Origin of the sequence: Bordetella genomosp. 4 (genome assembly GCF_002261185.1) — a bacterium.
Classification (GTDB): domain Bacteria; phylum Pseudomonadota; class Gammaproteobacteria; order Burkholderiales; family Burkholderiaceae_B; genus Bordetella_A.
The window spans coordinates 56,146-112,834 of record NZ_NEVQ01000023.1 but is presented as its reverse complement, the minus strand read 5'-3'; the positions used below and the strand labels follow the sequence as shown (position 1 = coordinate 112,834).

At 60.7% G+C, this 56,689-nt stretch carries 51 protein-coding genes and 1 riboswitch (2 of these 52 running past the window's edge); of the genes, 20 read left to right on the top strand and 31 right to left on the bottom strand.

Translation table 11 applies throughout. From position 1 onward, the window contains the following. Positions 1 to 106, top strand: a riboswitch (S-adenosyl-L-homocysteine riboswitch); it begins 17 nt to the left of the window's first position. Positions 107 to 203: 97 nt separating this feature from the next. The 3 genes from ahcY to metF all read left to right on the top strand — a co-directional run bounded on the left by ahcY (position 204) and on the right by metF (position 2,989). After that, complete coding sequence (gene ahcY / locus CAL20_RS25000) at positions 204 to 1,607, top strand: adenosylhomocysteinase (protein WP_094824184.1); 1,404 nt, start codon at positions 204 to 206, stop codon at positions 1,605 to 1,607. Between the two features lie 164 nt (positions 1,608 to 1,771). After that, a complete protein-coding gene (locus CAL20_RS24995) occupies positions 1,772 to 2,107 on the top strand; it encodes a phage holin family protein (protein ID WP_094824185.1) in 336 nt (111 codons plus the stop codon). Positions 2,108 to 2,134: 27 nt separating this feature from the next. Continuing rightward, entirely contained in the window at positions 2,135 to 2,989 is an 855-nt protein-coding gene (gene metF / locus CAL20_RS24990; RefSeq protein WP_094839343.1) for a methylenetetrahydrofolate reductase [NAD(P)H], read from the top strand. Between the two features lie 371 nt (positions 2,990 to 3,360). Here the strand turns inward: metF and CAL20_RS24985 are convergent, their stop codons facing one another. The 5 genes from CAL20_RS24985 to CAL20_RS24965 form a co-directional block, all read right to left on the bottom strand. Further along, the gene (locus tag CAL20_RS24985) at positions 3,361 to 4,224 is read right to left on the bottom strand and encodes a proteasome-type protease (RefSeq protein WP_094824187.1); all 864 of its coding nucleotides are present in this window, start codon (positions 4,222 to 4,224) and stop codon (positions 3,361 to 3,363) included. Between the two features lie 47 nt (positions 4,225 to 4,271). Next, positions 4,272 to 5,081: a transglutaminase family protein gene (locus CAL20_RS24980; RefSeq protein ID WP_094824188.1), complete on the bottom strand. Its 810-nt coding sequence runs from the start codon at positions 5,079 to 5,081 to the stop codon at positions 4,272 to 4,274. Positions 5,082 to 5,098: 17 nt separating this feature from the next. Beyond that, on the bottom strand, positions 5,099 to 6,040 hold the full coding sequence (locus tag CAL20_RS24975) for an alpha-E domain-containing protein (RefSeq protein WP_094824189.1): 942 nt from the start codon (positions 6,038 to 6,040) through the stop codon (positions 5,099 to 5,101). Positions 6,041 to 6,042: 2 nt separating this feature from the next. Then, positions 6,043 to 7,476, bottom strand: coding sequence for a circularly permuted type 2 ATP-grasp protein (locus CAL20_RS24970; RefSeq protein ID WP_373558322.1), 1,434 nt, complete (start codon positions 7,474 to 7,476; stop codon positions 6,043 to 6,045). Between the two features lie 234 nt (positions 7,477 to 7,710). Then, positions 7,711 to 8,391, bottom strand: a complete 681-nt coding sequence (locus CAL20_RS24965) for a 5-formyltetrahydrofolate cyclo-ligase (protein ID WP_094839342.1) — start codon at positions 8,389 to 8,391, stop codon at positions 7,711 to 7,713. A gap of 11 nt (positions 8,392 to 8,402) precedes the next feature. Here CAL20_RS24965 and CAL20_RS24960 point away from each other — a divergent pair, with 11 nt between their 5' ends. Then, a complete protein-coding gene (locus CAL20_RS24960) occupies positions 8,403 to 10,529 on the top strand; it encodes a lytic transglycosylase domain-containing protein (RefSeq protein ID WP_094839341.1) in 2,127 nt (708 codons plus the stop codon). A gap of 23 nt (positions 10,530 to 10,552) precedes the next feature. Next, positions 10,553 to 11,671 carry a CCA tRNA nucleotidyltransferase gene (locus tag CAL20_RS24955; protein ID WP_094824293.1) on the top strand — a complete coding sequence of 373 codons (1,119 nt, stop codon included), beginning with the start codon at positions 10,553 to 10,555 and terminating at the stop codon, positions 11,669 to 11,671. Positions 11,672 to 11,783: 112 nt separating this feature from the next. Here CAL20_RS24955 and CAL20_RS24950 read toward each other — a convergent pair whose 3' ends face one another. The 3 genes from CAL20_RS24950 to CAL20_RS24940 all read right to left on the bottom strand — a co-directional run bounded on the left by CAL20_RS24950 (position 11,784) and on the right by CAL20_RS24940 (position 16,136). After that, a complete protein-coding gene (locus CAL20_RS24950; protein ID WP_094839340.1) occupies positions 11,784 to 12,980 on the bottom strand; it encodes a class I SAM-dependent methyltransferase in 1,197 nt (398 codons plus the stop codon). 266 nt (positions 12,981 to 13,246) lie between these two features. Further along, the gene (locus CAL20_RS24945; protein ID WP_176456639.1) at positions 13,247 to 15,097 is read right to left on the bottom strand and encodes a DEAD/DEAH box helicase; all 1,851 of its coding nucleotides are present in this window, start codon (positions 15,095 to 15,097) and stop codon (positions 13,247 to 13,249) included. Positions 15,098 to 15,371: 274 nt separating this feature from the next. After that, complete coding sequence (locus tag CAL20_RS24940; protein WP_094839393.1) at positions 15,372 to 16,136, bottom strand: uracil-DNA glycosylase; 765 nt, start codon at positions 16,134 to 16,136, stop codon at positions 15,372 to 15,374. Positions 16,137 to 16,421: 285 nt separating this feature from the next. Between CAL20_RS24940 and CAL20_RS24935 the strand changes: the two genes are divergently transcribed. After that, the gene (locus CAL20_RS24935; protein ID WP_094824193.1) at positions 16,422 to 16,943 is read left to right on the top strand and encodes a hypothetical protein; all 522 of its coding nucleotides are present in this window, start codon (positions 16,422 to 16,424) and stop codon (positions 16,941 to 16,943) included. Positions 16,944 to 17,090: 147 nt separating this feature from the next. On the opposite strand, the gene CAL20_RS24930 is transcribed toward CAL20_RS24935, so the two are convergent. The 4 genes from CAL20_RS24930 to pap all read right to left on the bottom strand — a co-directional run bounded on the left by CAL20_RS24930 (position 17,091) and on the right by pap (position 20,670). After that, positions 17,091 to 18,107: an amino acid ABC transporter substrate-binding protein gene (locus tag CAL20_RS24930; protein WP_094839339.1), complete on the bottom strand. Its 1,017-nt coding sequence runs from the start codon at positions 18,105 to 18,107 to the stop codon at positions 17,091 to 17,093. Between the two features lie 162 nt (positions 18,108 to 18,269). Beyond that, on the bottom strand, positions 18,270 to 18,734 hold the full coding sequence (locus CAL20_RS24925) for an HIT family protein (protein WP_094839338.1): 465 nt from the start codon (positions 18,732 to 18,734) through the stop codon (positions 18,270 to 18,272). Beyond that, positions 18,731 to 19,180 (bottom strand): GNAT family N-acetyltransferase, encoded by a 450-nt coding sequence (locus CAL20_RS24920; protein WP_094839337.1) that lies wholly within the window; start codon positions 19,178 to 19,180, stop codon positions 18,731 to 18,733. The genes CAL20_RS24925 and CAL20_RS24920 overlap by 4 nt, the downstream gene beginning before the upstream one ends. Positions 19,181 to 19,200: 20 nt before the next feature. Beyond that, entirely contained in the window at positions 19,201 to 20,670 is a 1,470-nt protein-coding gene (gene pap, locus CAL20_RS24915; RefSeq protein ID WP_094839336.1) for a polyphosphate:AMP phosphotransferase, read from the bottom strand. Between the two features lie 232 nt (positions 20,671 to 20,902). Here pap and CAL20_RS24910 point away from each other — a divergent pair, with 232 nt between their 5' ends. Beyond that, complete coding sequence (locus CAL20_RS24910; RefSeq protein ID WP_094839335.1) at positions 20,903 to 21,697, top strand: hypothetical protein; 795 nt, start codon at positions 20,903 to 20,905, stop codon at positions 21,695 to 21,697. Between the two features lie 76 nt (positions 21,698 to 21,773). Here CAL20_RS24910 and CAL20_RS24905 read toward each other — a convergent pair whose 3' ends face one another. The 7 genes from CAL20_RS24905 to CAL20_RS24875 form a co-directional block, all read right to left on the bottom strand. Continuing rightward, positions 21,774 to 23,039 carry a phenylacetate--CoA ligase family protein gene (locus tag CAL20_RS24905; protein ID WP_094839334.1) on the bottom strand — a complete coding sequence of 422 codons (1,266 nt, stop codon included), beginning with the start codon at positions 23,037 to 23,039 and terminating at the stop codon, positions 21,774 to 21,776. Positions 23,040 to 23,103: 64 nt separating this feature from the next. Beyond that, entirely contained in the window at positions 23,104 to 23,997 is an 894-nt protein-coding gene (locus tag CAL20_RS24900) for an ABC transporter ATP-binding protein (protein WP_256981766.1), read from the bottom strand. Positions 23,998 to 24,051: 54 nt separating this feature from the next. Next, positions 24,052 to 25,386, bottom strand: coding sequence for an ABC transporter substrate-binding protein (locus tag CAL20_RS24895; RefSeq protein WP_094839333.1), 1,335 nt, complete (start codon positions 25,384 to 25,386; stop codon positions 24,052 to 24,054). 112 nt (positions 25,387 to 25,498) lie between these two features. Then, positions 25,499 to 26,563 carry a branched-chain amino acid ABC transporter permease gene (locus tag CAL20_RS24890; RefSeq protein WP_094824201.1) on the bottom strand — a complete coding sequence of 355 codons (1,065 nt, stop codon included), beginning with the start codon at positions 26,561 to 26,563 and terminating at the stop codon, positions 25,499 to 25,501. 10 nt (positions 26,564 to 26,573) lie between these two features. Then, complete coding sequence (locus CAL20_RS24885) at positions 26,574 to 27,503, bottom strand: branched-chain amino acid ABC transporter permease (RefSeq protein WP_094839332.1); 930 nt, start codon at positions 27,501 to 27,503, stop codon at positions 26,574 to 26,576. 21 nt (positions 27,504 to 27,524) lie between these two features. Continuing rightward, complete coding sequence (locus CAL20_RS24880; protein ID WP_094824203.1) at positions 27,525 to 28,322, bottom strand: ABC transporter ATP-binding protein; 798 nt, start codon at positions 28,320 to 28,322, stop codon at positions 27,525 to 27,527. Positions 28,323 to 28,325: 3 nt separating this feature from the next. Further along, entirely contained in the window at positions 28,326 to 30,302 is a 1,977-nt protein-coding gene (locus CAL20_RS24875) for an AMP-dependent synthetase/ligase (protein WP_094824297.1), read from the bottom strand. A 174-nt stretch (positions 30,303 to 30,476) separates the two neighbouring features. On the opposite strand from CAL20_RS24875, the gene CAL20_RS24870 reads away from it, so the two are divergent. Next, entirely contained in the window at positions 30,477 to 31,178 is a 702-nt protein-coding gene (locus CAL20_RS24870) for a Crp/Fnr family transcriptional regulator (RefSeq protein ID WP_094824204.1), read from the top strand. A 126-nt stretch (positions 31,179 to 31,304) separates the two neighbouring features. Here the strand turns inward: CAL20_RS24870 and CAL20_RS24865 are convergent, their stop codons facing one another. After that, positions 31,305 to 31,940: a LysE/ArgO family amino acid transporter gene (locus CAL20_RS24865; protein WP_094824205.1), complete on the bottom strand. Its 636-nt coding sequence runs from the start codon at positions 31,938 to 31,940 to the stop codon at positions 31,305 to 31,307. Between the two features lie 154 nt (positions 31,941 to 32,094). Between CAL20_RS24865 and CAL20_RS24860 the strand changes: the two genes are divergently transcribed. Further along, positions 32,095 to 33,000, top strand: a complete 906-nt coding sequence (locus CAL20_RS24860) for a LysR family transcriptional regulator ArgP (RefSeq protein ID WP_094824206.1) — start codon at positions 32,095 to 32,097, stop codon at positions 32,998 to 33,000. 40 nt (positions 33,001 to 33,040) lie between these two features. After that, entirely contained in the window at positions 33,041 to 33,535 is a 495-nt protein-coding gene (locus CAL20_RS24855; RefSeq protein WP_094824207.1) for a copper chaperone PCu(A)C, read from the top strand. Positions 33,536 to 33,539: 4 nt separating this feature from the next. Here the strand turns inward: CAL20_RS24855 and CAL20_RS24850 are convergent, their stop codons facing one another. Further along, positions 33,540 to 34,250 carry a YggS family pyridoxal phosphate-dependent enzyme gene (locus CAL20_RS24850; RefSeq protein WP_094839331.1) on the bottom strand — a complete coding sequence of 237 codons (711 nt, stop codon included), beginning with the start codon at positions 34,248 to 34,250 and terminating at the stop codon, positions 33,540 to 33,542. A 200-nt stretch (positions 34,251 to 34,450) separates the two neighbouring features. Between CAL20_RS24850 and CAL20_RS24845 the strand changes: the two genes are divergently transcribed. After that, positions 34,451 to 35,692, top strand: coding sequence for an aminotransferase-like domain-containing protein (locus CAL20_RS24845; RefSeq protein WP_094824298.1), 1,242 nt, complete (start codon positions 34,451 to 34,453; stop codon positions 35,690 to 35,692). A gap of 83 nt (positions 35,693 to 35,775) precedes the next feature. Here CAL20_RS24845 and CAL20_RS24840 read toward each other — a convergent pair whose 3' ends face one another. From CAL20_RS24840 to dprA, 3 genes are all read right to left on the bottom strand, one after another. Beyond that, on the bottom strand, positions 35,776 to 36,252 hold the full coding sequence (locus CAL20_RS24840) for a hypothetical protein (protein WP_094839391.1): 477 nt from the start codon (positions 36,250 to 36,252) through the stop codon (positions 35,776 to 35,778). A gap of 10 nt (positions 36,253 to 36,262) precedes the next feature. Next, the gene (locus tag CAL20_RS24835) at positions 36,263 to 37,171 is read right to left on the bottom strand and encodes a hydroxymethylglutaryl-CoA lyase (protein ID WP_094824209.1); all 909 of its coding nucleotides are present in this window, start codon (positions 37,169 to 37,171) and stop codon (positions 36,263 to 36,265) included. Between the two features lie 198 nt (positions 37,172 to 37,369). After that, positions 37,370 to 38,593 (bottom strand): DNA-processing protein DprA, encoded by a 1,224-nt coding sequence (dprA, locus tag CAL20_RS24830; RefSeq protein WP_094824210.1) that lies wholly within the window; start codon positions 38,591 to 38,593, stop codon positions 37,370 to 37,372. Between the two features lie 209 nt (positions 38,594 to 38,802). Here dprA and def point away from each other — a divergent pair, with 209 nt between their 5' ends. Next, a complete protein-coding gene (def, locus tag CAL20_RS24825) occupies positions 38,803 to 39,315 on the top strand; it encodes a peptide deformylase (RefSeq protein ID WP_094824211.1) in 513 nt (170 codons plus the stop codon). A 146-nt stretch (positions 39,316 to 39,461) separates the two neighbouring features. Beyond that, positions 39,462 to 40,406 carry a methionyl-tRNA formyltransferase gene (fmt, locus tag CAL20_RS24820; RefSeq protein ID WP_094839330.1) on the top strand — a complete coding sequence of 315 codons (945 nt, stop codon included), beginning with the start codon at positions 39,462 to 39,464 and terminating at the stop codon, positions 40,404 to 40,406. 30 nt (positions 40,407 to 40,436) lie between these two features. Here the strand turns inward: fmt and CAL20_RS24815 are convergent, their stop codons facing one another. From CAL20_RS24815 to CAL20_RS24790, 6 genes are all read right to left on the bottom strand, one after another. Continuing rightward, the gene (locus CAL20_RS24815) at positions 40,437 to 41,063 is read right to left on the bottom strand and encodes a pyridoxamine 5'-phosphate oxidase family protein (RefSeq protein ID WP_094839329.1); all 627 of its coding nucleotides are present in this window, start codon (positions 41,061 to 41,063) and stop codon (positions 40,437 to 40,439) included. A gap of 2 nt (positions 41,064 to 41,065) precedes the next feature. Further along, positions 41,066 to 41,698, bottom strand: coding sequence for an HAD-IA family hydrolase (locus tag CAL20_RS24810; protein ID WP_094839328.1), 633 nt, complete (start codon positions 41,696 to 41,698; stop codon positions 41,066 to 41,068). Continuing rightward, positions 41,695 to 42,282, bottom strand: a complete 588-nt coding sequence (locus CAL20_RS24805) for a hypothetical protein (RefSeq protein WP_094824215.1) — start codon at positions 42,280 to 42,282, stop codon at positions 41,695 to 41,697. The genes CAL20_RS24810 and CAL20_RS24805 overlap by 4 nt, the downstream gene beginning before the upstream one ends. A gap of 30 nt (positions 42,283 to 42,312) precedes the next feature. After that, entirely contained in the window at positions 42,313 to 42,900 is a 588-nt protein-coding gene (locus CAL20_RS24800) for a TIGR00730 family Rossman fold protein (protein WP_094839327.1), read from the bottom strand. 381 nt (positions 42,901 to 43,281) lie between these two features. Next, entirely contained in the window at positions 43,282 to 44,607 is a 1,326-nt protein-coding gene (gene rimO, locus CAL20_RS24795; protein WP_094824217.1) for a 30S ribosomal protein S12 methylthiotransferase RimO, read from the bottom strand. A gap of 44 nt (positions 44,608 to 44,651) precedes the next feature. Continuing rightward, positions 44,652 to 46,049, bottom strand: a complete 1,398-nt coding sequence (locus tag CAL20_RS24790) for an ATP-binding cassette domain-containing protein (RefSeq protein ID WP_094839326.1) — start codon at positions 46,047 to 46,049, stop codon at positions 44,652 to 44,654. A gap of 360 nt (positions 46,050 to 46,409) precedes the next feature. On the opposite strand from CAL20_RS24790, the gene rsmB reads away from it, so the two are divergent. The 7 genes from rsmB to CAL20_RS24755 all read left to right on the top strand — a co-directional run bounded on the left by rsmB (position 46,410) and on the right by CAL20_RS24755 (position 55,950). Next, the gene (gene rsmB / locus CAL20_RS24785; protein WP_094839390.1) at positions 46,410 to 47,771 is read left to right on the top strand and encodes a 16S rRNA (cytosine(967)-C(5))-methyltransferase RsmB; all 1,362 of its coding nucleotides are present in this window, start codon (positions 46,410 to 46,412) and stop codon (positions 47,769 to 47,771) included. Positions 47,772 to 47,809: 38 nt separating this feature from the next. Next, positions 47,810 to 48,394 carry a DUF4390 domain-containing protein gene (locus CAL20_RS24780; protein WP_094839325.1) on the top strand — a complete coding sequence of 195 codons (585 nt, stop codon included), beginning with the start codon at positions 47,810 to 47,812 and terminating at the stop codon, positions 48,392 to 48,394. Beyond that, entirely contained in the window at positions 48,391 to 50,712 is a 2,322-nt protein-coding gene (locus CAL20_RS24775; RefSeq protein WP_094839324.1) for a sensor histidine kinase, read from the top strand. The genes CAL20_RS24780 and CAL20_RS24775 overlap by 4 nt, the downstream gene beginning before the upstream one ends. Positions 50,713 to 50,723: 11 nt before the next feature. Next, a complete protein-coding gene (locus CAL20_RS24770) occupies positions 50,724 to 51,431 on the top strand; it encodes a response regulator (protein ID WP_094824221.1) in 708 nt (235 codons plus the stop codon). Continuing rightward, positions 51,428 to 52,807 carry a Trk system potassium transporter TrkA gene (gene trkA, locus CAL20_RS24765; RefSeq protein ID WP_094824222.1) on the top strand — a complete coding sequence of 460 codons (1,380 nt, stop codon included), beginning with the start codon at positions 51,428 to 51,430 and terminating at the stop codon, positions 52,805 to 52,807. The genes CAL20_RS24770 and trkA overlap by 4 nt, the downstream gene beginning before the upstream one ends. A gap of 59 nt (positions 52,808 to 52,866) precedes the next feature. Continuing rightward, the gene (locus CAL20_RS24760; RefSeq protein WP_094839323.1) at positions 52,867 to 54,336 is read left to right on the top strand and encodes a TrkH family potassium uptake protein; all 1,470 of its coding nucleotides are present in this window, start codon (positions 52,867 to 52,869) and stop codon (positions 54,334 to 54,336) included. Between the two features lie 363 nt (positions 54,337 to 54,699). Further along, positions 54,700 to 55,950 carry a YbdK family carboxylate-amine ligase gene (locus CAL20_RS24755; protein ID WP_094824224.1) on the top strand — a complete coding sequence of 417 codons (1,251 nt, stop codon included), beginning with the start codon at positions 54,700 to 54,702 and terminating at the stop codon, positions 55,948 to 55,950. A 109-nt stretch (positions 55,951 to 56,059) separates the two neighbouring features. Here the strand turns inward: CAL20_RS24755 and CAL20_RS24750 are convergent, their stop codons facing one another. Continuing rightward, on the bottom strand, positions 56,060 to 56,689 hold the 3' portion of the coding sequence (locus tag CAL20_RS24750; RefSeq protein ID WP_094839322.1) for a methyltransferase domain-containing protein. 303 nt of this gene lie beyond the right edge of the window; 630 of the gene's 933 nt are visible here — the last part of the coding sequence; its start codon lies beyond the right edge, outside the window; it ends in the stop codon at positions 56,060 to 56,062.

Sequence of the window (56,689 nt, the reverse complement as noted above, 5' to 3'; positions counted from 1 at the left end):
CGACGATCCCCGGTTTGTCCCTGTCGGGGCGGCCAGGCGGGTTGCCAGGCTCAGGAATCTCACCAGACGTCGCCCAGGCGGCGTCCAGCAACGGCGCTCACCTTTGTCGCAGCAGGCAAAGGCGGGCGCCTTTTTCATGATTGGGTGTTCCGTACGGTTGCCTGCGACAAGCACTGCCGTTGATATCTAGGAGCACTCACCACATGACTACCACCCCCGATTACCTCGTTGCCGATATTTCGCTGGCCGGCTGGGGCCGCCGCGAACTGGCGATCGCCGAAACTGAAATGCCCGGCCTGATGGCCATTCGCGAAGAATTCGCCGCCAGCCAGCCGCTCAAGGGCGCGCGTATCGCCGGCAGCCTGCACATGACCATTCAGACCGGTGTGCTGATCGAAACGCTGGTGGCGCTGGGCGCCGAAGTCCGCTGGGCATCGTGCAACATTTTCTCGACCCAGGATCACGCAGCCGCCGCGATCGCCGCGACCGGTACGCCGGTGTTCGCCGTCAAGGGCGAGACGCTCGAAGAATACTGGCAATACACGCACCGCATTTTCGAATGGCCCGAAGGCCGTCATGCCAACATGATCCTGGACGACGGCGGCGATGCCACGCTGCTGTTGCACCTGGGAGCACGTGCTGAAAAAGACATCTCGGTGCTGGCCAAGCCGGGCAGCGAAGAAGAGCGTGTGTTGTTCGCCTCCATCAAGGCAACGCTGGAACGCGATCCCAAGTGGTATTCCACCCGCCTGGCCGAGATCAAGGGCGTGACCGAAGAAACCACCACCGGTGTGCATCGTCTGTACCAGATGTCGCAAAAAGGCGAGTTGGCATTTGCCGCCATCAACGTCAACGACTCGGTCACCAAGTCCAAATTCGACAACCTGTATGGCTGCCGTGAATCGCTGGTCGACGGGATCAAGCGCGCAACCGATGTGATGGTCGCTGGCAAGATCGCCGTGGTGGCGGGTTATGGCGATGTGGGCAAAGGCTGCGCGCAGGCCTTGGCCGCCTTGCGCGCCCAAGTCTGGGTGACCGAGGTTGATCCTATCTGCGCTCTGCAGGCCGCGATGGAAGGTTTCAAGGTCGTCACCATGGAAGAAGCCGCTCCGCTGGCAGACATCTTCGTGACCGCCACGGGCAACTATCACGTCATCACGCGCGCGCACATGGATGCCATGAAAGACCAGGCCATCCTGTGCAACATCGGTCACTTCGACAACGAAATCGATGTCGCCTCGGTGGAAAACCTGCAATGGGAAGAAATCAAGCCGCAGGTCGATCACATCGTGTTCCCGGACGGCAAGCGCATCATCCTGCTGGCCAAGGGGCGTCTGGTGAACCTGGGCTGCGCCACGGGCCATCCCTCATTCGTGATGTCTTCCTCGTTTGCGAACCAGACCATCGCACAGATCGAATTGTTCACGCGTAACGAGGCCTACGAGCGCGGCCAAGTGTACGTGTTGCCCAAACAACTGGACGAGAAAGTCGCTCGCCTGCACCTGAAGAAACTGGGCGTGAAGCTGACGACGTTGCGTCAGGATCAAGCCGATTACATTAATGTGCCGGTCGAGGGCCCCTTCAAGCCCGACCACTATCGCTATTGATCCTGTAGCACAATAGGTGGATGCTTAAGGCCTGTGCATAGACCGCAGGGCGCTGCCCCACAGGGCGGCGCCGCTGCAATGGGTTATGCCAGGCTTGCTGTATCGCTGCGCCCCGGGCGCAGCGCATTTCGCCTGACTGTGGGCGCTTTACCGGAGAGAGCACGATGACTTTGATCTTAGTTTGGCTATTGAACGCGGTGGCTCTGTTGATTGTGGCCTATCTGTTGCCAGGCATCACAGTGGCCAGTTTCGGCTCGGCGCTCGTTGCCGCGCTGGTGTTGGGTTTGCTGAACATGCTGGTCAAACCCGTGTTGGTGCTATTGACGTTGCCGATCACGATCGTCACGTTGGGCTTGTTTCTGCTGGTGCTCAATGCCCTGTTGTTCTGGCTGGCTGGCTCGATTTTGCGAGGCTTTCAGGTCAATGGGTTCTGGTGGGCCGTTGGGGGCGCGATTTTGTACAGCATCATTTCCGGCCTGCTTTCGCGGCTGATTCCCTGATTCCGATTTCCCCTCTTTGATTCTCTAATGACCGGACCTTCCACTGCGGCCCTGAGCCTGGAGTTTTTCCCCCCGCGCGATATCGCCGCCCAAGAGCGGCTGGTACGCGCGGCCAAGCAATTGTTGGCGATTCAGCCTCGCTACGTCAGCGTGACGTTTGGGGCGGGCGGATCCACGCGCGCCGGCACGGCCGATACCGTACGCATGTTGCAGAACCTGGGGTGCGATGCCGCGCCGCATTTGTCCTGCATTGGTGCGACGCGTGATGACCTGAGAGGGATCCTGTCGGCCTATCGCGAGCAAGGCGTGCGGCGGCTGGTGGCATTGCGGGGGGATTTGCCTTCGGGCATGGGCGGCGATGCCGGCGAATTGCGTTATGCAGCTGATCTGGTCGCCTTTATCCGTGCAGAAACAGGCGATGCGTTTCACATCGAAGTCGCTGCATATCCGGAAATGCATCCGCAGGCGGCGAGTCCGCAGGCAGACTTGAATCATTTCGTGGCCAAGGTGAACGCCGGCGCGGATGCGGCGATCACGCAGTATTTCTTCAATTCCGACGCGTATTTTGACTTTGTCGATCGTGCCCAGGCCAAAGGCGTCACGATTCCTATCGTGCCCGGGATCATGCCGATTACCAACCATACGCAACTGGTGCGTTTTTCGGAAATGTGCGGTGCCGAAATTCCGCGCTGGATACGGTTACGGTTGGCCGAGTTTGGGGACGACAAGGCTTCAATCCGGGCGTTTGGCGTAGACGTAGTGGGTGCGTTGTGCCAGACCTTGTTGGATAACGGCGCGCCTGGCTTGCATTTCTATACGTTGAATCAAGCTGAAGCGGCGTTGGGGATTTGGCGGGAGCTGGATCTGACCGGGGCGCGATAGATTGCGTGTTTGCTCGCATTATCTTGCAGGCCATGTCCCACGCAGCTTGTGGCCTACACCGTTCATGCATGCCACTGTTGTGAGTCCCGGCTGGCGGCCCAGTCTGTGCTGGCCCGTAGAGCCCGCCGAACCTGCCTTGCCAGGCGGGGGGCAGTCGGCTGGGCATGTTTGAGTGGAGCGCAGCGGAGCGAGTTTGCCCAGCCGCCCCGCCTGGCAAGGCAGGTGAAGGGGAGTCTGGCCGCGCAGGCGGCCGGACCGGGCGATAGGGCCAGCACAGACTGGGCCGCCAGCCGGGACGGCTTAATAGAGATACTGCATCAACACAGGCGATGCAACGACGACACTCAACATCACGTCAACCAATCCCGCATTCAAGAAGCTTGCGACTTCCCCGGATCCTGCGCGACCACCTGCAACGGCGCCGGGCTATTCGGCGTCACCCCGTTCGGCGTCAACCGATGCGGCTGATGCAGCCGACCAGCCGCTGCCAATGACCCCGAGGCCCCCGCGTCCGTCCAAGTCGGATCGTCGATCTCGGTGAACACCTGCCGCAGCCGTTCCCCCCAGGTCTTGCGTATCATCCGAAAGTATTCGTTGTCTTCGTCGATATGCGTGAAATGCGTCACACGAAGCGTATCCGCCTCATAGACCAGCAGATCCAGCGGCAAGCCGACAGAGATGTTTGATCTCAAGGTCGAATCCATAGAGATCAGCGCGCATTTCGCCGCCTCGTCCAGCGGCGTATCAGGACGCAAGACGCGGTCCAGGATCGGCTTGCCGTATTTGGCCTCACCGATCTGCACGTACGGACAGTCCGCGCTGGCCTCGATGAAATTGCCGGCGGAATACACCTGAAACAGCCGGCCGCGCTCGGCGCCAATCTGGCCGCCAAAAATCAAATTGATATTGAAATCGACCCCATGCTCGCTCAAGGCCTCGGCATCACGTTCGTGAACCCGGCGAACGGCTTCGCCAACGCGACGGGCTGCCTCGTACATATCGGGTGCAGACCATAGCGAATCCGTGCTATCGCTATCGAGCTGAGCCAACAGATTCACAACGGCTTGGCTGATGGCCAGATTGCCCGACGTGAGCAGCACCATGACACGGTCGCCCGGCTGTTCGAAAACGTTGAGCTTACGCGCAACGCTGATTTGGTCCACGCCCGCATTAGTGCGTGAATCGGAGAGGAAAACCAAGCCTGAATCCAGGCGGGCGGCAACACAGTAGGTCATGGTGAGTCGGTGAATAACAGCTAGCGTATTGTACTGCGTAGCCACTCCTACTGGGCCTGTTGGCGAGCCGCCTGGACCTGTACCGACACGGTCATTGATTCCTCTCCACCACCATGCCGGACACCTCGCACCGGCGAGGCTGAATCGTAGTCCCGCGCAATGGCCAGCCGGCAATGGCAATCCGAGGCGAACTGGCGATTAGTGATGTCCACACTGGTCCAGCCTATATCGTCCAGCCAGACATCGGCCCATGCATGGCTGGCAGCATGCTCCGCTTCGGTGTAAAGGTACCCGCTGACATAACGCGCTGGCACGCCTATGCCGCGTACGCAGGCGAGAAACAGATGGGCGTGGTCTTGGCAGACGCCGTGGCCCAGGGCCAGCACCTGATTGGCCGCCGTGGTGACGTCCGTCGTTCCCGGTTCGTACGCCACACGGTCGCATATGGCGCTGGCCAGTGCCAGAGCGTCATCAGGCGTACGCAGCCCATGAGGCAGCGTCGTGTGGACAAAATCCCGGATGGTGTCATCGCTTTGCGTCAACGAAGTGGGTACGCAGAAGGCATGCACAGGCAGGCGGTTGTCCTCGGGATGCAGCCGTCCATCACGCAATGGGTCGATTTCCACTTGGCCGGTGACGCACAGATCAATACTGTCATGAGCGCTGGGCAAGGTCAGCATGTGCGTGATATTGCCGTAGGCGTCGACCTGTTGTTCCAGAGAGCCGGGGGCGTCGATGCGCCAGCGCAATGCGCGCTGATGGTCGTCCATGCGTGGCGTCAGGCGCAATGTCTGGATGCTATAGCTGACCGGTGCCGTGTAGCGATATTGAGTGACATGTCGAATGAGATGTTTCATGAGGGCTCCGGGTGATGCTATGCCGCCAGCGGCACGAGGAAGTCTTGGCTGATACGGTTGCCCAAGTCGTTGATGCGCTCTAAAAAACGTTCCAGATAGCGGTGCAGGCTGCTATGCAAAATGTCTTCGATACGCCCGTAGCGCAGTTCCGCATACAACAGGCCCGCACGACGCTCGGTTTCGGCGGAGCGTTGGTTGGCGACGCGCGCCAGATCTTCCGTCAACGCTTGTACCGAGGCCAATAGCGAGCGCGGCATATCGGGACGCAGGATCAACAACTCCGCAACGCGATCAGGCGTGATGACATCGCGGTAGACCTTGCGATAGATCTCCAGGCCCGATACCGAACTCAGCAGCGATGCCCAACGATAGAACTCGCTGCTGCGTGCAGCGAGATCATCTTGCTCTTCGTGAAACTTCACATCCAACAGCCGCGCGGTGTTGTCGGCTCTCTCCAGATGCATCCCCAATCGCAGGAAATGCAGCGCTTCGTCATCCAGCATCGTGCCGATGGTGACACCACGCACCAGATGAGCGCGGAATTTCACCCATTCAAAAAATTCACCGGGATTGCGTTCAGGCAAATGGGTCTGCAAGTGTTTCTGCAGTTCCAGCCACGTCGTGTTGTACGTTTCCCAGACCTCGGTTGTCAGGCTGCCACGCACGGCGCGCGCATTTTCGCGGGCTGCACGCAGGCAGGAATAGATAGAAGATTGATTCGTCGGCTCGCGCACGAGGTAATGCAGCACGTCCAGCGGCGTGACCGCGGGATAGCGGGCATCGTAGTCACGTTGCAGTTCGGAAATCCGCAAGACGGCACGCCATAGACTGTCGCGGGCCTGAGCGTCCTGTGGCATGAGCGACATCTGCAGATTGACGTCCAGCATGCGGGCCGTGTTCTCGGCCCGTTCGATATAGCGGCACATCCAGAACAAATTGTCGGCAGTACGGCTCAGCATTGTCATTCTCCCAGTACCCAGGTGTCTTTGGTGCCGCCGCCTTGGCTGCTGTTGACGACCAGCGAGCCTTCAGTCAACGCGACGCGGCACAGGCCTCCCGGCACGGTGCGGATATCTTTGCCGCACAGTACATAGGGACGCAGATCGACATGGCGGGGAGCGACCCCAGACTGCACATAAGTCGGAATCGTCGACAGCGCCAAGGTGGGCTGAGCGATGTAGTTGCTGGGATGGCTGCGGACACGTTCTTTAAAGGCCTCTACTTGAGCGCGTGTCGAGGTGGGGCCGACCAGCATGCCGTAGCCGCCTGCGCCGTGCACTTCCTTTACGACCAGCTCGTGCATGTGGGCCAGGACATGCGACAGCTCATCGGGCCGCGAACAGCGCCACGTCGGGACGTTGGACAGAATGGGTTCTTCCTGGAGATAAAAACGGATCATGTCGGGCACGTACTGGTACGTGGATTTGTCATCGGCAATGCCTGTGCCGATGGCATTGGCCAACGTGACGCGCCCGGCGCGGTAGACCGACAGCAGTCCCGGCACGCCCAATGCCGAGTCCGCACGAAATGACAGGGGGTCCAGAAAATCATCGTCCACTCGACGGTAGATGACATCTACACGGCGCGGCCCTCGCGTAGTACGCATGTACACCGTGTTCTGGTCTACGAAGAGATCCTGACCCTCGACCAGTTCCACGCCCATTTGCTGTGCGAGGAAGGCGTGTTCAAAATAAGCCGAGTTGTACATCCCCGGCGTCAACACGACGACGGTGGGTGCGTCGTTGCTGCGCGGCGCGACCTCGCGCAGGTTGTCCAGGAGCAGATCGGGATAATGCGCGACGGGCTTGACCTTGAGGCTGCTGAACGCCTCGGGCATCAGCCGCATCGACATTTTGCGGTTTTCCAGCATGTATGACACGCCGGAAGGAACACGCAGATTGTCTTCCAGAACGTAGAACTCGCCAGCGCCGGCGCGCACGATATCAACGCCGGCAATGTGGCAATAGATGTCTTCGGCGACATCTACGTCCTGCATTTCCGGGCGGTACTGCGCATTCAGAAAGACCTGCTCGGCCGGCACGATCCCGGCGCGCACAATGTCATGACCGTGATAGATATCGCGGATGAACATGTTGAGAGCGCGTACTCGTTGTGTCAGGCCGGCCGACAGATGGGCCCATTCGTCGGCGGGAATGATGCGGGGAATGAGATCGAAAGGGATCAGCCGTTCGGTACCGGCCTCGTCACCGGCCACAGAAAACGTGATGCCGACGCGGCGGAAACTGAGATCGGCCTCGATCTGCCGCGCCGCCATGGCGTCGGTGGATTCCTGAGTCAGCCACTGTGAAAACCCCGCGTAGTGGGGGCGTACCAGGCCCTGGGCGTCGACCATTTCGTCGTAGGCCGCCGACGGGGCGGATTGTGCATGCAGCATGGGCTCCTCCGTATCCTGCGCGGGCCTGCCGCGTGATCCGGATGGAGCCTGCGGCCCGACAGGGGGCGCTGGGTGCGTGCGCCATATCAAACTGATAAGCAACCCTTGTGCCAGATCTGACCGGGCCTGATACGGCCCGCGCCTGTGCATTTCCCTTGTAGCAGAGGAGGCGCGCGAGGAGTGAGAGGGTTGCCCCTAGGGTAATTAATGCACCGTTGTGGTGCATGCACCAATTCAACGCAGCACAAACGATCCCACGACTCCCCCGGAGGGTGCACCTGGTCCCAGCAGTGGCGGCTCGGGCAGCCATCCATCGGGCGTCAGAACCGCGTCCAGACGTTCGTCGTGTGGGGCCGGCTGGTAGTCCTCATCCAGCAGGCCCTCGTTCCAGGCAATACCGATAGCGGTGAACTCGTGGCCGGCTTGCCGCAAGTCGGCCAGCGTCCGGTCGTAATAACCGCCGCCATAGCCCAGGCGGTCGGCCTGATCGGTATAGCCGAGCGTGGGGACCAGGATGACGTCGGGGCGCAGCGCCGGCCGATCGGCTGACGGTTCCTGGACATTAAAAGGGCCGCACTCCAGCGTATCGCCAGGTGTCCAGGCACGAAACTCCAGCGGGGCGTCCGTGTCGCGGATTGCCGGCAGGGCGATGGCGATGCCGGCGTCTGCCCATTGTTGCAGCAATGGACGTAGATCAGGCTCGCCCGCCAGAGGCCAGAAGGCCGCCACGGTTGCAGGCACCTTTGTTCCTTGCCTGGCCGATTGTTCCCGCACCGCATTGAGCCAGGTGAACAGCCGGCCGCGCATGAGCAGGCCGCCGCGGCTGCGTTGCGACTCGGGAATGTCATTACGGGCTTGCCGTAATCGCGCGCGTAGCGCGACTGCGTTATTCTGTGCGGTATTTTGAGTGTTCATTCGGATCGGCGATGCGGCAGTGGCTTGAATCAAGACGTTATCAGAAATCTGCGGTTCCCGAGCCCCGCCGGGCAGGGATGCCGGGCCGCGTCGATCGGCGCGCCAGCCGCTGGCTGCCGGCGCTGGCTTTGATTACCGTTGCGTGTTCGTCCGTGGATGCCCAACAAGGGCACGGCACGCCTGCGGCGCGCACTCAGCCAGCTCAGGCGAGCATTCACATCCCTGCAGTAAAGTTGGCCGGGCTGCCTCCAACGCCGCAGACATCGGCCTTTCAGGCGGTCCTGGCGGCGCGCGACGCCAACGACCGCAAGCAATGGTCGGTGCTCGGTATGACCGTTCCACAGGCGCGCGGCGATGTATTGGGCGACTATCCCCAGTTCTGGCTGTTGAACTATCAAGTGTGGAATGCGCCAAGCAGCGCTTTTCCCAAAGCCGAGGTGACGCGGTTTTTGCAGGAAAACAGCAATACCTATCTAGGCGAACGCCTGCGTGGCAACTGGATCTTGTCCGCGACGCGCCGTGGCGATTTTGAAACCGCTCGAGATTTGGGCGATATTCCGAATGCGGGTTCGCAAACGCAATGCGCCATACTTGAGGCCCGTCATATGACGGGGCAGCGCGCGACGGCAAAGCAGGCCTTGGCCGTGTTCCAGCCGGGGAAAGACTGCTGGAATCTATACGATCAGTTGGTTGCCGACGGTGTCCTGGGATGGGATGAAATCCAACCGCAATTGCGGGAGGCCATCGAGAGCAACCGCACAGGCGACGCCCGCAAGTTCGCCGCCTATATCTTCGAGCCCAAGGATCAGAAAGCCTACGATGCGCTGATGAAAAGCCCGATGAAGTGGCTGACCCGGCAAGATCATCAGCGAATAGGGCGTAATGAAAAAGAACTGACCGCCATTGCGCTGGCGCGTCTTGCGCGGCAGGACATCGACGTCGCCGACAGCTACTTGCGTCGCGAATGGGCCAACAACCTGTCCAAATCCGATTTGGCCTGGGTCCGCAGCCAATATGCCTTGATCCTGGCATTGAATCTCGATAGCCGTGCCGATAGCTGGTATCGCGAAGCCGGCAATACCGTTGCGCTGACTGAATACAACGGGGCGTGGCGGGTGCGTTCGGCGCTGCGTCAGCCGAAAATCGATTGGCGCTGGGTAGAAGAGTCAATCGAGCATATGCCCAAGACACAACAAGAAGAACCTGTCTGGGTCTATTGGAAAGCGCGTGCCGATGCCGCGCGCGGCCGTCATGAGCAGGCCAAACGCGGTTACGCCAGCATCGCTGATCAATACCATTTTTATGGGCAACTGGCGTCCGAGGAGCTGGGGCGCAGCATCACAGTTCCTGCTCGGCCGGCCCCTGTGACCGACGCGGAAATGAATGAGGCCCGCGCCAATGCCAGCCTGCGCCGCGCGGTGCATCTATTCCGCTTGGGGTGGCGCTCGGAGGCTGTGGGCGAGTGGAATTTCGCCCTGCGGGGGATGTCGGATCGGCAGTTGTTGGCCGCTGCAGAGCTGGCACGCGCCGAAGACATCTACGATCGGGTGGTCAACACCTCCGAACGCACGCAAAACGAAGTCGACTTTACGCAACGCTACATCGCGCCTTTTGAGGGCCGTGTGACGGCGCAAGCGAATGCGATTGCCTTGGACCCTGCCTGGGTCTATGGCCTGATCCGTCAGGAATCGCGCTTTGTCATGAATGCGCGCTCGCATGTCGGTGCATCGGGCTTGATGCAATTGATGCCCGCCACCGCCAAATGGGTGGCCCGCCAGATCGGCATGGCGGATTTCACGCCGTCCAGCGTCAATGATTTCGATACCAACACCAAGCTGGGCACCAACTACCTGAGCATCGTGCTCAATGGCCTGGATGGCTCACAGGTGCTTGCCAGCGCGGGCTACAACGCCGGTCCGGGGCGACCGAAAACCTGGCGCGCGACCTTATCGCATCCTGTAGAGGGCGCCATTTTTGCAGAGACGATTCCGTTCACGGAGACGCGTCTCTACGTCAAGCACGTGTTGTCCAACGCGACCTACTATGCTGCCCTGTTTTCTGGTCAACCGCAGTCGCTGAAAGCGCGTTTAGGGCGCATCGAGCCGACCAGCGCCGTACGTACCGCAGAGGTGCAGTGATGGTGTCGGCGAGCACGCCGGCCATGTCTGTGGCCGCCGCCGTTCAAGGGTTGGCCGCGGATCCTGTTGTGACAGGCTTGCAGGTGTATATCGTTGGCGGGGCCGTGCGCGATGCATTGCTGGGCCTGCCTGCCGGCGACCGCGATTGGGTGGTCGTCGGCGCAACACCGGAGGACATGGCGCGCCGCGGATTTACTCCCGTGGGCGGCGATTTTCCCGTGTTCCTGCACCCGCGCACCAAAGAGGAATACGCGTTGGCGCGCACTGAGCGCAAGTCGGGGCGCGGCTATAAGGGTTTCACCTTTTATACCGGCGCCGACGTGACCTTGGAACAAGATCTGCAACGCCGCGACCTGACGGTCAATGCGATTGCCTGCACGCCGGATGGACAACTGCATGATCCCTTGAATGGGGTGCACGATATTCAGGCCCGTGTGCTGCGGCATGTCGGCGACGCGTTTGCCGAGGACCCGGTGCGGATCTTGCGCCTGGGGCGTTTTGCCGCGCGCTTCGGCGATTTCACAGTGGCAGATGAGACCTTGGCTTTATGCCGCCGCATGGTCGCCGCCGGCGAGGCCGACGCGCTGGTCGCCGAACGTGTCTGGAAAGAACTCTCGCGCGGCCTGCAGGCGAAGACGCCGTCGCGCATGTTGCAGGTTCTGGCCCAGTCGGATGCGCTTGCGCGCGTCATGCCGGAACTGCAGCAGATCGACATCGTGGGCAGCGATCTGGATCGCGCATCGCAAGCCACCTTGGCGGTGGCAGGGCGTTATGCCTTGTTGTGCCGTCTCACCCCAGAACGTGATGCACTGAGCCGGCGACTACGTGTGCCCTCCGAGTGCGCAGATCAGGCGCGATTGCTACCGATGTTGCTCGACGGTTTCGACGCGGCAGACGCGGATGCGCAATTGCGTTTGATCGAGCAAACCGATGCGTTGCGCAAGCCCGAGCGATTCATCGCATTGCTGCAGACGGCTGCGATCGTGCATGACGGAGACGATGCGGTATGGCGATTGCGGCTGGACGCTGCCCGTGCCGTCGATGCAGGGGCCATTGCGCGGCAATGTGCTGCAGACCCGCAGCGTATCAAGAGCGCGGTTCGCGCTGCGCGCTTGCAGGCGCTGATCGATTTGCCTCACTAGCAGAACGTCCGGCGCCACGTTCAGTGTGATGAGGAATCGATCAGACTATCGACATCGAAATTGACGTGGCGTCGCCGAGCCACGTGGTGCCGTGCCGTTTGTTGCGCCGATATCAAAGCGCAGCCAATCGGTCCGCGCGCTTGAATCCTTGCAGGGGTGTTGTGATGCCGCGTCCTACTGCCAGCACTTTGAACAATTCCCCCATCTCCGATTCGCTCAGCAGTTTCTGTACGGGGGCGATCGCCTGCGCATAACCGCGTGCGTCGGCCGGGTCGTATTGCGCGAGCAGTTCCGTCAGTCCGGCGTTCATCAGAAACCGTGCCTGCGAGGTATAGCCCAGCACTTGCAGACCGGCCTCATGCGCTGCATCCGCCATCGCGGTGAAGTCGACGTGTGCCGTGATGTCCTGCACGCCAGGCGCGATCAACGGATCCGCGTGCGCGTGATGGTGCAGGTGGCACATCAGCGTGCCGCCCGCCCGCTGCGGGTGATAGTACTCATTGCGTGGAAAGCCATAGTCCACCAGCAATGCGGCGCCGTGCGTCAGCCAGCGGCCCATTGCGCGCATCCATGCTTCGGCTTGCAGATTGATCTCGGAGGTATATCCAGGCAGGCTCGGCATGCGAGCCGCGACCGCTTGGGCAAGTTCGAGGCTGGCGGGGCGGTCTTGCCAGATAAAGTCACCGTTGGCATCCAGGGCTACGCCACGTTCCAGTACGGTGGCCTCCGGGCTCCAGCAAAAGAGCGATACCGGCATGGCGTCGAGCACTTCGTTGGCCAACACACAGCCCGAAAAACTCTCTGGCAGTGCGTCCAGCCATTGGATCCGGTCACCGTACGATGCCAAGCGCGTCTGTTGGCGCGCACGCAGATCGGCGGATACCTCGATGATGCGATATTGCGCGGGCAGACCGAGGCGATCGAGTTCGCTCAAGACACTATCGGCAAGCGCGCCAGTCCCCGCACCGAATTCCAGCACCGTGCTGGTCTCTGTGTCGTTCAGTACTTGAGCGGCTTGCCGGGCCAGTGTGTGGCCAAACAGCGGCGTGAGCTCCGGGGCCGTCACAAAATCGCCTTGGGCGATGGGAATGCCGCGCGCGTCTGTGGCGGCGGTAGAGGCGAGCTTGATCGTTCCCGCTGTGTAATACCCCAGGCCCGGCGCATACAGTGCTTGCGCCATCCATTGATCGAACGGCAACCAGCCGCCGGACGCCTCGATGGTGCGTCGCAAATGCGCAGCAGTGCGTGAGCTGTGCTGTGCGCTGTCTGGGTCCAGCGCAGGAAGGGAAGAGGAAGCCGGGCGATGCATGAACGTGATCCGTTACTCCAAGAGCCCCCGGCATCCATGCCGAGGACGAAAGGGGCGCAGTGGCAAAACTGCGGGATTATTGGATTGTCCCATGTTGGGCGCATTCGCACGTCGCACGAGGCCCGAACGTGACACTGCCCGCCGCGCCGTCAGAAACGGCAGGGCGGGCAGTGTGGAGGCTATCGCGAAACGGCAGTCAATTCAGGGGCCGTTTTTTGATGGGCGCCAGCGAGGTCAGGGAAGCCGTCGCAGACGTCGTCGTGAACTTAGTCGCGACGTGCGCCGGCGGGCTTGCCAAAACGCTTGCCCGGGCCGCCGTCGCGCTGGGCGAACGGCTTGGACGAGGGACGAAAACCGCTGGGACGACGCTCTGCGCCGCGGAATTCGCCTTCGGCGCGGGCACGGGGGCGGAATTCACCACGGGCTTGAAACTCGCCGCGAGGTTTGAATTCACCGCGTTGGCCATCGCGTTGCGGACGGTCACCAAAACCTGCGGTCGGTTGGGCATCGCGTTCAGCACGCCAGTCGCCACGTTGCGGACGATCGCCGAACGAGCGGGCAGGACGGCCGCCTGCGGGACGCTCGTCACGGCCACGCCAGCCGCCTTCGCGCGGTTGAAATTCACCGCGCGGGCCGCCCGAACGGGCTTGGAAGTCGCCACGGGGCTTGAATTCACCGCGAGGCTGGAATTCGCCACGGGGTTTGAATTCACCACGGGGCTGGAATTCACCGCGGGGCTGGAAATCGCCACGCGGCTTGAACTCGCCACGCGGTTGGAATTCGCCACGGGCACCGCCGTCGCGGGATTTATGCTCGCCGCCGCGCCAGCCGCCTTCACGGGGACCTTCAGCACGGGCACCACCATGGCTGCCACGGCCTTCGCGGAACGGGCGATCGCCGCCACCGAAGCCGCCGGGGCGCTTGCCAAACGGTTTGCCGCCACGGCCAGCGCCGCCGCCAGTAAAGGGACGCGGCGTGCGCTTGGGTTCCAGACCGGCGATGGTTTCCGGCGTGATGGATTGGCCGATGTAGTGCTCGATGCGGCGGACCTTGTGGCGTTCGGAGTGCGTGGCCAGTGTGAATGCTTGACCATCCCGGCCGGCACGGCCGGTACGGCCGATACGGTGCACGTAGTCTTCGGCTTGCATCGGCAGATCGAAGTTGACGGCGTGGCTGATGCCTTGCACGTCAATGCCGCGCGCTGCGACGTCGGTCGCAACCAGAATACGCAATTGGCCGCGTTGCAACTGGGTCAGCGTGCGGGTGCGTTGGCGCTGGTTCATGTCACCGTGCAGCGCTGCAGCGGCAAAGCCCTGGTCGGCCAGGCGGTCTGCCAGATCGTCGGCGCCGCGTTTGGTGGCGGTAAAGACGATGGCTTGATCCAGCTTGGCATCGCGCAGGACGTGATCCAGCAATTGCATCTTGTGGCTGGCGTCGTCGGCGTACAGCAGGCTTTGCGTAATGTTGGTGTGCTTGTCTTTGTGGCCGGCGATTTCGATGCGTTGAGGTTCACGCATCATGGCCGCGGCCAGCTTGGCCACGGTGCCATCCAGCGTTGCCGAGAACAACAAGGTTTGGCGTTCCTGGGGCAAGCGGGCGACGATGGTTTCGATGTCCTCGATAAAGCCCATGTCCAACATGCGGTCGGCTTCGTCCAGCACCAGCGTGTGGACCGTGTTCAGCTTGACGCGACCGGCCTTCAGGTGATCGAGCAGACGGCCTGGCGTGGCAACCAGCACGTCGACGCGACGCGACAGGGCTTTCAATTGGGCGCCATAGGGCATGCCGCCCACCACAGTGGCGGTACGCAGGCCGGGCAGATTGCGGCCATAGGAGCCGGTGGCTTCGGTGACTTGCAGAGCCAGTTCACGGGTGGGCGTCAGGACCAGCACCTGCACGCCTACGCCCTTGTTGCCGGGCTGGCCAGCGATGCGGTTCAACGCAGGCAGCATAAAGGCAGCGGTCTTGCCGCTACCTGTTTGCGAGGACACCATCAGGTCATGGCCAGCGAGCGCTTGCGGAATCGCGGCGGCTTGAACAGGGGTGGGGGCGGAGAAACCGGCTTCTTGGAGGGCCGACAACAGAGTAGGAGCGAGACCCAGCGTTTCAAAAGACATTACTTGTCCTTGCCGCGTAAAGCGGCGCATGTGCCGGGATAGCCGAAATAAATAGCGGCGAGATCCGGGCGACGGTTGATGGAGCATCGGGCCGACCGGATCAACCGTGCGCACGGCGCGTTTTCTGAAACGCGAGGCGGAAGGAAAGGAGGTCAGGAATCGATGGTGTTCGGCATAAGGTCGGGCAACATTCCCCGACAAACTATGACTGCGAAAACCAATCGCGCAATTACACGCGTATGAAATGCCAGAACAATTTTGTGCAGTGCCGCGACTATAACCTGAATTCCCCTTGGAGTACAGCCCCCTGGTTTTTTTCGATTGCCCAGTCAATAGGGGGTTTTCCCTGGTCAACGAGCCAGGCGTTCACTTTGGCGAAATGTCCGCAGCCCAGAAAGGGAACAGGGGGGCGGCGCGCGGAAAGCGGTGAAGGGTGATTGGCCGTCAATACCAGGTGATTGCTGTTGCTTGGCAGCAACGATTGCTTGGCCTGCGCATGGGCGCCCCAGAGCAGAAAGGCCTTGGGGGCGGGGTCTCGGGCGACCAGGCTGATCAGGGCATCGGTCACGGTTTCCCAGCCGCGCTTGGCGTGCGATGCGGGTTGCCCGTCTTCGACGGTCAATGAGGTGTTCAACAGCAGGACCCCTTGGTCTACCCAGGGGGACAGATCATTGCCTCGGGGCAAGGAGGTGCCCGGGAAATCCTTGGCGATCTCGTTAAAGATATTGCGCAGGCTGGGAGGGCGTTTGCAGTCATCCGGCACAGAAAACGCCAGGCCTTGCGCTTGTCCGGGGCCGTGATAGGGGTCCTGACCCAGAATCACGACTCGAACGTCGGTCGGCGCCAGATGGTCCAGAGCGCGAAAAGGAGTAGCCGGGTACACCACCGCGCCGGCGGCCAGGCGTGCTTCGACGTGGTCGATGATCCCGGAAAGCGCCTGCGCGACGCCAGGAGCCTGAAGGGCGGCCTGCCAGGCTTTGGGTAGATGGCTGGCCTGCGCAGCCAGCGTGTTTTTGTGCAAGCGATTGTCATGTGCCATCGTGGAATTTTGGCACATGCCTGAATCCATCGCCCGCGGTTTGCAGGCGAACGTCCGTCGGGACATCAGAGCTGTAGGCCGAAATGAGGTCCGAGTCAGCATCTGGCATGGCCGTGTGCGCCGCAACGGAAACAGCTTGTAGTCATTTCCGCGTTTCCTCGCACTCCCGTGCGAGACAGGCCTCGCGCGCGGGAGTAAAGTAAAACACGCTATACCGCAGTATCGGCTCGGCGCTCGGAGACATGATTACATGTCGCGGCTGAGCTGTTTTTCAGGAAAGACAACATGAAGTCCCGATTTTGGCGTGCGGCGGCGTTGGCCGTGGCACTGGCGGCATGCAGCGGGCAGGTTTCTGCCCACGGCGGGTACCGCTATCACGGCGGTTATTACGGCGGCTCGGGGTGGTGGATAGGCGGGGCGCTTTTGGGCGCCGGCGTGGCATTGGCGTTGACCAGCGGCCCACGTTACGCATACAGCGGCGTGACCTATACCTCGCCTCCTGTGTATTACTCACCCGGACCGTATGTGGCGCCGCCTGTCACCTACGTGACGCCAGCGCCTGTGGTGACCTATTCAAGGCCGCGCGTGGCCGTGGCGTCATCCAGCCTCAACGTCGTCGCCTATCCAGCCCAGGGCCAAAGCGAAGCCCAGCAGCAACAGGACCGTCTGGACTGCGAAAACTGGGCGATGAACCAGAGTGGGCTGGATCCTGACTACATCACCGAATACACCACGAGTGCCTCGGCTGAGTCTTACACGCGGGCAATGGGAGCGTGTTTCAAGGGCAAGGGATACAGCATCAACTGATGCAGCGTTCGACAAAGTGCCCTCATTACCGGACTGAGGTGAGCAAGAGGCAGCGCATCGGCGAAGAAGTTGCCATGCGCAGATCAAAAACGGCTGCGGCCAGCTCCTTGCTGGAGGCTGGCCGCCGTCGCGATTTACCTATGCCTATCAGCGTATAGGCAGCGCGTACATCAATCCGCCCTGATTCCATTGGGCGTTCAACCCGCGCGCAATTTTCAGTGGGCTGCCCGCACCGACATTGCGATCAAAGCTTTCGCCGTAGTTACCGACCTGTTTGATGATGTGATACGCCCACTTGTCATCCAGGCCCATGTTGGCGCCGGCCCCCGGCGTCACACCGAGAATGCGTCGGACATTGGGATTCGTGCTTTTGGTTTGCTCGTCCACATTCGCCGAGGTAATGCCGTATTCCTCGGCCTCGATCATGGCCGACAATGACCAATGCACGATATTCAGCCAGCGATCGTCGCCTTGGCGCACAAAGGGGCCGAGCGGCTCTTTCGAGATGATTTCGGGCAAGACGAGATAATCATCCGGCTTCTGCAATTTGGAAATCCGGATCGAAGCCAAGCCCGAGGCGTCTGTGCTGAAGACATCGCAGCGGCCCGAGGCAAAGGCATTGACGACTTCGTCGAAGGTTTCGATGACGACGGGTTTGTATTCCACCTTGTGAGCACGTGCCCAGTCGGCCAAGGTGTTTTCGTTGGATGTGCCCGTTTGCAGGCAGATCGTTGCGCCGTTGAGCTCGGTCGCGCTTTTCACGCCCAGCGATTTGGGCACAAGAAAGCCTTGGCCGTCATAGAAATTGATGCCCGCATGGATCAGGCCCAGTGCCGTGTCACGCTGTTGCGTGACGGTCGTGTTGCGTGTCAACACATCGATTTCGCCCGATTGCAGCGCGGTGAAGCGTTGCTGCGAATTCAACGGCACAACTTTGAACTTGGTGGCGTCCCCAAAGACAGCGGCAGCGACGGCGCGGCACAGGTCCACGTCCAGGCCGCGCCAGACTCCCTTGGCGTCGGGCGCTGAAAAACCCGCAAAACCTGTGGTGGTGCCGCAGCGGACTTCCCCGCGTTTCTTGACGACGTCCAGTGTGGCGGCTTGTGCGCCAGCGAATGTGCCGAGCAGCAACGCGGCAGCGATTAGTCCTTTCGTGATCTTCATAGTTGCTTCCCCTCTACCCAAGCCGACGATCAAAGTGGCCCGACTGTGCGAATCCGGCAGCGTAACGCGCTTGTCCAAGCTTGCCAAATAACGGGATGGAATAAGGATTCTATGCGGTGGCGAGGTGGCACGAGTCTAAACGGGCACGGCCACCTCTGCTGCTCAGTGCCAGAGCAAGGCGTTCATGGCTTCGACCAGACGATCGCGATAACGCGACAGCAACTGCCGGGTTTGTGCCTGTTTCGCGTGCCAGTCCGCAGATTCCGTGCCCGGCGCCACGCGAGGCGCGGCCCAGATCGCGTCTGGGTAGTGCCGGTCTCCATGCCAGCGCGGTATGACGTGCCAATGCAGATGCGGCACCATGTTGCCTAGCGATGCCAGATTGATTTTGTCTGGCGCAAGGATGTCGCGCTGGACTTGTTCCACGGTATAGACAGCCCGCATCATCAAGTCGCGCCCGCGGGTGGACAGGCTGGTCATTTCCGGCAGATGGCCGTGCCAGATGACGCGCGTGAAGCCCGGGTAATCGGCATCGTCGACCTCGATGACACGCAGGTGAGTGCCGCGCCACAGTACGGTGCCGCCGTCTTCGCGGCAGAGAGGGCAGTTCGGATCGCGTGCGCTCACAGGGTTTTCCGGTATTGAATGAAGCCAGGTTGATCGGCCACGTGGTCGTAGAGCTGCCGCGCGGTGGTATTGGTTTCGTGAGTCAGCCAATAGACGCGAGCGGCTTTGGCAGCACGAGCCTGTGCGTAGACATGCTCGATCAGATGACGGCCATGGCCGCCGCCGCGTACGTCCGGGGCGACAAACAAATCCTGCAAATAACAATAATCGCCGGGCGTCCAGGTCGACCGATGAAATATCCAATGCACCAGCCCCACGGCCCGTCCATCGTGATAGGAAAGCGCGGCATGGACAGGCTCGGCGGGATCGAGCATTCGAGTCCAGGCCGTACGCGTGGCGGTCTCGGGGATATCGACCTGATAAAACGCTTGATAGCCTTTCCATAACGGCAGCCAAGCTTCGAAATCGGCATCGGAAACGGGGCGAATATCGGGAGATTGAGCCATGAGGGTGGTCACCAGAGAAGTTACAGGGTTTGTTCCAGGACTGCGACAATGTTTTTTAGCACGTGTATGCGAGCATAGCGTTTGTCGTTGGTCCCGATGACGTGCCACGGCGCATGGTCCGTATCGGTACGCGCCAGCATATCGTTGGCGGCACTGGCATATTGGTTCCATTTCTCGCGATTGCGCCAATCGTCGGGCGTGATCTTGAAATTCTTGAACGGCGAACGTTCGCGCTCTTGAAAACGCTGCAGCTGTTCTTCGGGGGTAATGGCCAGCCAGAACTTCAGCACAATGGCGCCGTGATCGGTCTGTTGGCGTTCAAAGTCGTTGATCTCTGCGTAGGCGCGCCGCCACTCTGCGCTCGAGGCAAAACCTTCGACTCGCTCGACCAGCACGCGGCCGTACCAGGAACGGTCGAAAATGGCGATGCGGCCATGCCGCGGCATGTGACGCCAGAATCGCCACAGATAGGGGTGCATCAATTCGTCAGGCGTGGGCGCGCTGATGGGATGGATATCGACTTGCCGCAGGTCGAGTGCCCGTGTCACGCGGCGAATGGCGCCGCCTTTGCCAGCGGCATCCTGCCCTTCGAAGACCAGGATCAAAGCCCGTTTTTTGAACGCGTCTGATCGGACTGCGCGAGCGAGCTGGCCTTGCAGCAAGCCGAGCGCCGACTCGTAATCGTCCTTGTCGATTTTGGTGTGGTAATCGAGCTGTCCCAGGCGATCAGGGCTGCGTCGCCCGGCGAGAGCGGGTGCACTGAAGACCTGTGCCTTGGGCGTGGGAGAACGCTGCTGCAGCGCGTGCAGCACAGCCTGTGCCGTGCGCACTGCCCGAATGCGCTCGTCTGCGCTGGGGATGATGGTCCAGGGAGCGTGGGCAGGGTTCAGGCGTTCAATGACATGCTGGCCCGCACGGTAGATCCGATCATACTTTTTGTGGACTTTACGATCGGCTGGCTTGACCTGCCAGGCAGTTTCCGGGCTGGATAGCAGCATTTTGGTGCGGTCGGCTTGAGCCTGGGCCGACAGGTGATACCAGAGCTTGATGATCTGTACGCCCTCGGCGGCGAGCCCAGCCTCGAAGCGATCAATCGCTTCGGCGTAGGCTGTCATTCGACGCGGCCGTGGTTTTTTGCGCGATGCTTCGAGTAACAGCGGTGCGTACCAGGAGCCGAACACAATGCCGATTCTCCCCTTGGCCGGCAGTTCATTCCAGTAGCGCCAGAACGGCGGGCGCTCCTGCTCATCGAACGTGGGCGCACCGAACGCCAGGGTCTGAATATGGCGAGGATCCATCCACTCGTTGAGCAAATTGATGGCGGCGCCTTTGCCTGCCCCGTCTATCCCGGCTACGACGATCAGCAGACTGCGATCCGCTCGTTCGAGCTGTCGATATTGCGCCTTGAGCAAAGCAGTTCGCAACCGCGGCTCTTGCGCCTCAAACTCGTCTTCGGACAGCGAGGGGTCGGACTGGGCTTCTGCAAACATAGATGACATCTCGGTGTGAATGAGGAGATGTCCGATGGTGCAGGATATCGAAAAGGGGCACAAGCAAATCATGGCGCGCGAGGCCGCCCGAGAACTAGCGTTCTGTCATGCTGAAAAGCCAAAATCGGCAACCATGGATTTCATGGAACAAGAGCATGGGGTGGGTTACTCATGGGGGCCATATTGGTGTTGTTTGTGGCGATTTTCCCATGAGTTAACAGGAGTAAACCAAATGAACGTGATGAGTTCAGTGACCATCGGTGCGTCCCTGCTGCGGCACGCCCACAGTTCAATGACCGTCGGCGCGGCCCTGCTGCGCAACGCCTATAGTCCGCAGGCCGACGCCCAGACGGCGCGGATCCAGCCGCGCAGCGATAGCGACGTGCGTGAAAGCTATAACGCGGCAGTCAGCAAGGCCTATGAGGCCTTCGCCAAGGAAGCTGCGGTCTTTCATGACGAACAGCAATGCTTTGGCGACGAATTGGCGCGCAAGGCGTTCAACATGCGGGACGAGATCAAAAAGGCCCATCAGGCCGAAACCTCCTGGCTGGGGCAGGCAGGCATCTGGATTCGTAACCTCCTGATGTACGGCTCGGACAATGCCACCTACGAGGGGCTGAGCAAGAAGAAAAACCCCGAGGAAATCGCCTACTCGGCGTTTAAAACCAATGGGCGCGACCTGGGGCTGACCGGCAACGGTTTCGGCGATATTCTGGACACCTGGAATGCCATCAAGGCCGACAGCGATTTGTACCCCGAGCACATCACGCCTGCGATGGTCGCTGCCTTCAAGGCGCAGCCCCGTGGACAGGTCGATGTGGTCGCGATTCTGGCAGCCCGCACGGCTGTTGTGACGAGCAGCGAAATGCAGGCCGGCAACGCAGTCGACGTTCTGTCGTCGGATGAGGTCGATATCACCACCACCATGGCGGCGCGCCCGGCGAGTCCTGGCGTTTTGTCGAAAGACGATCTGATCGTTTCGATGATGACGCATACGCCGCGCCGCAACTTCGCTGCCTATATCTGAGCCAACGAGTCTGAGCCAAAGAGCAATAGGCCCGCGGCGATGGGCCGATTGCACACCAGTCTGAGTCTAGGCGCTGTCAGTCGTAAGACCGTACATCATCGATGACTTTGCCATCATTGGGCAGGCTGCCCGCGTCAGCCCATTGCACGTCGGCACGCAGTTTGGTGATGTCACGGGCCGAGGTGGCGATACGTTCGGCCAGGGATTCGGAGTGTTCGTCGGCCTCGACCTGAAGCACCATGCGGTCGCTGCCCATTTGTCCGCTGACGACCAGCCTCGCTCGGTGGATTTCTGGGTGGCGCGCCAGGATTTCAGCCACCTGCGAGGGATGTACAAACAGGCCTCGGACTTTGGTGGTCTGATCGGCGCGGCCCATCCAGCCCTTGATGCGCAGATTCGTGCGGCCGCACGGCGATGTGCCGGGCAGTACGGCAGACAGGTCGCCGGTGCCGAAACGCACCAAGGGATAATCGGGATTCAGCGTCGTGACGACGACTTCTCCGACCTCGCCGTCGGGCACCGGTATGCCGGTGCCGGGACGCACGATCTCCAGAATGATTTCTTCGCCGACGACCAGCCCTTCGCGGGCTGGCGTTTCAAACGCAATCATGCCGAGGTCGGCGCTGCCGTAGGCTTGGTAGCCGTCAATGCCGCGCGCTGTGAGCCAATCGCGCAGCGACGGGGGAAAGGCCTCGCCCGATACGAGCGCACGGCGCAACGACGGTAATGTCACGCCCAACTCATCAGCTTTTTCCAAAATGATTTTCAGAAAACTCGGCGTGCCCAGATAGCCGCTGGGCGCCAGATCGGCAATGGCTCGGACTTGTTGTTCGGTCTGGCCTGTGCCGCCGGGAAAGACCGTGCAACCCACCGCGTGAGCCGCAGTTTCCATCATCGAGCCGGCAGGGGTGAAATGGTACGAAAAGCAGTTGTGCGCCAACTCGCCTGACCGGAAACCAGCAGCATAGAGCGCGCGCGCAAAACGCCAATAATCGGCGCGGCTGCTTTCCGGTTCGTAGATCGGACCAGGCGACGCAAACACGCGCAGTGCTTGTCCCCAACCTATGGTTGAAAAGCCGCCAAATGCCTTGGTAGCACTGGCAGGACGGTTGCTGGCACGACTATGTTGCTGTTTCTCCAGCAGCTCGTGCTTGCGCAAAACGGGGAGCGCTGCGAGTGCCTGACGCGAGGCCACGCTGCGTGGATCGACGCCGTGCAATTGTTCGGCAATGGCAGGCGCGCGGGCCATGGCGTGTGCAACCACACCCGGCAGCGCTGCCATCAGATCGCGTTCGCGCTGCTCGGGGGCGCGGGTTTCCAGTGCATCAAAAAACGCAGGCATGTGATCGCACTCTATGAAAGGCCAAAAGGCGTAAACAAAGGCACTAATGCAAAGGCATTAAGGGTCAAGCCAGCCAGCGTTTGCGGCGCCGGTAGAACTTGTTATCACGAAAGCTTTTTCGTTCACCGCTGGAGATTCCCAGGTAGAACTCTTTCACGTCTTCATTGCGGCTGAGTTCACCGGCATCGCCGTCCATCATGACGCGCCCGTTTTCCAGGATGTAGCCGTAGTCGGCATAGCGCAACGCAATGTTGGTGTTCTGCTCGGCAAGCAGGAAACTCACCCGTTCCCGTTGGTTCAGGTCTCGCACAATTTCGAAAATCTCTTCGACGATCTGCGGCGCCAACCCCATGGAAGGCTCGTCGAGCAAAATCATGTTGGGATTGGCCATCAGCGCGCGGCCGATTGCAGTCATCTGCTGTTCTCCGCCCGAGGTATAGCCGGCCTGGCTCGTACGCCGCTGCTTCAGGCGCGGAAAATATTGATAGACGCGGTCCAAGGCTGCCGCCGTTTCGCCACGGCTGAGGTCTCGGGTGTAGGCGCCCGTCAGCAGGTTGTCCTCAATGGTCAGATGGGCGAAACAATGGCGGCCCTCCATGACCTGTACGACGCCGCGTTTTACCAGCTCGGCAGGCGAGAGTTGGTCGATGCGTTGGCCTCGGTATTGAATGGAGCCTTTTGTGACATCGCCGCGTTCGCCCTTCAACAGATTCGACACGGCGCGCAGCGTGGTGGTCTTGCCTGCGCCATTAGCGCCCAGCAAGGCGACGATGCGGCCTTCGGGGACTTGCAGCGAGACACCTTTCAGCACCAGGATCACGTGGTTGTAGATGACCTCGATACCATTGACGTCCAGCAACGGCGCAGCGATGTCGGGTGCCGTTGCCTTGGCTGTCCCCGGGTTTGCAATCGGGGCGCCAGCCACGGAGGCAGGTTGGGCAGTGTTTGCAGCAGTCATAGCAGTTCCTGCGTGGTAGCCGCCAGCGCGCGAAGCGCCGGCGGCTGGTTCACATCAACCTTCGCACTTGCGAGGCGTGATGTTCTTCTCTTTGGCGTATTTCTCTGCGGCCTCTTTCACCAGCGGCCCGGTAATCGCCTTGTCGGCCTGGTACCAGTCGGAAACGACTTTGAAGTCCTTGCCATCCCATTGCACGATGCGCGCCCAGTCATCACCCATGTGGTTGCTGCAAGAGGTTTTCACCGGACGCATGATGTCGCCAAAGCCCAATTCATTCAGGCGTTCCTGAGTCAGGTTCAGGTTTTCAAAACCCCAACGGACTTGTTCGGGCGTCATGTGCTTGCCTTTGCCGAATTTCTCCTGCGCAGCGCGGATGGCTTCGACCTGCAGCATCGAGATCATCATGCCGCGGGTGTGCGCGATCGTCCCGAGCGTGGAGCTGCCCGACGCGTCGCTGCCCTGGCCTTTGTCGTAGACGAACTTTTTCAAGTCTTCGTAGACCTTGCCCTGGGCTGCGCTGTTGTGGATGGTGATCGCGTTATAGCCTTTGGCAACCGCGCCCAGGTCTTTGACGTCGCCTTCAGAGCCTGCCCACCAGATGGCATACATTTTTTCGCGCGGATAGCCGGTGGCCTGGGCCTCGCGTATCGCCGTCGGCGTCATGATGCCGGCGCTCCACAACAGCACGTAGGCGGGACGCGATTGGCGGATTTGCAGCCAGGTGGACTTTTGCTCTACCCCTGGCGCAGTGACCGGGTAGAGCAGCAGTTCGAAGCCTTCCTTGGCCGCGCGTTTTTGCAGCAATGCGATGGGCTCTTTGCCGTAGGGCGAGTCATGGTAGACCAGGGCGATCTTTTTACCCTTGAGCTTGTCCATGCCGCCTTCTTTCTTGGCGATATCCTGGATCATGACGTCGGCCGCCGTCCAATAGGTGCCGAGCAAAGGGAAGTTCCATTCAAAGACACTGCCGTCAACCGATTGCGAGAGGCCGTAGCCCATCGTTTCTACGGGGACCTTGTCGACGATGGCTTTGTCCGTCACGGCAAAGGTGATGCCTGTGGATTGGGTGTCAAAGCCCGATGCGCCGCCGCTCTTGCCCTTCAGGCGCTCGTAGCATTCCACACCACGATCCGTGGCATAAGCCGTTTCGCACTCTTCGTAGGTGATCTTGACGCCGTTGACGCCGCCATCGCGGGCATTGACGAGTTTCAGATAGTCCAGTTTTCCGTCGGCCCACGGAATGCCCAGCGGTGCAAACGAGCCGGTGCGATACACCAAGAGCGGAACAAACTGCTCTTCAGCCGCCAACACCGGCGCGGCGGCGCTGAGGGCGCCTGTGGCGGCCAGGCAGGCCGCTGCCCATTTCAAGTTAAGACGCTTCATCTCCATTTACCTCCTGCTTGGTGTGGTTGACACCAGGATTGGCCCGGTCTGAAGCCGGGTAGTCAAAGAGGCTGCTGCTTCGCGGACGGCGGGCGGCAGCCGGGAACAGTACGCAACATCAATGCGGGAAAGGCCAGATTCGCAGTTTCTCTTTTGCGATACCCCAGAGCCGGGCCAGACCATGCGGCTCGGCAATCAGGAAAAACACAATCAATGCACCAAAAACCATGTGTTCGACGTGCGCCGCCGTGTCCACCGACAGCGAGAGCCCCAGCATGTGCGGCACATTGGTCAGTGCGACAGGCACCAACACGATAAAGGCCGCGCCAAAGAAGCTGCCGACGATAGAGCCTAGTCCGCCGATGATCACCATGAACAACAGTTGGAACGAGCGCGCCAGGTCAAAGGCCAAGGGTTCCCACGACCCGAGATGGATATAGCCCCACAACGCGCCGGCGACGCCGACGATGAACGAGCTGACGGCGAATGCAGTGAGCTTGGCGTACATGGGGCGGATACCGATCACCGCAGCGGCCACGTCCATGTCACGGATGGCCATCCACTGGCGGCCGATGGCCCCGCGCACCAGATTCTTGGCCAGTAGCGCGAACACGACGACGAAACACAGAACGAGCAGGTAGCGTTGCAGAGCGGTTTGCACCGGCATGCCAAACGCGGTGAGGGGCGGCACCGATACGCTGCCCGACGATGAGTAATTCGTAAAAAACGGGATGCGTAAAAATGCCCAGTCGACAAAGAACTGTGCTGCCAATGTGGCGACTGCCAGATACAGTCCGCGGATACGCAAACTGGGAATGCCGAACAACACGCCCACGAGGGTAGCAAAGCAGCCGCCCAGCAATATCTGTATCACCAGCGGCATGCCGGGAAAGCGCACGCCAAAGTTCCATGCCGCATACGCGCCTACCGCCATAAAGGCGCCCGTGCCCAGCGAAATCTGGCCGCAATAGCCCACCAGGATGTTCAGGCCCACCGCCGCCAGCGACAAGATCAAAAACGGGATCAGAATGGCGCGCAGAAAATAATCGCTGGCCAACATGGGGACTGCAATAAAGGCCACTGCCAGCAGCAGCACCATGAAAATGCGGTCCTGGCGGATCGGAAAGATCTGCTGGTCGGCGCGATAGCCCGTCTTGAATTGGCCGTTTTCGCGATAGAACATGATGTTTCCCTCAGACCCGATCGATGATTTTCTCGCCGAACAGCCCTTGCGGACGGAACAGCAGGAAGACAAGCGCCAACACGTAGGCGAACCAGATTTCGATGCCACCGCCTACTAGAGAGCCCAGATACACCTCTGACAGTTTTTCTCCTACACCGATGATGAGCCCGCCGAGAATGGCGCCGGGCACCGAAGTCAGTCCTCCCAGAATCACCACAGGCAAGGCCCGCAATGCCGCCGTGGATAAGGTGAACTGCACGCCGAATTTCGAGCCCCAGATAATGCCGGCGACGAGCGCGACCAAACCTGCCACGCTCCAGACAATGACCCAGATGCGGTTGAGCGGGATACCGATGGATTGAGCGGCCTGGTGATCATCCGCGACCGCACGCAGCGCGCGCCCTGTGCTGGTGTATTGAAAGAAAACGGCCAGCGCGGCAACAAGCAAGGCGGCGACGACCGCGGCGGTCAGGTCCTCCAGGTTGATCAGGACACCGCCTTCAAAGACCGATTCCAAAATAAAGGCCGGGTCTTTAGGCATGCCTACATCGATGCTGTAGACCGAACTGCCAAAGGCGATCTGCCCCATGCCATCGAGGAAATAGCTGATGCCCAGCGTTGCCATGAGGAGCGTGGTGGCCTCCTGGTTGACGAGATGGCGCAGCACATAACGTTCGATCACTACCGCCAGCACAAACATCAGCAAGGCACTGACGATGAATGCCAGGACATTGGCCAACAGCAGATTCTCGAATCCCAGCCATTGCGGAATCCATTCCGAGAAACGCGCCATCGACAGCGCCGCGACCAATACCATCGCGCCCTGCGCAAAGTTGAATACGCCCGATGCCTTGAATATCAGCACAAATCCCAAGCCGATCAGCGCATACAACATGCCGCTCATCAAGCCGCCGAACAAGGTTTCTAGAAAAAATCCCATGGTTCTGTTTCCGCCTTGGTGCTAGTGCGATACGCCCAGGTAGGCTTGAATGACGGCCTCGTTGGAGCGAACCTCATCGGGTTTGCCATCGCCGATTTTCTTGCCGTAATCCAGAACCACGACGCGATCGGAAATGTCCATGACCACGCCCATATCGTGTTCAATCAGCACGATGGTGGTGCCAAACTCGTCATTGACGTCCAGGATAAAGCGGCTCATGTCCTGCTTTTCTTCGATATTCATGCCCGCCATGGGCTCGTCCAGCAGCAGCAGGCGCGGCTCCATTGCCAATGCGCGTCCCAGGTCCACGCGCTTTTGCAAACCGTAGGGCAGACGGCCCACGGGGGTTTTGCGATAGGCCTGGATTTCCAGAAAATCGATGATGTTTTCGACAAACTCGCGATGCCGGATTTCCTCGCGTTCGGCGGGGCCCCAGCGAAAGGCCTGCGCCAGCAGTCCGCAGGTCATCCGCAGATTGCGTCCTGTCATGATGTTGTCCAGCACACTCATGCCTTTGAACAAGGCCAAGTTCTGAAAGGTGCGCGCGATGCCCATTTCGGCGGCACGGCGCGGGTTCATACGGGTGTAGCGCGTGCCCTCGAATTCGATGCCGCCCTGTTGAGGGGTGTAGACGCCGTTGATGACGTTGAGCATCGAGCTCTTGCCTGCGCCGTTGGGGCCGATGATGGCGCGGATCTCGTGCTCGCGCACATTGAATGAAATATCGGTCAGCGCTTTGACCCCACCGAATGACAGGGAAATATTCTGCAGGTCGAGCATGACCTTGCCGATACGCTGGTCGCGGTCTGTATGGCTCATGATCTAGGCTGCCCGGGCAGTAATGGCGGGAAAGGTCTTGACTGGGCGGATCTTGATATCCGCTGCAATCTTGCCGATACGGCCGTCTTCGAATTTGACTTCGGTCTCGATATATTGCGTGTCCGACCCTGCGAACAAGGCATCGACCAGCACACCGTATTTCTGTGCAATGAAGGCGCGCCGCACTTTGCGAGTGCGTGTCAGTTCATCATCATCGGGATCGAGTTCTTTATGCAGAATGAGAAAGCGCGAAATCTGCGAGGCGGCGAGCTTGGGGTCCAGCGCGAGATCGGCATTGATTTGTTCGATGCATTCCTCCACCAGACGATACACCTCGTCTTTGCCCGCGAGGTCGGTGTAACCCGCATAAGGCAGACCGCGGCGCTCGGCCCAGTTGCCTACGGCCTCCAGGTCGATATTCACAAAAGCGCAAACGTGATCCCGGTCGGCGCCAAAGGCCACGGCTTCTTTAATATGAGGAAAGAACTTGAGCTTGTTTTCCAGATATTTGGGCGCAAACAGGCTGCCATCGGCGAGCTTGCCCACGTCCTTGGCGCGATCGATGATTTTCAATTGACCATCGGTATCCAGATAGCCGGCATCCCCCGTATGGAACCACCCCTCGGCGTCGCGCGCTTCTGCGGTGGCTTGCGGGTTGCGGTAATACTCTTTGAACAAGCCCGGGCTCTTGACGAGAATCTCGCCGTTATCGGCAACACGGATCTCCACGCCGCTGACTGGCGGCCCAACGGTATCGTCACGGACTTGGCCGTCGGGTTGTACGCAAACAAACACCGAAGTTTCGGTCGAGCCGTAAAGCTGTTTGAGGTTGATGCCGATGGACCGATAGAACACAAACAGATCGGGACCGATGGCTTCGCCAGCCGTATACGCCACACGCACGCGGCTCATTCCCAGCGCGTTGCGCAACGGACCGTAGATCAAGACATTGCCCAAGGCATAGCGCAGCCGATCCCACAGGCCAACCGGTTCGCCATCCAGAATACGCACGCCCACCCGCCGGGCCAGTTTCATGCAAGCCTGAAACAGGCTGCGCTTGATGCGGCCCGCGTCTTCCATGCGGATCATCACGTGCGTAAGCAAACCCTCCAGCACGCGAGGCGGCGCGAAATAATAGGTCGGGCCGATATCGCGCATGTCGATCGATACGGTTTCTGGAGACTCGGGGTGGTTTACCGTAAAGCCGCTGACGAGCAGCTGCGTATACGAGAACATGTTCTGCCCGATCCAGGCGGGAGGCAGATAAGCCAGCACGTCTTCTTGATCGGTGAGTTTTTCCATGTCGGCAACGGCACGGGCGCGATCGATCAAGGCATGGTGAGTCAACACAACGCCTTTGGGCTTGCCTGTCGTGCCCGAGGTGTAAAACATGGCTGCGGCATCATCCGGCCGCACGGTGGCGACAGATGCTTCGAAAAATCCGGGATGCTGTTCCGCGTGTTTTTGGCCGGTTGCGATCAATTGGTCATATGAACGCAACATAGGATCGGCGTAATGGCGCAGTCCTCGCGGATCGTCATAGACGACATGTGCCAGGTCGGGACACTGATCGCGCACCTCCAGCATCTTGTCGACTTGCTCTTGATCCTCGACCACTGCAACGGTGATGCTGGCATCTTGCAGGACATAGACCATTTCCTGTGCGACGGCGTCTTGATAAAGCGGCACGGGAATGGCGCCTAAAGCCTGCGTGGCCATCATGGCGATGTACAGGCGTGGCCGGTTCTCGCCAATGACGGCGACGTGCATCCCGGGTGTTATCCCTAATGCCGCCAAGCCATGCGCAGTCAGGCGCACGTCGCGCGCGACGTCGCTCCAGGTCAGGGTCTGCCAGATGCCCAGGTCCTTTTCGCGTATGGCGGGCCGCGACCCGCGTACGCTGGCATGCTGCAGGAGCAGGCCAGGAAAGGTGCTGGGTGCGGCCGACGTGTTGCCGTCGACGGCAGGCTGTGCATGCACCACGTTGTCTCCTCCGGTTTGGGGGCCGCTGGTCCGATGTTCACACTGGCGGTATGAACATCGGGGCGGCGCTTGACCAGTTCATTTTCGATGTACGGCAGCAGTAAGGTATAAGCTTGGTTGGTCGCCAACTGTCATGATCACGACATTCCAAGAATATTTAGGGTATTCCCGATGCAATTAACTGATTCTCTGCATCTCGCAGCAGCCTGGTTCCGAGTCTTGACCGACGAGCAAAAATCGCGCGTCGAGCGGGATATCGTGGTGCAGCCTGTGCAAGCAGGAACGATCATAGAACGCAAAGGAGAGCTTGCCCAGGCGTGGATCGGGGTGTTGGCGGGATTGATCAAAGTGTCGGTCGGCAACGCCGAAGGCAAAGTCGCCTCATTGACCGGTGTGCCCGCCGGTGGCTGGATCGGCGAGGGTTCGCTGCTCAAGCGCGAGGTGCGCAAGTACGATGTGGTGGCCCTGCGCGATTCAGTGGTCGCGCGCATGCCGGCGGCGACGTTTGAATGGTTGCTGGATACCAGTATTCCATTCAATCGTTATTTGCTGCATCAACTCAACGAGCGCGTGGCGCAGTTCATCGGCAAGGCGGAATATGACCGTTTGCTCGATCCTGACGCGCGGGTGGCACGCTGCCTGGCGGAATTGTTCAACCCCTTGCTATATCCCGGGATGGGGATGCGGTTGACCATCACTCAAGAGGAAGTCGGCTATCTGGCCCGCGTCTCGCGTCAGCGCGCCAACCAGGCTCTGGGCAAACTCGAGGAAGCGGGCCTGCTGCGCGTGGAGTATGGCGCCGTGCGCGTGTTGGACCTGAGCGGATTGAAACGCTATGGCGCCGACGCGGTGAGCGGACAGGGCGACGAGTGAGCGCGGCGGGGCAGCGCTCAGGCCGATGGTGAGACGACCGATTGCGTAAGCGTCACGTCAGCAACGACTGTCGTGTAATCGTGAGGGTGAATCACCGAACCGTCGGTCAGTTGTCAGGATGACTGCTCAGGCCAGGCCATTCCACGCCAATCGCATTGCCAATCCGGCCATGATGACGGCGATCACCCCATCCAATATGCGCCACGCTTTGGGGTTGGCGAAATAGGGCGCAAACAGGCGCGATCCGACGCCCAGCACGATCAACCACAGGACACTGGCGGTGACGGCGCCTGCCGCAAAGGCCAGCCGCGCATCGTTAAATCCGTGTGCCAATGAGCCGATCACCATGATGTCCAGCCAGAAATGCGGGTTCAACAAGGTGAAGCCCGCGGCCGCCAGCAGGGCTGCGGAACGCGAGGGGACGGCATGCTGCGCGGCAGTCAGGCCGCCTTGGGCCCGAACGGCGCGTCGGGCGGATTGAAAGGCATACCAGGCCAGAAAGGCAACGCCAAACCACAGGATGGCGTGCGTCAACCAGGGAAACCAATTGACCGCGGTCTGCAATCCCCAGACGCTGGCAAATATGCAGATGCCGTCCAGCAAGGCGCAAATCGCCAGGATGCTGAGCAAATGCGCGCGCATCAATCCCTGCCGCAGAATAAAGGCGCTTTGCGCGCCGACCACGGCAAATAGTCCCAGTCCGGTGGCGGTGCCACTGGCCCAGGCGGTGAACAGGGCGGGGGAGGAAGCAAACGTGAACATCTTTGCAAGCATCTACAAAACAGCGCCGCAGCAATTGCCGCGGCCAGGAGCATATTTTGGCTTGCATAGGATATGAAATAAAGCTAATTTTGTTTAAGTTGATTAAGTTTTTCTAAACCAATAAGAGCGGCAGCATTTGCCGCAGCAAGCACGGATGAAAATCGATCATGGCAATCTGCGCGCCCTGGCTGCTGTGGTGCGTGAAGGGAGCTTCGAGCGCGCGGCCGCCGCTCTGAATGTGACGCCCTCGGCGGTGTCACAGCGCATCAAGTCGCTGGAGGCGCGCATGGGGCGTTTGCTGGTGCAGCGTACGGTGCCAGTCATGGCTACGCCAGACGGACAGGTGCTGGTGCAATTGGCCGATCAGACGGCCTTGCTGGAGCATGATGCGCTGGACCGTCTGGGCCTGGAGGACGACGCCGTGACGCAGGCCAGCCTGACGGTGGCCGTGAACCATGACAGCCTGGAAACCTGGTTTATGGATGCGGCGCGGCGCTTTGCGGCCCGCAGCCGAGCCACCCTGGATCTGCAATCCGAAGACCAGGATCACACGGCGGCGTTATTGCGCAACGGCTCGGTGTTGGGCGCGGTGACCGCCTTGGCGGATCCAGTGCAGGGGTGCCGTATTCATGCGTTGGGCAGCATGCGCTATGTTGCGACGTGTACCCCCGCATTTCATGCGCAGTATTTTTCCGCCGGCGTGAACGCGCGCACTCTGGCGCTTGCACCGGTACTGGTGTTTAACCGCAAAGACGCATTGCAGGCGCGTTTTGCGCGCAAAGTCATGGGCGAGGAGCCGTGGCAGCCGCCTGTGTGGTGGCTGCCTTCGTCCCGCGCTTTCGTACAGGCGACGCGCGATGGTCTCGGTTGGACGATGAACCCGTTGCCGCTGATTCAGGATGAGCTCGACACGGGTGCTTTAGTCCCATTACGCGCCCGCGCCACCGAGGACGTCCCCTTGTATTGGCAGCACTGGCGGGTAAACTCACAAGCTATGGAGGCATTGACCGATTCGGTCTTGGCTGCCGCCGCAGACGGAGGTCTGATCCGGCGGCGTTAACTCGTCAGCGCTTAGGCTGACCGTCACGGAGATGTTTTGCATGAAATTCCGTCAATGGGCGTTGGGCGCCCTCTTGGGGCTGTCTTCTGTCACGTCGGCCTGGGCGCACGATTACAAGGTCGGACAGATTCAGATTGATGATCCATGGGTACGCGCTTCGGCGCCTGGCCAGACCAATGGCGCGGGCTATCTGGACATTGATAACGACGCCAAGACGGCAGATCGTCTTGTGTCAGTGAGCTCGGATGCGGCCGAGCGAGTTGAATTGCATACCGTACAAGCCGAAAAGGGCGTGGCCCGCATGCGTCATCTGCCTGAGGGCATCGACGTGCCTGCCGACGGCGAGGTCAAACTTGCGCCTGGCGGCTATCACGTGATGTTCATGAATTTAAAACAGCCGTTCGTGGCGGGAGGTGAGGTCCCGGCTACGCTGAAGTTCGAGAAAGCAGGCGAGGTCGCGGTGAAGTTCGAGATCAAGCCTATCGGGCATCAGCCGGATGCGGATCATGCACATATGGACCACATGAAGCACTGATCTGTCAGGGGTAGTGCCGGGCGCCAAAAATTGCGCTGCCAATTCGGACTTCGGTGGCGCCTTCTTCGATGGCGATTTCGAAATCGCCGCTCATCCCCATGGACAGCCTGTCCAGTTCGACGCCCTCGATGGACGCGTCTTTCAGGCGGTCACGCAGTTCACGCAGCGCACGAAAACAGCTGCGTACGGCTTGCGTGTCGTCAGACTGTACTGCCAGGGTCATCAGTCCTTTTACATGCAAGGCCGGGCATTCCCGCACGACGGTCCGCAGGAAATCTGCCGCCTCCTCGGGCGGGAGGCCATGTTTGCTAGGCTCGGTCGAGGTTTTGATTTGCACCAGCACGTCGATGTCGCGGCCTTCGGTCTGTAGTCGGCGCTGTAGCGCGTGAGCGAGTTCCAGGCGATCCAGGGATTGGACTTCCGAGGCGTCGCGCGCTGCGTCTTTGGCCTTGTTGGTCTGCAAGTGGCCAATCATGACCCATTGCACGGGCAGATCTGCCAGTGCATTAATTTTCTGGCGGATTTCCTGCGTTTTGTTTTCGCCGAAACGCGTAAAACCCAGGGCTGCTGCCTCGCGGACGGCGTCGGGGCCGAAAGTCTTGCTCACTGGCAAGAGGGCCACACTGCCGGCTGGCCGGCCTACGCGGACGCAAGCGGCGTCGATGCGGGCGCGCAGTTGGGCCACGCGGGTCGACATCGAGTCATCGATACTCATAATGGAAGAATGCTGGGTAAAAGCATCATGATAATCGCGCCGGTGTGCTGGCTGTTTACTGCAGTCGTTGACCGCCTCCGGGGGCAGGCATAGAATTCTTCGTCATTTACTTATTTCGTTGGGCGCTGAGCTGTCTGGTGCGACCCGGCGCCACGCTGACGCTCGATTCAGCGCATACTTTTACCGGCTTCGCCCTCCTCATGTCGCTCGCAGCACCCCGCTACGCTTTCGCCGCGCCGTTCGAAACGCCTCCCGCTTCGCCCATTCGTTCCTTGATGCCGTATGCCATGAAGCCGGGCAATATTTCCGTTGCGGGCGGCTATCCGGCGCAGGAATTATTCGACGTGGATGGTCTGACGGCGGCCTCGAATCAGGTCGTGGCGCGTTTGGGAACGTGCCTGCAGTATTCCAATATCGATGGGCAGGCCAGCTTGCGCACGGAGCTCGCGCGTCTGACGGCCGAACGGGGTTTGGTGTGTGATCCAGACACCGAGCTGGCCGTCACCGGCGGGTCGCAGCAGGCATTGGCGCTGATCAGCCGCGTCATGTTGCAGCCCGGCGATCATGCCATTATCGAGAGTCCCGCGTTTCCGAACTCCGTACAGGCTTTGCGTTATACCGGCGCCACTGTCCATACGGTGCCTTCGGGGCCCGATGGGGTCGACGTTGATGCGCTGGACGAGATGGCGGGCCGTATCAAGCCCAAAATAGTCTGTGTCGTTGCGTCGTTCTCGAACCCCTGCGGCGCCACGATCAGCCGGCAACGGCGTCTGCGTTTGCTCGAACTGGCCGTCAAGCATCAGTTTCTGATCGTCGAAGACGATCCCTATGGCGAACTGCGCTTTGCTGGCGAAATGGTCCCACCGATTGCTGCGCTGGCCGAGGGCGAGGCCCGTCATTGGGCGGTTTATATCTCGACCATGTCCAAGACCATGGCACCTGCTTTGCGCATAGGCTGGATCGTTGCCCCGGCTGAAGTCCGCCGTCGCTGCGTCGGCGCCAAAGCGGCCGACGACATGGCGTCATCGGCATGGATTCAGGAAGTCGTCGCTCAATATTTGGCCGATGGCCGCTACGCACAGCATGTCCCTCGCATCCAGGCCGCCTACGGCTCCCGTTGCGATGCCATGGCGCAATCTCTGACCCAGTCGCTTGCCGGCCGTATCGTGTTCAACAAACCCGAGGGCGGCATGTTTTTCTGGGCCAGGCTCAACGGCGACATAGACGCTACGCGTTTGTTGCCCTACGCCATTGAACAGGGCGTCGTCTACGTCCCAGGCAAAGTCTTCTACGCCGATCCCGCGCAGGCCGATCTTTACGCCATGCGCATGTCGTTTGCCACCATGAACGAAAGCCAGATAGCCGAAGGCATGACACGTCTGGGCCGCGCGCTGGATGCTTGCGAGGCAAATGCGCCGGTGTCGATTTCCTTGGCGGCGTAACGCCACCGGCGGGCGATTATTTTTCGGTATCGGCCGCCATTCGCCGCCTGGTCACCTGGGGCGCCGAATTCAGCACACCCGGTTCACCGTTTGCGCCGATATAACAGCGAGATCTTGGCAAACGCGATCTGCAGTTCCTTCGTGCCGCCCTGGAACACCACCGGCCGCCCGCGTTGAGTAAAAACGACCAGGCGCTTGGAGAACAGCAACGGGACGAATTTGGCAAAGTGAATGTCCTGCCAAGCCACCTCGCGCCGAGTTATCCAGGTTTGATGCAGACCCGCTTCGTTGATCGTCGTGACGGATTTTTGCATGTGCCATGACACCAGCACCAGCCCCAAAAAACACAGGATGACTATTCCTGCGACCACCGAATTGACCTGGTCGGGCGGCATGCGTATCGCCGACATGACGATCTGTACGCCAATGATCGCCAGAATGACCCAGGCCAGAATGCGTACCCAGTCTGGCCAGGCCTGACCTGACAGCGGTAAGGGACCGATATCGCGTAGCAGCGCTTCGTGTTCGCTTTCGGACGGGGCGGTATCGAGAAGATTCATGGCGCTGTAATCACGCGGCTCGTTTGGCTGCAATGGCATTGCCGGCACGGCTGCCGCCCTTGCGGTTCAGATTGGCCGACATCCACTGGCCGATATCGACGACCGCATCGAAATCCACGCCGGTCTCAATATCCAGGCCGCGCAACATGTACAACACGTCCTCAGTGGCGACATTGCCCGTCGCGCCTTTGGCATACGGGCAGCCGCCCAGGCCCGCGACCGACGTATGATAAATGCTGATACCCGTCTCCAGCGCGGCCAGAATGTTGGCCAGCGCTTGCCCATACGTGTCGTGGAAATGCCCCGAAATCCGGCCGGGATCGACAACCTGGGTGACGGCAGCCATCACCTCGCGCACGCGCTGCGGGGTGCCTACGCCTATTGTGTCGGCCACGTCGATTTCATCGCAGCCCAGCGCCAGATAGCGCCGAGCCACATCGACGACGGACTCGATGGGGACTTCGCCTTGATAGGGACAGCCCAGCGCGCAACTGATGCTGCCGCGCAGCCGCAGGCCGGCGGCACGTGCGGCTTCGGCAACGGGCTCAAAGCGCGCGATCGATTCGGCGATGGAGCAGTTGATGTTCTTTTGCGAAAATGCCTCGCTGGCTGCGCCGAAAATGACGACTTCGTCGGCCTTGGCGGCCAATGCGCCCTCCAGGCCTTTCATGTTCGGCGTCAGGACGGAGTAGATGACACCCGGTTTGCGCTGGATGCGCGACATGACCTCGGCAGCGTCAGCCATCTGAGGTACCCATTTGGGCGAAACGAATGACGTGGCCTCGACATTGGGAAACCCGGCAGCGGTCAAGCGATCAACCAGCTCTACCTTGATATCCGTGCTGATCAGTTCTTTTTCGTTTTGCAGACCATCGCGAGGAGAAACCTCGACGATTTTGACGCGTGAAGGCAAGCTCATTTCTTTTCCTGGGAAGGGCTGCGTACCGTGGGACGCATACCTGCGATTGAGGCTGATGACTAAACGTATAGTAATCCTATGCTGCCGAACCGGATGCACAAGGAGCGGGGCTGAACGTCCGTGCCAGCTACTTGAGGCCTTGCTATGTCCATCGAACTGTAGCCCGGCGCGGGATGCGCCCGCTGGGTGCTGTGCCAGCTATTTAAGACGCTGAAACTGTCCGCCGTCCAGCCGCGCGATATGGCCGGCCAATTCCAGTTCGAGCAATTGCGTGGTCAGGGTGGGGATGTCGAGTCCGGTGCGTGCTTGCAAGGCGTCCAGATGCAGGGGATCGTAGCCGAGCGCTTGTAACAGTGGGGATTCGGGTATATCGACGTCGGCCACGGCCTCCTGCGCGTCGGCAACGGTTACCGACGACGTTGCCGTGCGGGCTGGGGACGGCGATGTATCGGACGATTTCCCTCTGGTGCTGGCACGTGTGGGCGTCCGCGTGCGGGACGTTGCCCGGGATGCGCCTGGCTGTTCGCCGCCGAGCTCATCGGTGATGTCCTGAGCCGTTTCCACGAGCTTCGCCCCTTGCCGGATCAGGGCATGGCAGCCGCGTGACAACGGGGAATGGATCGAGCCGGGAATGGCGAACACTTCGCGGCCGCTTTCCCCCGCCAGGCGCGCCGTGATGAGCGAGCCGCTCTGGCGCGCGGCCTCGACCACGAGCACGCCGCGCGCCAGGCCCGCAACGAGACGATTGCGCATCGGGAAATGGTGAGGCAGGGCGCCCATGCCCAGCGGCAATTCCGAGACCAGGGCGCCATGTTCGGCAATGCGATGCGCGAGCTCGCGGTGCCCGGCGGGATAGACTCGGTCGATGCCGGTTCCCATGATGGCCACCGTGCCTGCGCCATCAGGTCCTGCCAGCAGCGCGCCTTCGTGCGCTGCCGCATCGATCCCCTGCGCCAGGCCGCTGACCACGCACCAGCCGTGACTGGCCAGATGCCGGGCAAAGGCCCGGGCGTTTTCGCATCCGCCGGGCGTGGCACTGCGCGCGCCTACCACTGCCAGCGCCGGTTGAGTCAGGCGTGCCGGATTGCCATTGATATACAGCACGACAGGCGGGTCGGCGATGGTGAGCAGGCTCTGCGGATACGCGGGATCCGCCAGCGTCAGGATGTGATGATTCGGCTGCGCCGCCCATTCCAGCGTTCGGTCAATCTGGGCTTGAATCTCGGTCGGCGTGTCGGCCGCCAACTGGATCGCCAGTTGTTGTGGCACGTAACGGGCCAGGGCCGGTGCGCTCAGTGCATAGATCTGTTCGGGCAATCCCAGTGCCGAAAGCAGTGGATAGCGCATCGACGGTGTCAAGCCGGGTTCCAGCGACAGGCGTAGCCAGGCAGAGAGTTCGGTGGCGGAATGGGCGAGCGGCATAGTGCGTGAAAGGCCGTCAGTTGATGGCGGGGCCCTAGTGTCGCATGGGCTTGGCCACGATCTCGCGCCACCAGGGACGAAAAAGACCCGCCAAAAGCCGGCCGTCGAGTTTTTTCATGGTGCTATTAGTCGAAAACTATTAGAAATCATATGTCTAATGAATTATTATTAACGAATCGCTGACTAATCAACCCACATCTCTGTTTGCCATGGCTTTACTTCCTATTCTTCATTACCCCGACCCGCGCTTGCACAAAAAGGCCAAGCCGGTTGCGGTGGTGGACGACCGCATCCGGAAGTTAGTGCGCGATATGGCCGACACCATGTACGACGCGCCCGGTGTAGGACTGGCGGCGACGCAGGTTGATGTCCACGAGCGAGTCGTCGTGATTGACGTCTCCGAAGAAGGCAACCACCTGCGCGTGTTGATCAACCCCGAGATCACCTGGAAAAGCGACGAACGCCAGACCTACGAAGAAGGCTGCCTCTCCGTGCCCGGCATTTATGACGAGGTCGAGCGTGCCGCGCGTATTCGTTATCGGGCGTTGGATATCGACGGCAATGCCTACGAGGCCGAGGCCGATGGGCTGCTGGCGGTGTGTGTCCAGCACGAGCTGGACCATCTGGACGGCAAGGTGTTTGTGGAATACCTGTCCAACCTGAAACAGACCCGCATCAAGACCAAACTGAAAAAAGCCGAGCGCGAAGCGCTGCGCGCCTGAAGCTCGATCGAGACGGTCTCACGCTGGCGCGATGGCGGCATTCCGGCTGCTTGCAGGGCTTGTCATGGGGCTGCGTGACGAATATGCGATCATCGGCATTTGCTGACTCTTGCCCGACGCGCCGTGGCGCGTTCTCCTGATCTCTTATGCGCCTGGTTTTTGCTGGAACTCCTGAATTCGCCCGCGTCGCACTCGACGCTTTGTTGGCCGCGGGGCACGAGATCCCGCTGGTGCTGACGCAGCCGGACCGGCCCGCCGGCCGCGGGCTGAAGCTCACACCCAGTCCGGTCAAACAGGCCGCGTTGGCGGCCGGAATCCCCGTCGCGCAGCCGCGCAGTTTGCGTCTGGACGGCCGTTATCCTGACGAGGCGGCGCAAGCCCGTGCGCAATTGGAGCAAGCCGCGCCCGAGGTGATGGTGGTGGCGGCCTATGGCTTGATTTTGCCGGCGTGGACGTTGCAGTTGCCCCCGCGCGGGTGCCTGAACATCCATGCCAGCCTGCTGCCGCGGTGGCGCGGTGCGGCGCCGATTCAACGTGCTATCGAAGCTGGCGACGCGGAAACCGGCGTCACCATCATGCAGATGGACGAAGGCCTGGATACGGGCGACATGCTGCTCGAACGCCGCGTGCCGATCGGCGATACCGACAGCGCTGCACAATTGCATGACGCCTTGGCTGCCGCTGGTGGCGAGGCCATCGTGCAAGCCCTGCAATTGCTGCAAGCCGGGGGCTTGCAGCCGCAAGCGCAGCCTGCCGATGGCGTGACCTACGCTGCGAAGCTCGACAAAGCCGAGGCTGCCCTGGATTGCACGCAAGCTGCAACGCTGCTGGCGCGGCGTGTTCGCGCGTTCAATCCTGTACCCGGTGCGACGGTACGGTTGCCGGGCCTGGAGGCGCCGGTCAAGGTATGGCGGGCAGAGGCGTTGGATACGGTCGTTACGCATGCGCCAGGCACGCTGTTGCAAGCCACGGAGGCAGGGATAGACATTGCGACGGGCGACGGTGTGCTGCGCTTGCTGGAGTTGCAGAAAGCCGGGGGTAAACGTCAGCCCGTGGATGTGTTTGTGCGGGGATGGCAGCCCACAGCGTGAGCCGCGGGGCCTGGCGAGGTTCTTTCCGGCCTAGTACAGCGTACTGCGCACCCGCTCCGGTAATTCCCGGTCATACGTCACGCCATCAAACGTGCCTGCGCTGATATCGGCCAGCATACGCCCCACGCTCGGCAGGCTGCTGCGATCCACTTGTTTGGCAGCATCCCAGAGTTCGGACCGCAAAATCGCGCGCGAACACTGAAAAAACACAGTCTCGACGTGTATGACCAAGACCGACCGAGGGGGCTTGTCATTCATCGAGAAACGCGCCAACAGCTCGGGGTCTGTGCTGATGCTGGCGCGGCCGTTGACTCTCAAGGTCTCGCCCACCCCTGGAATGAGAAACAGCAAGGCGACGCGCGGATCGGCCAGGATGTTGCGCAGGCTGTCGATGCGATTGTTGCCGCGTCGATCTGGAATCAACAGCGTCTTGTCGTCGGCCACCGTCACAAAACCTGCTGGATCGCCGCGCGGCGAAGCGTCCAGCCCGTCGGGGCCGGATGTCGCCAGGATCGCGAATGGCGCAGCCTCGATAAAGGCGCGGTAGTGCGGATGCACGTGGTCCACTTCCTTGATGATCGAGGCGCCTGCAGGCTGGCCATACAGCGTCTGCAGAGCGTTCAGATCGGTGATGCGATAGTCGTCGTTGAGTTCCATGATCACACTTGGGTCAGTTTGGCGGGTAGATCGGCGACGGTCAGAATGAGCTCGTCGGGGTGATGGTCGCGCAACGCATCGACATGGTTATAGCCCCAGGCAACGCTTGCGATTTGCACGCCCGCTTTACGGGCGGCATCGATGTCACGCATTTCGTCGCCTACCAGGACGCAGCGTTGTGGTGCCACCTTGTGGCGCGCTAATAGCCTTTTGAGCTTGGCCGCTTTGCCGAACATGTCCGTGCCGCATTCGAAATCGTCGAACCACTGGTCCGCGTGCGGGCCCAGCACACGTTGGACATTGGCTTTGGAGTTGGAGCTCAGCACCGTCATGCGCAAGCCGCTTGCGCGCAGACGGGTCAGGGCGTCGGCCATGCCGTCAAATAGCTGCACAGTGGGTGCCACGTCGCGCATCATCTGGCGTACGTGCGCCATGATGGCAGGCAGTTTCCAGAGCGGTACACCGAGGAATTTCAGAATGTCGTGGGCATTGCGATATCGCAACTCGGCCCGTTCGGCGGCGTTGGTTTTCCGAAAGCCATATTTGTCAGCGACGTCGTCCAGGATGGATTCGAACCAGGGCCAGGTGTTGGCCAGCGTGCCGTCGAAATCAAAGGCGGCGAGATCGTATTTCAAGCGGTGCCGCCGGTGGGATCTACGATATGGTCGCGGCGGACCCAGTGCATGACCGGCGCCAAAGCCTCGATGGGCGGCGCAGCTTGCACCACGCGCTGCGGATCTGTCCAGGGATAGGGCAGCGCAGTGAGCCAGTTGAAAATCGCCGGGGCTGTGTCAGCGGGCAGATTCAACATCGTTTCAATCGTGATCGTCAGGCGGCGGGCCAGGTGAGGCTCGGCCTGGAACTCCCAGTCATAACGGCCACAGCCCACGCGGACCTGGCCGGTAGCCTTTTCGGCCATACCGACAAACCAGTCGCACGCATACGTATTCAGGACGGTGTTTTCGCCAGGATGCGCCAGGTAAAACGTGAATACGTTTTCGTAGGTCTGGCCAAATGTGCGTACGAGTGTCTCGGTGATCGCGTCGAGGCCGTGCGATTCAGGCGGAAAGGCGATCGCCTGGGTACGCAGCGTCATTTTCAGTACGGCATCGGCGGCAAAGGCCCGGGCCATGTAGACGGGGCGGTTTTCGTCCTTGGCTTGCAGGTAATACCGCATCACAGATGCGGTATTGAGTGCTGGTGCGTGGGCAGTAGACATGGCGAGTGCGTGGTGAGCAAAGCAGTCCGATCAGTGCTCGCCCGGGTCTATCCATTTGGAGACCGTAGGCGGCGTGTAGGCGGCATAGCGATCCAGCAGGGCAGCGGGCTGGCTTTCGACGCTCAGCATGGCGCGGTGTTCGGCTCGCATGAACGACTCCTGCACCGCATGATTCAGAAAGCCGGCCAGTTGATCGTAGTAGCCGGCAATGTTCAGCAGGCCGCAGGGCTTTTGATGCATGCCCAGTTGGGCCCACGTCCAGGTTTCGAAGATTTCTTCCAGGGTGCCCGCGCCGCCGGGCAAGGCGATGAACCCATCCGAGCGTTCGGCCATCATGGTCTTGCGTTCGTGCATCGACGCGACGACATGGAGCTCGGTCAAGTTGTTATGGCCGATTTCTTTACGCAGCAGGCCCTCGGGGATGATGCCGATGACGCGGCCGCCTTCGGCGAGTACGGCGTCGGCCACGGCGCCCATGATGCCCACGCTCGCACCACCGTAGACCAGCCCGATATCGCGGCTGACCAGCTCGTGTGCCAGGGCGCGTGCGCCCTCGATATAGTCAGGGCGGCTGCCTGCATTGGAACCACAGTAAACGCAGAGATTCTTGATGGTCATGGATTCGAAACAGATCTGAATAACAACGGTATGCCCCTAGTTTACGCAAATTGGGCGATCAGGCTCGGGGAGGGAGATGGCGGCGGGCATGGGACGGGGAGCACGGCGCCGCTCGTGCATCCTCCGACGGCCTATCCGACGTATCAGCTGCTGGCGCTGGGAAAGATAGCGACCGCGGTCGTACTCATGCTGGACGAATGGGACGCGGACCTGGATCAGGGCAATCGCACTGGTATCGATGAATTGTTAGAGCGCCTCAGTCACGACAAGGCCGTAACCGAGGTGAGGCATGAGGGCCGGGATTGGCGTAGTGATGGGCGGGCCTGGTGCCCGCCCATAACGAAGGTGTTACCCGCAATGCCGGTCCCGTGTCGCGTGGGCTCAGACAAGATCGCCGTGCAGATCGTATTCATCTGCCTCGGTCACGCGTACGCGCACCAAATCGCCAGGACGCAGCTTGCGGTCGGCGTTGACGTAGACGTTGCCGTCGATCTCCGGCGCATCGGCGCTGGAACGGCCGATCGCGCCATCGGCTGCGATTTCGTCAATCAACACGTCGATCTCGCGTCCGACGCGGGTTTGCAGACGGGCGGCCGAAATCGCCTGTTGATGCGCCATGAAACGATCCCAGCGCTCTTGCTTGACCTCGTCGGGGACGGGGTTGGCCAGGTCGTTGGCAGGGGCGCCATTGACGGGCGAATACTGGAAACAGCCGACGCGATCCAACTGGGCCTCGCTCATCCAGTCCAGCAGGTACTGGAAGTCTTCTTCGGTTTCACCCGGAAATCCCACGATGAAGGTCGAACGCAAGGTCAGATCGGGGCATTCCTCACGCCAGCGTTTGATACGCGCCAAGGTTTTGTCCTCGAACGCCGGGCGTTTCATGGCCTTGAGCACGCGCGGGCTGGCGTGTTGGAAAGGGATATCCAGGTAGGGCAGGATTTTGCCCTGCGCCATCAGCGGAATGACCTCGTCCACGTGCGGATAGGGATACACATAGTGCAGGCGCGTCCAGACGCCGAGTTCGGACAAGGCCGTACAGAGCTCGGTCATGCGTGTTTTCACGGGCCGGCCATTCCAGAAGCCGCTGCGATATTTGATATCGACGCCGTAGGCGCTGGTGTCCTGCGAGATGACCAGCAGCTCTTTGACGCCGGCTTTGACCAGGCGCTCTGCCTCGTTCAATACCTCGCCTACGGGCCGGCTGACCAGGTCGCCGCGCATGGACGGAATGATGCAGAAGCTGCACCGGTGATTACAGCCCTCGGAGATCTTCAGATAGGCGTAATGCCGCGGGGTGAGTTTGATGCCCTGCGGCGGCACCAGGTCGATGTAGGGATCGTGATCGGTCTTGGGCGGCGCGGCCTCGTGCACGGCGCGCACGACTTCTTCGTATTGTTGCGGACCGGTCACGGCCAGCACGCTGGGGTGTACGTCGCGAATGACGGATTCCTCGACGCCCATACAGCCCGTGACGATGACTTTGCCGTTTTCGGCGATGGCTTCGCCGATGGCCTCCAGCGACTCGGCCTTGGCGCTGTCGATGAAACCACAGGTGTTGACCACGACGACGTCGGCGTTGTTGTATTCGGGTGAGACCTGATAACCCTCTGTGCGTAACTGCGTCAGGATGCGCTCAGAGTCGACCAGGGCTTTTGGACACCCTAAAGAGACCATCGCTATGCTGGGTGCCCGCTTGGTTTCCATGTTGGAATTCCGATTTGAATATAAACCCTATAGTTTACAACGGCTTAAGGCTTTTCGGCTGGGCCCCGGCCGGCGGATTTCTGATGCCTGACTTCGATAACCACGCGTTCTTTGCTAAGTGTCTCCAATAGTTGATCAATGAGTTTCCGATTGTCGTCGTCCAGGTTCGCATCCCATTCATCGAGCAATAGATACTGGATGTCTGAACCCTGTTGCAGGATCTCGTCGATGATGGCGCGAGCCCGTTGTCCTGCCGATAGATTGCTGTGCTTGAAACGCCAGCAGAGCTGGTTGTCGCCAGCGGGCAGCAAATGAGCCTGCTGCGCAAAAGCTTGTTTGATCCACTTGAGCAGGGTGGATTTTCCGGCGCCATTTTCGCCACGCAGGGTCATCCGACCGCAACGATGGCGACGCAGCATTTCTCGCACTGTCTGATAGTCGCTGATCGGTTCGCCGTTGAGTGTGATTGTGCCCGCAGGGGCCTGCGGCAATGGCGCGGTGGTGGCCGGTAATAGAAAGGCCCGGAGATAGCGCAGCCGGGCAGATGCGCTGGCCCATTCGAGCAGCTCGTATATCAACGTGCCCAAGGAATTGAGAATATGGAATATCCGCGTCAGGTTGACGATGATCGCCGCAATGATGGCGGCCTCCATCTGTTCGATCACGAGCAGGTGATAGACGAGATAGGCGGTTGGAATGAGAGAAGCTGACGCGATGGCGATGTTGCCCAGCTGTTTGTAGGTGGTGAGCTGCTGGGATGAGGAATAGTACGAAGCACCGATAGCGTGGAACTCGGCCTTCCACAACTCATAGTTGTAGGCATTGCCGAGCACTGCGTTGTCCCAAGCCTTGCGCAACGTATCGCCGTAACGTGCGTATCGCCGTCCGGTGTCGACGGATAGCTTTTGCGTTCCTTTGGCAAGGAAGCAAACCATTGCCGTGCTGAGTGCCAGACTTGTGCCATAGCCCAGTGCGATCTCCGGCGGCAGGATCATGCTGATCACCGCAATGCTCAGGACACTATTGAGTATCAGGTTGAGAAGATCGTGTGACAACATGGCATACGACGAGATTACGTCGAAGGCGTCTCTGGAGATCGTGGATTCGAATGCCGACTGGTGTTCAATCGATCGGTATTCGTCCAGGCGGCCATAGACCGTTGAGGCCATGGCCAGCGTGAGTTTCCGGTGTATGGCGTTGATCCAGCGCTGCATCGCGATAAATGACAGGCACCCGGGAATGAAGGGCAGGATGATCGAGAGCAAATACAGCGCGAGATACTCTCTGAGCGCCTGTTCTTCTTGATAGTGGATGATGATCTGCGTCAGAAAATACGCAGACGAGGCGATGAGGGATTGATGGAGCACCACCAGTACGACAGTGAGCATGGCCGCCGAGTCGGCAACAATCCAGGTCCAGGGCCGTGCTGACAAGCGTGTCATTGGTCGGCCCTCATGCCGTGGCCCGGTACCTGTAGTCGCTGGCAAATGCCACGATCTCGCCGTTCGCCGCGCCACCCGGGCTCATGTATTGCATCGAGTGTCCCCCCCATAACAAAGTTGGCCGTGTCGTCACTGCAGTGAATCCGTATTGAAAGTGAGAAAGGACGGCGAACTTTTAACCGGCTCCATATTGCGCGGCCTTTCGGACTAAAGGACGTCGGTTGGCTCCTGAGGGTCGGTACTTCTTCTGCCTCATCCGATGATTTGCGTGGTTTAATCTGTCCCCGAATAGCCTTATCCCTGATGCGCTTGCCGGTCAGCGGCTACCATAGCGGGATTGCACAATCATTGATGGTCCACATGGTTTCCCCTGCTTCCCTGGATGTTCTCGAATCGCAACCCGCCCGTCCGCCGTTGTCGGCAGTGTTGTTGGCCGCGGCGGGCGCGGTGCGTGCCGTCATGGAGGGGCGCTCGCTGACCGAGACGTTGGCTGCCGTGCCATCGCCGTTGCGGCCCGCAACGCAGGCGGTGTCTTTTCATGCCATGCGCCAATTAGGTTGGGCCAGCGCGATCAGCAGCGGTCTGGTGCAACGGTCGCCTGGCACGCAGTTTGATGCGTTGTTGAATGTGTCGTTGTCTTTGTTGAAGGCGGCGTCGTCGAGCGCGGGAGAGGTCCCGGCGCTACCCGGCATGCCTGTGTACGCTGCGCATACCGTGGTGAATCAGGCCGTGACTGCAGCGGCCGGCCAGCGTAGCCTGGCGGCCTATAAGGGCTTGCTCAATGCCTGCTTGCGGCGCTTTCTGCGTGAGCGCGACGCCATCGAGGCGGCAGTGGATGATTTACCCGAGGCGCGCTGGAATCACCCGCGTTGGTGGGTGGAGCGGCTGCGGAAGTCATATCCGGACCAGTGGCAAGCCATTCTGGCTGCGGCGAATGTTCCAGCGCCGTTGACGGTGCGCGTCAATACGCGGCGAGCGAGCCGCGATCAGGTGCGCGACGCGTTCCTGGCGGCAGGCGTCACGGCCGAGCCGGTCGGGCAGGCCGGCCTGGTGCTGGCCGAAGCCCGGCCTGTGACTCAATTACCCGGGTTCGCCGAGGGCTGGTGGTCGGTGCAGGACGCCGCCGCGCAGCAAGCGGCTGACCTGCTGGCCGTGTGCGCCGGCGAACGCGTGCTGGATGCCTGCGCGGCGCCTGGCGGCAAGACGGCACATTTATTGGAAAACGCCGACATCGAGTTGCTGGCATTGGATTCCGATGCGGCGCGCCTGGCGCGCGTGGAACAAAACCTGGACCGCCTGGGTCTGCGTTCGGACCGGGTGGCCCTGGCTGCAGCCGACGCCGCGGATCTGGATGCCTGGTGGGACGGCCGGCAGTTTGATGCCGTGCTGGCCGATGTGCCTTGCACGGCCTCCGGGATCGTACGCCGCCATCCCGATATCCGTTGGCTGCGTCGCGCGCCGGACGTGGCGCGCACGGCGGCATTACAGGCGCGTATTGTGGATGCTCTGTGGCGCACGGTGGCCCCTGGCGGGCGGCTGCTCTATGTGACCTGTTCGATTTTTCCTGAGGAAGGCGAACGTCAGGCGCAAGCTTTTGCTCAGCGTCACGCAGACGCGCAGCGCCGGGATGCGCCCGGGCAATTGCTGCCTGTTGCGGTCGGCGCAACACCTCAGGCCCAACACGACGGTTTTTTCTATGCACTGTTTGCCAAGCAGTCTTGAATCGCCAAGAATAGCCGTAGGATGCGATCAGGTAACGAATGTCGATGATTTCTCGCTTATGTTGTGCGTTCTTGCTGTTATTTCTGATGGCACCGTTGGGTGTCGGGCAGGCGTACGCCAGTGAGCCCAAGGTGGTTCGCATTGAGCCTGCCGTCCGTGACGGAAAATTGGAAATCGACGCCGAAATCGATGTCCGGTTGAATGATCAATTGCGCGACGCTGCCGAGCGCGGACTGCCGTTGTATTTCACGGCCGACATTGTGATCAGCCGGGATCGCTGGTGGTGGTTTGACGATACGGTGGTCGATACCAGCAGGACCTGGCGCGTGATCTATAACGCGCTGACGCGTCAGTGGCGTGTCGGAACGGATTCGCTGAGTTGGCCGGTGTCTTCGTTGGACGAGGCCATGGATATGGTGCGCCATATTCGCCATTGGGTCTTGATCGATGTCTCGGAACTCGATTACGAGGTGTCGTATCACGGGCAGTTGCGACTGCGGCTGGACACGTCGCAGTTGACGCGGCCATTCCAGGTCAATGCGCTCAATAGCAGTTCCTGGAGCCTCGGAACGCCTTGGACAGGCTTTTCGTTTGAATTGGCCAAGCCTCGGGATCCGTCATGAGAATGCTGCTGCGCATCGCGCTGATCATCGGGGCTATCAGCGGGCTGGCATTGTTGGGTCTGCTCGCTTGGTCGACCGGTAACGCGTCGCGGTTTGCCCGCTACTACGATATTTTGCTGGTGCTGAACGGTGTCTTCGCCCTGGCCTTGTTTGTCTGGGTGGTGGCGCTGACGACGCGGCTGGTGCGCCAGATTCGCCGGCGCCAGTTCGGTGCGCGGCTGACGGCTCGCTTTGCCTTGGCCTTTGCGCTGATCGGGGTTGTTCCAGGCGCGTTGATCTACATCGTGTCGGTGCAGTTCATGTCCCGATCTATTGAGTCCTGGTTCAATGTCCGCGTCGATAGCGCACTGGAGTCCGGCCTGAATCTGGGGCGCGCCGCGCTGGATTCGTCTCTGGCCGATCTGGATGCCAAGGCGCGGTCCATGGCGTCCGAGTTGAACAATACGCCGGATCGCGATATTCCCCTGGCGCTGACACGCTTGCGCGAGTCCAGTGGGGTGCAGGATGTGATGGTGTTTACCGGGGGCGGCCGGCTAGTGGCGTTTTCCACCGATCAATACGGCCAGCTGCTGCCGGAAATACCGCCTGCGTCGGTGTTGAACCAGCTGCGGCTGGGGCGAGGGTATTCCGCCGCAGAGGCAGATGAGGCGAGCCTGGCTGGCGGCAAAGACAGCCTGACATTGCGCGTGGTCATCCCGCTGACGACGCCTCAGCGTTTCGACACCTTGATGTCACCGCCTTCCGAGCCGCGCTGGTTGCAACTGTTGCAACCCGTGCCCGAACAGATCGCGGATAACGCCAACCGAGTGCAGCAAGGGTTCCGCGACTATCAAGAGCTCGCGTTGTCGCGGCTGGGATTGCGCAAGCTTTATGGCATCACGCTGACCTTGGCATTGTTGCTGGCCGTGTTCGCTGCGATCGCCGTCGCGTTGTCGCTGTCCAAGCGGCTGGTGCGGCCGCTGCTGCGCTTGGCAGCAGGAACGCAGGCGGTAGGGGTGGGCGACTATCGGCCTCTGCCAGAGCCGCCAGAGCGCGACGAGGTGGGGCAATTGACGCGTTCTTTCAATGCGATGACCCGTCAGTTGGACGAGGCGCGCCATATGGTAGAAAGCAATCGCCGACAATTGGAGCGTTCGAACGTCTATCTGGAAAGCGTGTTGTCGAATCTGTCGTCGGGAGTGCTGGTATTTGACGAGAGTTTTCGTGTCACGACCGTGAATCAGGGCGCGCAATCCATCTTGCAGGCCGATTTGCGTTCGGTCATCGGGCGGCCGCTGGAAACGGTCGATGGCATGCTGGAGTTCATCAAGATCGTACGCCAGGCCTTTGCCCAGCACGCTGCGGTAGGGTCCGAGCGGCTGCACTGGCAACAGCAGTTCGAGATTTCCTTGGCGCCGTCGGCAGAGTCGACAGAATCTGCGCAAATATTGACCTTGCTGGCGCGGGGCACGCATTTACGGGTGGATGGGCGCGGCAATGGCTATCTGGTGGTGTTTGATGACATCACCGAGGTGATCTCGGCCAACCGTACGGTGGCGTGGGGCGAGGTCGCACGCCGTCTGGCACACGAAATCAAAAATCCACTGACCCCGATTCAATTGTCGGCCGAACGCCTGGCCATGAAACTCGCCGACCGCTTGCAGCCGGCGGATCGGCAGATGCTCGAGCGATCTACGAATACCATTGTGAATCAAGTGGGCTCGCTCAAGCAGATGGTCGATGATTTCCGCGAATATGCCCGCACGCCTCCTGCGGTGATGCAAACTATCGACTTCAACGCCTTGGTGGCGGATGTGCTGGCGTTGTATGGTTGGGAGCCGGGCGAGAAGCATTTGACCCCCGGGCGCGCGCTGGCGCCGGCGTTGAATCTGGACGTCTCGCTGGAGCCTGGCTTGCCGCACATCGAGGGGGATCCGACCCAATTGCGTCAAGTCATCCATAATTTGCTGTCGAATGCGCGGGATGCGATTGCCGAACAGGGCGCGGAGGGCCGTGTGCAGGTGACGACGCAACTGATGGGAGAATCCAATGGCGCCACGCAAGCTGCGGTGCGTTTTACGGTCGCCGATACCGGTCAGGGGTTTTCACATAAAGTCATGCAACGGGCTTTTGAACCGTATGTCACCACCAAGGCCCACGGGACTGGGTTAGGATTGGCAATTGTGCGCAAGATCGTGGAAGAGCATGGTGGGAAGATCGATCTGGGCAACCGCAAGGAAGGTGGCGCGCGGGTTTCGATATTATTGACCCGACTAGCCTCCAAGGCCGCGGCTATGGACGCGGCTGCGCAAGAACAGGATAATGCGGCTACGCAATAGGTGGAAGGTTTATGGCCAGAATTCTGGTGGTTGACGACGAAGTTGGCATTCGTGAACTTTTGTCCGAGATTCTTTACGACGAAGGGCACACGGTCGAATTAGCCGAAAATGCGGCGCAGGCGCGTGCCGCACGGCTGCGCATGCGTCCGGATCTGGTGCTGTTGGACATCTGGATGCCGGATACCGACGGCGTGAGCCTGCTCAAGGAGTGGGGCTCCCAAGGGCTGTTGGACATGCCCGTCATTATGATGAGCGGCCACGCCACGATCGATACCGCCGTCGAGGCAACGCGTATCGGCGCGATGGATTTTCTCGAAAAGCCCATCACGCTGCAGCGTTTGCTCAAAACGATCGCTGCAGGCTTGGCGCGCGGCCGTACCTCGCACCCCTCCGCCGTGACGACGCCGTTGAGCGCGGTGGCGCCGGTAGTGCCGCTCGAGGACGAGCTGGATCCGCCCTCGGCGCTGACGTCGGTGGCCAGTCTGCCGCCCTTGACCGAGGCGCCCCCCGCCTCCAGCGGCAAACTGGGCAGCATTGCATTGGATCAGCCGTTGCGCGAGGCGCGCGATGAGTTCGAGCGCATTTATTTTGAATATCATCTGGTTCGTGAAAATCACAGCATGACGCGCGTGTCCGAGCGTACCGGGCTCGAGCGCACCCACTTATATCGCAAGCTCAAGCAATTGGGCATCGAGTCGGCACGTAAACGCGGCACATGAAGATCCTCATCATGGGGGCAGGCCGCGTCGGGACCAGCGTGGCCGAAAATCTGGTGTCCGAGCAGAACGACATCACGGTGATCGACACGAACGTCGATCAGCTGCGCTATCTGCAGGATCGCTTCGACCTGCGAGTGGTGCATGGTGATGGAACGCAGGTGGCGGTGCTGGAGGCCGCGGGTGCTGCGGATGCCGATCTGTTTGTGGCCTGTTCCGCTTCCGACGCAGCCAATATGGTGGGCTGCAAGATCACACGACAGCTGTTCAACGTACCGCGCCGCATTGCCCGCATCCGCATGCCGGATTTCGAGGATCAGCCCGAGCTCATGGGTGACGAGGGCTTCTGTATCGACGCGCTGATCAGCCCCGAACGCAGCGTCACTGCGTATTTGCATAGCTTGATCGAGTTTCCCGAGGCCCTGCAGGTCGTCGAGTTTGCGGACGGGCGCATCAGCGTTGTGACGGTGCGTGTCGGGCACGGCAGCCCGATGGCGCATCATCCGATTGCGCAGCTACGCGAGGTATGGCCGGATGTGTCGGCTCGTGTGGTGGATGTGGTGCGCGATGGCCGGCCCCTGCAAGCTGACCGCGGGACCGTCATCGCGCCGGGCGACGAGGTGGTGCTGGTCGTGGATTCGCGGCATGCCCGCCGTGCTGTGCGCCAACTGCGCGAGGCGGAAAAGTCCGTGCGCCGCGTGATGATCGCAGGCGGAGGCAATATCGGTCTGCGGCTGGCGCGTCAGCTGGCCGAGGAGAATTACAGCGTGCGCATCATCGAGCGCGATGAAAAGCGCTGTGAATACCTGGTTGCCGAGTTGCCAAGCAGTGTCCTGGTGCTGCATGGCAGCGGCACCGACGAGGAACTCCTCGAGCAGGAAAACATCGGCGATATGGACACCTGGCTGGCGCTGACCAGCGACGACGAAGACAACATCATGTCGTCGCTGCTCGCCAAGCGGCTGGGCGCGCGCAAGGTGATCGCGCTGATCAACCGGCCCGCCTATGGCGAGCTGATGCAGGGCAGTCATATCGATATCGCGGTATCGCCCGCGCAAGCCACCATGAGCGAGCTGCTGCGGCACGTACGCCGCGGCGATATTGTGGTCGCCCACCGGTTGCGTCAGGGGGTGGCTGAGGCGATCGAGGTCATCGCTCATGGCGACCGCAGCAGTTCGAAGGTCGTGGGGCGCGCCGTGGGAAGTATCCGTTTGCCCAAAGGGGCCAGCATAGGCGCCCTGGCGCGCGGGGACGAGATCTTGATGCCGGACGACGATACGGTCATCGAGACGGACGACCATGTCATTGTCTTTGTGCCGTCGCGCCAGATGATGCCGCGCGTTGAAAAACTGTTCCAGGTTTCGGCGTCTTTCTTCTGATCTCGGATACCGTTACCCATGCGCCATACGGCCGTTCACATTAGCGATTGCGGTTGTCTATGAAGCGCTTGCTGGCTACCTTCTACGTCGCTGGCCTGACCATGGGTGTCTTTGCGCTGACCATGCTGCTGCCGTTGGTGGTGGCATATGTGGGCGACGATGCCGGATTCACGGCGTTTCTGGATGGGTTTTTACTGGCGTTCGGTGGCGGGGCCGCCGTCTGGCTCGTCACGCGGCGCGGGCGTAGCGAACTGAATGCCCGCGACGGGTTTTTGCTGGTATCGGTGGTGTGGGTCAGTCTGCCGCTGCTGGCGGCGATTCCATTTTTGATCTATTTCGACCGGGCCGGGATACCGCTGTCGTTCACCGACGCGTATTTTGAGGCGATGTCGGGCTTGACCACCACGGGAGCGACGGTGCTGACCGGGCTGGACCATCTGCCGGCCTCGATCAATCTCTGGCGCGCCACCTTGGTCTGGATTGGCGGATTAGGCATCCTGGTGCTGGCCGTGGCGATTTTGCCGTTGCTCGGCGTCGGGGGGCATCAGGTGGTGCGGGCCGAAACGCCGGGACCCATGAAAGACGAGCGGTTGACGCCTCGTATCGCCAGCACGGCAAAAGCGCTCTACGCGGTCTATTTCGGGCTGTCCGTGTTGTGCCTGATAGCCTATCGCGGTGTCGGCTTGTCGTGGTTCGAGGCGTGGTGCCACACGGCCACCACGATGGGGCTGGGGGGATTCTCGACCAAAGACGCCGGCTTCGCTTATTTCGACTCGGTGCCGCTGGAGATCGTGTCGATGATTTTCATGACCCTGGCAGGGATCAACTTCGCGACCCATTTCAATGCCTTGCGGCAGGGCAGTTTGCGTGCCTATCGTGCCTGTCCGCAAACAGTGCCGTATCTGGTCATCATGCTGGGCGCGGGGCTGGTGATTTCGGCGTATTTGTATTTCCGCGGGGTCTACCATGACCCATTGCAGGCCTTGCGCTATGGCATGTTCCACACCATTTCGGTGGCTACCACGACAGGTTATGCCACGGTGGACTATGCCGTGTGGCCCCTGGTTGCGCCGCTGACGATGCTGTTGTTGTCGGGGTTTGTGACCTCTGCCGGCTCGACGGGCGGGGGAATCAAGATGATTCGTGCTGTGTTGCTGGCCAAGCAGGCACGCAATGAATTGGTGGTCATGCTGCATCCTAATGCAGTCAGTCCGATTCGTATGGGCGGACGCCTGGTGAATCAGCGCGTGATGGCCTCGGTGCTGGCTTTCATGATGGTCTATGGCTTGTCGATTGGCGTGTTTACCAGTCTGCTGCTGGTGTCGGGCCTGGAGCCCATCACGGCTTTTTCCGCGGTGCTTGCCACGATCAACAATACTGGCCCGGGTTTGGGCCCGGTGGGGCCCATGGGCAACTTCGCAGTCCTGACCGATTTTCAGACCTGGGTCTGCACGTTTGCGATGTTGATCGGCCGTCTGGAGTTATTGACCGTGGTGGTGCTGTTCACCTCAATGTTCTGGCGCAAATAATCGTTGCGTCTGTCTCGCCTGGCTTGTCACAATCTGGTCAGCTATTACCCTCAGAATATTAGGACAAACCCGGATTAGGGTTATCCCGGGCCTGTTCGACAGCCCCATTTTTAGCGACCTCACGGGATGCATCACGCTGACACCCGCGCCATTCCTAGTCTGTGAGCATTTACTCACTTCTCTGTCACAGACAAAAACGCATTGATTCCTGAAGTTGCGCGTAAATGTCACGATTTTGATTCTTCTTGGCACAAAGTTGCGGCTATCATGAGGACATAAGACACCGTCTAGTGCCCCCCGGGAAGTCACCGGGCTTCAAGGTCGAATGGTGCATCCCTACCAACGTTCATAAAGGAGTCGGAGATGGAACAGATCCCGTTCGTCTCGTCCGCCCCAAACACGCTCGGCATTGAGTTGGAGTTGCAGCTGATCAATCCACGCAATTTTGATCTGGCAGCAGCGGCTGACGAGTTGTTGGTTCAGATGGCCAATCATCCGATTGCGGATCGGGTCAAACCCGAAATTACGCGCTCGATGATTGAGCTGAATTCTTCGGTACATGAACATCCCGTAGGCTTGTTAGCCGAGATGCGCGAAATGCGCGATGCCCTTTGCGAAGCAGCTGATGCCGTGGGTGTGTCGGTGGCAGGTGGCGGCGCCCACCCCTTCATGCGCTGGCAAGAGCGCGCGATTTCCGATTCGCCTCGTTTTCAGTATCTGGCTGAGATGTACGGGTACCTGGCCCGCCAATTTACGGTCTTTGGCCAGCATATTCATCTGGGCGTGCCGTCGGGCGATGCGGCGGTGCGGATGGTGCACAGTCTGTCGCCCTATATTCCGCATTTCATTGCGCTGTCGGCGTCCTCTCCCTACTACGAAGGGGTGGACACACTGTTTTCATGCTGCCGCCTCAATGCGGTCAACAGCTTTCCGCTGGCCGGTCATTTACCGGCGGAAGTCATGGACTGGTATCAATTCGAGGCGCATATGGCGCAGCTGCGTCAGAGCGGCCTGGCCGAGAGCATCAAGGATCTGTACTGGGATATCCGGCCCAAGCCGGAGTTCGGTACGGTCGAAATCCGCGTGTGCGATACCCCGCTGACGGTCGAGCGCGCGTGCCAATTGGCGGCTTTCGCTCAGGCGCTGGCAGTGTTGGTCTCGCGCGAACCGCAGCCGCCCTCGACGGCCTGGCTGGCCTATCGCAGCAACCATTTCCAAGCCTGCCGTTTTGGCCTGCAGGGCAGTTACGTCACGCCGGATGGGCAGCGGCTGCGCTTGATCGATCATTTGCGGGCGTTGTTCCAGCGGCTGATGCCAATTGCAGACGAGCTGGGAACGCGCGACATGCTGGCCATGCTGCAAGAAGAGGCCGTACGCAACGGCAATGACGCGCGTTGGCTGCGCGGGCAGTTCCATCGCGTGCGTGATTTGCCGGCCGTGGTGGAATCGATGACCCGGGTGTGGCGCGGCGAGCGTGATGCGGCCGTGGTCGCCGAGCCGGCTCCGCGCCGCCGCATTCGAGCCACCTCTGAGCCCATGCACGGCGGTGTTCAGGCGCTGGCGACGCCTGAGGCAGGTCGGACCTCAGGCTGGGGCTCGGATCGTCTCCATTGAGCGATCCAGCAAAGCCATTCCGGAACTGAGCCGTTCAGCAGGGCTGTACAAGCCCTGATGCGGCGAAAACCCGGTTATGAGGGGCCATCCGGGATGTCTCGTGGCCCCCTCAGCTGCCCGCGCGGCGACCGCCGATGGCGCTGATCGACAGGCGGGTTTCGCCCGGCGCAGTGCGGCGAGCGGCCGCGCGCCAGGCGTGGCCATAGGACACTTCAATCGTCAGCGGGATGACGCCTTCCGCGTTGCGCTGCGTTTCCAGGGCAGCGCGCAGGCGAGCCAGCCAGTCGCGGCCCACCAGCCCTCCGCGACGGCCGTTCGCCGGGTTACCGCCCAACGCCCGCACATCTTGCAGCAGGCGTTCGGGAGTGCGATAAGTGAGCGTCAGGGTTTCCTGATCCATCACGGGGTCGGAAAAACCGTTTTCCACCAATAGGTCGCCGAAGTCATGCATGTCGACAAACGCGGGCGTTGCGGTGCGCAGGCCGGCATCGTCCAGCGCCTGGCGCAGTTCGCGCAGGGTCGCAGGGCCCAGACAGGAAAACATCGCCAAGCCCCCGACCTTGAGTATGCGGCGCCATTCGGCGAGCACGGCGTGCGGCGCCGGGTGCCAGTGCATGGCCAGATTGGACCAGACTAAATCCAATGATTCCGGGGGCAAGGCGGTGTCGGCAAGATCGGCGCTCAGAAATCGCGGCCCGTTCTGACCACGGCCGAGCAGTTTCCCGAGCCAATGGCCCAC

Excerpts from the sequence above, each read along its gene's own strand:
- ahcY (WP_094824184.1), top strand. The coding sequence starts at position 204 with ATGACTACCACCCCCGATTACCTCGTTGCCGATATTTCGCTGGCCGGC.
- CAL20_RS24995 (WP_094824185.1), top strand. The coding sequence starts at position 1,772 with ATGACTTTGATCTTAGTTTGGCTATTGAACGCGGTGGCTCTGTTGATT.
- metF (WP_094839343.1), top strand. The coding sequence starts at position 2,135 with ATGACCGGACCTTCCACTGCGGCCCTGAGCCTGGAGTTTTTCCCCCCG.
- CAL20_RS24985 (WP_094824187.1), bottom strand. The coding sequence starts at position 4,224 with ATGACCTACTGTGTTGCCGCCCGCCTGGATTCAGGCTTGGTTTTCCTC.
- CAL20_RS24980 (WP_094824188.1), bottom strand. The coding sequence starts at position 5,081 with ATGAAACATCTCATTCGACATGTCACTCAATATCGCTACACGGCACCG.
- CAL20_RS24975 (WP_094824189.1), bottom strand. The coding sequence starts at position 6,040 with ATGCTGAGCCGTACTGCCGACAATTTGTTCTGGATGTGCCGCTATATC.
- CAL20_RS24970 (WP_373558322.1), bottom strand. The coding sequence starts at position 7,476 with ATGCTGCATGCACAATCCGCCCCGTCGGCGGCCTACGACGAAATGGTC.
- CAL20_RS24965 (WP_094839342.1), bottom strand. The coding sequence starts at position 8,391 with ATGAACACTCAAAATACCGCACAGAATAACGCAGTCGCGCTACGCGCG.
- CAL20_RS24960 (WP_094839341.1), top strand. The coding sequence starts at position 8,403 with ATGCGGCAGTGGCTTGAATCAAGACGTTATCAGAAATCTGCGGTTCCC.
- CAL20_RS24955 (WP_094824293.1), top strand. The coding sequence starts at position 10,553 with ATGTCTGTGGCCGCCGCCGTTCAAGGGTTGGCCGCGGATCCTGTTGTG.
- CAL20_RS24950 (WP_094839340.1), bottom strand. The coding sequence starts at position 12,980 with ATGCATCGCCCGGCTTCCTCTTCCCTTCCTGCGCTGGACCCAGACAGC.
- CAL20_RS24945 (WP_176456639.1), bottom strand. The coding sequence starts at position 15,097 with ATGTCTTTTGAAACGCTGGGTCTCGCTCCTACTCTGTTGTCGGCCCTC.
- CAL20_RS24940 (WP_094839393.1), bottom strand. The coding sequence starts at position 16,136 with ATGGCACATGACAATCGCTTGCACAAAAACACGCTGGCTGCGCAGGCC.
- CAL20_RS24935 (WP_094824193.1), top strand. The coding sequence starts at position 16,422 with ATGAAGTCCCGATTTTGGCGTGCGGCGGCGTTGGCCGTGGCACTGGCG.
- CAL20_RS24930 (WP_094839339.1), bottom strand. The coding sequence starts at position 18,107 with ATGAAGATCACGAAAGGACTAATCGCTGCCGCGTTGCTGCTCGGCACA.
- CAL20_RS24920 (WP_094839337.1), bottom strand. The coding sequence starts at position 19,180 with ATGGCTCAATCTCCCGATATTCGCCCCGTTTCCGATGCCGATTTCGAA.
- pap (WP_094839336.1), bottom strand. The coding sequence starts at position 20,670 with ATGTTTGCAGAAGCCCAGTCCGACCCCTCGCTGTCCGAAGACGAGTTT.
- CAL20_RS24910 (WP_094839335.1), top strand. The coding sequence starts at position 20,903 with ATGAACGTGATGAGTTCAGTGACCATCGGTGCGTCCCTGCTGCGGCAC.
- CAL20_RS24905 (WP_094839334.1), bottom strand. The coding sequence starts at position 23,039 with ATGCCTGCGTTTTTTGATGCACTGGAAACCCGCGCCCCCGAGCAGCGC.
- CAL20_RS24900 (WP_256981766.1), bottom strand. The coding sequence starts at position 23,997 with ATGACTGCTGCAAACACTGCCCAACCTGCCTCCGTGGCTGGCGCCCCG.
- CAL20_RS24895 (WP_094839333.1), bottom strand. The coding sequence starts at position 25,386 with ATGGAGATGAAGCGTCTTAACTTGAAATGGGCAGCGGCCTGCCTGGCC.
- CAL20_RS24890 (WP_094824201.1), bottom strand. The coding sequence starts at position 26,563 with ATGTTCTATCGCGAAAACGGCCAATTCAAGACGGGCTATCGCGCCGAC.
- CAL20_RS24885 (WP_094839332.1), bottom strand. The coding sequence starts at position 27,503 with ATGGGATTTTTTCTAGAAACCTTGTTCGGCGGCTTGATGAGCGGCATG.
- CAL20_RS24880 (WP_094824203.1), bottom strand. The coding sequence starts at position 28,322 with ATGAGCCATACAGACCGCGACCAGCGTATCGGCAAGGTCATGCTCGAC.
- CAL20_RS24870 (WP_094824204.1), top strand. The coding sequence starts at position 30,477 with ATGCAATTAACTGATTCTCTGCATCTCGCAGCAGCCTGGTTCCGAGTC.
- CAL20_RS24865 (WP_094824205.1), bottom strand. The coding sequence starts at position 31,940 with ATGTTCACGTTTGCTTCCTCCCCCGCCCTGTTCACCGCCTGGGCCAGT.
- CAL20_RS24860 (WP_094824206.1), top strand. The coding sequence starts at position 32,095 with ATGAAAATCGATCATGGCAATCTGCGCGCCCTGGCTGCTGTGGTGCGT.
- CAL20_RS24855 (WP_094824207.1), top strand. The coding sequence starts at position 33,041 with ATGAAATTCCGTCAATGGGCGTTGGGCGCCCTCTTGGGGCTGTCTTCT.
- CAL20_RS24850 (WP_094839331.1), bottom strand. The coding sequence starts at position 34,250 with ATGAGTATCGATGACTCGATGTCGACCCGCGTGGCCCAACTGCGCGCC.
- CAL20_RS24845 (WP_094824298.1), top strand. The coding sequence starts at position 34,451 with ATGTCGCTCGCAGCACCCCGCTACGCTTTCGCCGCGCCGTTCGAAACG.
- CAL20_RS24840 (WP_094839391.1), bottom strand. The coding sequence starts at position 36,252 with ATGAATCTTCTCGATACCGCCCCGTCCGAAAGCGAACACGAAGCGCTG.
- CAL20_RS24835 (WP_094824209.1), bottom strand. The coding sequence starts at position 37,171 with ATGAGCTTGCCTTCACGCGTCAAAATCGTCGAGGTTTCTCCTCGCGAT.
- dprA (WP_094824210.1), bottom strand. The coding sequence starts at position 38,593 with ATGCCGCTCGCCCATTCCGCCACCGAACTCTCTGCCTGGCTACGCCTG.
- def (WP_094824211.1), top strand. The coding sequence starts at position 38,803 with ATGGCTTTACTTCCTATTCTTCATTACCCCGACCCGCGCTTGCACAAA.
- fmt (WP_094839330.1), top strand. The coding sequence starts at position 39,462 with ATGCGCCTGGTTTTTGCTGGAACTCCTGAATTCGCCCGCGTCGCACTC.
- CAL20_RS24815 (WP_094839329.1), bottom strand. The coding sequence starts at position 41,063 with ATGGAACTCAACGACGACTATCGCATCACCGATCTGAACGCTCTGCAG.
- CAL20_RS24805 (WP_094824215.1), bottom strand. The coding sequence starts at position 42,282 with ATGTCTACTGCCCACGCACCAGCACTCAATACCGCATCTGTGATGCGG.
- CAL20_RS24800 (WP_094839327.1), bottom strand. The coding sequence starts at position 42,900 with ATGACCATCAAGAATCTCTGCGTTTACTGTGGTTCCAATGCAGGCAGC.
- rimO (WP_094824217.1), bottom strand. The coding sequence starts at position 44,607 with ATGGAAACCAAGCGGGCACCCAGCATAGCGATGGTCTCTTTAGGGTGT.
- CAL20_RS24790 (WP_094839326.1), bottom strand. The coding sequence starts at position 46,049 with ATGACACGCTTGTCAGCACGGCCCTGGACCTGGATTGTTGCCGACTCG.
- rsmB (WP_094839390.1), top strand. The coding sequence starts at position 46,410 with ATGGTTTCCCCTGCTTCCCTGGATGTTCTCGAATCGCAACCCGCCCGT.
- CAL20_RS24780 (WP_094839325.1), top strand. The coding sequence starts at position 47,810 with ATGTCGATGATTTCTCGCTTATGTTGTGCGTTCTTGCTGTTATTTCTG.
- CAL20_RS24775 (WP_094839324.1), top strand. The coding sequence starts at position 48,391 with ATGAGAATGCTGCTGCGCATCGCGCTGATCATCGGGGCTATCAGCGGG.
- CAL20_RS24770 (WP_094824221.1), top strand. The coding sequence starts at position 50,724 with ATGGCCAGAATTCTGGTGGTTGACGACGAAGTTGGCATTCGTGAACTT.
- trkA (WP_094824222.1), top strand. The coding sequence starts at position 51,428 with ATGAAGATCCTCATCATGGGGGCAGGCCGCGTCGGGACCAGCGTGGCC.
- CAL20_RS24760 (WP_094839323.1), top strand. The coding sequence starts at position 52,867 with ATGAAGCGCTTGCTGGCTACCTTCTACGTCGCTGGCCTGACCATGGGT.
- CAL20_RS24755 (WP_094824224.1), top strand. The coding sequence starts at position 54,700 with ATGGAACAGATCCCGTTCGTCTCGTCCGCCCCAAACACGCTCGGCATT.